This is a genomic window from Pseudoalteromonas sp. SR43-7 (assembly GCF_014163785.1).
GTDB classification, from domain to species: Bacteria; Pseudomonadota; Gammaproteobacteria; order Enterobacterales; family Alteromonadaceae; genus Pseudoalteromonas; species Pseudoalteromonas distincta.
Window position 1 is genome coordinate 1 of record NZ_JACJDY010000029.1, and the last position, 46,301, is coordinate 46,301.

Annotated in this window: 42 protein-coding genes and 7 tRNA genes; 22 read left to right on the forward strand and 27 right to left on the reverse strand. The window is 40.3% G+C overall.

Annotation, left to right across the window (positions count from 1 at the left end):
* Positions 1 to 200, forward strand: a 200-nt coding sequence (locus H5087_RS20090; RefSeq protein ID WP_220491596.1) for a hypothetical protein, incomplete at its 5' end; no start/stop codon positions are given.
* Positions 201 to 242: 42 nt separating this feature from the next.
* On the forward strand, positions 243 to 677 hold the full coding sequence (locus tag H5087_RS17820) for a hypothetical protein (RefSeq protein ID WP_182672902.1): 435 nt from the start codon (positions 243 to 245) through the stop codon (positions 675 to 677).
* A 438-nt stretch (positions 678 to 1,115) separates the two neighbouring features.
* Here the strand turns inward: H5087_RS17820 and H5087_RS17825 are convergent, their stop codons facing one another.
* Positions 1,116 to 3,392 carry an acyl-CoA dehydrogenase gene (locus tag H5087_RS17825; protein ID WP_182672903.1) on the reverse strand — a complete coding sequence of 759 codons (2,277 nt, stop codon included), beginning with the start codon at positions 3,390 to 3,392 and terminating at the stop codon, positions 1,116 to 1,118.
* A 167-nt stretch (positions 3,393 to 3,559) separates the two neighbouring features.
* Between H5087_RS17825 and H5087_RS17830 the strand changes: the two genes are divergently transcribed.
* Positions 3,560 to 5,407 (forward strand): M2 family metallopeptidase, encoded by a 1,848-nt coding sequence (locus H5087_RS17830; protein ID WP_182672904.1) that lies wholly within the window; start codon positions 3,560 to 3,562, stop codon positions 5,405 to 5,407.
* 67 nt (positions 5,408 to 5,474) lie between these two features.
* On the opposite strand, the gene H5087_RS17835 is transcribed toward H5087_RS17830, so the two are convergent.
* The 8 genes from H5087_RS17835 to H5087_RS17870 form a co-directional block, all read right to left on the reverse strand.
* Positions 5,475 to 6,278, reverse strand: a complete 804-nt coding sequence (locus H5087_RS17835) for a putative porin (RefSeq protein WP_182672905.1) — start codon at positions 6,276 to 6,278, stop codon at positions 5,475 to 5,477.
* A gap of 663 nt (positions 6,279 to 6,941) precedes the next feature.
* Positions 6,942 to 7,736, reverse strand: a complete 795-nt coding sequence (locus tag H5087_RS17840; RefSeq protein WP_182672906.1) for a putative porin — start codon at positions 7,734 to 7,736, stop codon at positions 6,942 to 6,944.
* Positions 7,737 to 7,935: 199 nt separating this feature from the next.
* Positions 7,936 to 8,310 (reverse strand): PH domain-containing protein, encoded by a 375-nt coding sequence (locus H5087_RS17845; RefSeq protein ID WP_007377979.1) that lies wholly within the window; start codon positions 8,308 to 8,310, stop codon positions 7,936 to 7,938.
* Positions 8,310 to 9,218 carry an ABC transporter ATP-binding protein gene (locus tag H5087_RS17850; protein ID WP_007377980.1) on the reverse strand — a complete coding sequence of 303 codons (909 nt, stop codon included), beginning with the start codon at positions 9,216 to 9,218 and terminating at the stop codon, positions 8,310 to 8,312. The genes H5087_RS17845 and H5087_RS17850 overlap by 1 nt, the downstream gene beginning before the upstream one ends.
* Positions 9,215 to 10,042: an ABC transporter permease gene (locus H5087_RS17855; RefSeq protein WP_182672907.1), complete on the reverse strand. Its 828-nt coding sequence runs from the start codon at positions 10,040 to 10,042 to the stop codon at positions 9,215 to 9,217. Before H5087_RS17855 ends, H5087_RS17850 begins: the two co-directional genes overlap by 4 nt.
* A 131-nt stretch (positions 10,043 to 10,173) precedes the next feature.
* Positions 10,174 to 11,355, reverse strand: a complete 1,182-nt coding sequence (locus tag H5087_RS17860) for a cystathionine beta-lyase (protein ID WP_182672908.1) — start codon at positions 11,353 to 11,355, stop codon at positions 10,174 to 10,176.
* Positions 11,356 to 11,364: 9 nt separating this feature from the next.
* Positions 11,365 to 12,285, reverse strand: coding sequence for an NAD(+) diphosphatase (nudC, locus tag H5087_RS17865; protein WP_182672928.1), 921 nt, complete (start codon positions 12,283 to 12,285; stop codon positions 11,365 to 11,367).
* A gap of 174 nt (positions 12,286 to 12,459) precedes the next feature.
* Positions 12,460 to 12,963 (reverse strand): NYN domain-containing protein, encoded by a 504-nt coding sequence (locus tag H5087_RS17870; protein ID WP_182672909.1) that lies wholly within the window; start codon positions 12,961 to 12,963, stop codon positions 12,460 to 12,462.
* 150 nt (positions 12,964 to 13,113) lie between these two features.
* On the opposite strand from H5087_RS17870, the gene H5087_RS17875 reads away from it, so the two are divergent.
* Both H5087_RS17875 and H5087_RS17880 read left to right on the forward strand, forming a co-directional pair.
* The gene (locus H5087_RS17875; RefSeq protein WP_149602927.1) at positions 13,114 to 13,737 is read left to right on the forward strand and encodes a hypothetical protein; all 624 of its coding nucleotides are present in this window, start codon (positions 13,114 to 13,116) and stop codon (positions 13,735 to 13,737) included.
* Positions 13,737 to 14,492, forward strand: a complete 756-nt coding sequence (locus H5087_RS17880) for a DUF3307 domain-containing protein (RefSeq protein WP_182672910.1) — start codon at positions 13,737 to 13,739, stop codon at positions 14,490 to 14,492. The genes H5087_RS17875 and H5087_RS17880 overlap by 1 nt, the downstream gene beginning before the upstream one ends.
* A gap of 124 nt (positions 14,493 to 14,616) precedes the next feature.
* Here the strand turns inward: H5087_RS17880 and H5087_RS17885 are convergent, their stop codons facing one another.
* The gene (locus H5087_RS17885; RefSeq protein WP_024595752.1) at positions 14,617 to 16,011 is read right to left on the reverse strand and encodes a DEAD/DEAH box helicase; all 1,395 of its coding nucleotides are present in this window, start codon (positions 16,009 to 16,011) and stop codon (positions 14,617 to 14,619) included.
* A gap of 200 nt (positions 16,012 to 16,211) precedes the next feature.
* Complete coding sequence (locus H5087_RS17890; protein ID WP_182672911.1) at positions 16,212 to 17,051, reverse strand: isopenicillin N synthase family oxygenase; 840 nt, start codon at positions 17,049 to 17,051, stop codon at positions 16,212 to 16,214.
* Positions 17,052 to 17,584: 533 nt separating this feature from the next.
* Here H5087_RS17890 and H5087_RS17895 point away from each other — a divergent pair.
* Entirely contained in the window at positions 17,585 to 18,787 is a 1,203-nt protein-coding gene (locus H5087_RS17895) for a bifunctional alpha/beta hydrolase/OsmC family protein (protein WP_033040721.1), read from the forward strand.
* Positions 18,788 to 18,845: 58 nt separating this feature from the next.
* Here the strand turns inward: H5087_RS17895 and H5087_RS17900 are convergent, their stop codons facing one another.
* Complete coding sequence (locus H5087_RS17900; RefSeq protein WP_182672912.1) at positions 18,846 to 19,613, reverse strand: alpha/beta hydrolase; 768 nt, start codon at positions 19,611 to 19,613, stop codon at positions 18,846 to 18,848.
* A gap of 129 nt (positions 19,614 to 19,742) precedes the next feature.
* On the opposite strand from H5087_RS17900, the gene H5087_RS17905 reads away from it, so the two are divergent.
* Positions 19,743 to 20,066 carry a hypothetical protein gene (locus H5087_RS17905; protein WP_007377991.1) on the forward strand — a complete coding sequence of 108 codons (324 nt, stop codon included), beginning with the start codon at positions 19,743 to 19,745 and terminating at the stop codon, positions 20,064 to 20,066.
* Positions 20,067 to 20,138: 72 nt separating this feature from the next.
* Here the strand turns inward: H5087_RS17905 and H5087_RS17910 are convergent, their stop codons facing one another.
* The 3 genes from H5087_RS17910 to aspS form a co-directional block, all read right to left on the reverse strand.
* Positions 20,139 to 20,735 carry a pentapeptide repeat-containing protein gene (locus H5087_RS17910; protein WP_182672913.1) on the reverse strand — a complete coding sequence of 199 codons (597 nt, stop codon included), beginning with the start codon at positions 20,733 to 20,735 and terminating at the stop codon, positions 20,139 to 20,141.
* Positions 20,736 to 20,749: 14 nt separating this feature from the next.
* Positions 20,750 to 20,980 (reverse strand): hypothetical protein, encoded by a 231-nt coding sequence (locus tag H5087_RS17915; RefSeq protein WP_182672914.1) that lies wholly within the window; start codon positions 20,978 to 20,980, stop codon positions 20,750 to 20,752.
* A gap of 119 nt (positions 20,981 to 21,099) precedes the next feature.
* On the reverse strand, positions 21,100 to 22,878 hold the full coding sequence (aspS, locus tag H5087_RS17920) for an aspartate--tRNA ligase (RefSeq protein ID WP_182672915.1): 1,779 nt from the start codon (positions 22,876 to 22,878) through the stop codon (positions 21,100 to 21,102).
* A gap of 247 nt (positions 22,879 to 23,125) precedes the next feature.
* On the opposite strand from aspS, the gene H5087_RS17925 reads away from it, so the two are divergent.
* The 6 genes from H5087_RS17925 to H5087_RS17950 all read left to right on the forward strand — a co-directional run bounded on the left by H5087_RS17925 (position 23,126) and on the right by H5087_RS17950 (position 29,699).
* The gene (locus H5087_RS17925) at positions 23,126 to 23,974 is read left to right on the forward strand and encodes a DUF72 domain-containing protein (RefSeq protein WP_182672916.1); all 849 of its coding nucleotides are present in this window, start codon (positions 23,126 to 23,128) and stop codon (positions 23,972 to 23,974) included.
* Between the two features lie 24 nt (positions 23,975 to 23,998).
* Positions 23,999 to 24,499, forward strand: coding sequence for a M48 family metallopeptidase (locus H5087_RS17930; protein ID WP_182672917.1), 501 nt, complete (start codon positions 23,999 to 24,001; stop codon positions 24,497 to 24,499).
* A gap of 210 nt (positions 24,500 to 24,709) precedes the next feature.
* A complete protein-coding gene (locus H5087_RS17935; protein ID WP_182672918.1) occupies positions 24,710 to 26,893 on the forward strand; it encodes a YHYH protein in 2,184 nt (727 codons plus the stop codon).
* A gap of 37 nt (positions 26,894 to 26,930) precedes the next feature.
* Positions 26,931 to 27,440, forward strand: a complete 510-nt coding sequence (locus H5087_RS17940; protein ID WP_182672919.1) for a hypothetical protein — start codon at positions 26,931 to 26,933, stop codon at positions 27,438 to 27,440.
* A 221-nt stretch (positions 27,441 to 27,661) separates the two neighbouring features.
* Positions 27,662 to 29,020, forward strand: a complete 1,359-nt coding sequence (locus H5087_RS17945; protein ID WP_259397788.1) for an ATP-binding protein — start codon at positions 27,662 to 27,664, stop codon at positions 29,018 to 29,020.
* Positions 29,021 to 29,024: 4 nt separating this feature from the next.
* On the forward strand, positions 29,025 to 29,699 hold the full coding sequence (locus tag H5087_RS17950; protein ID WP_182672921.1) for a response regulator: 675 nt from the start codon (positions 29,025 to 29,027) through the stop codon (positions 29,697 to 29,699).
* Positions 29,700 to 29,854: 155 nt separating this feature from the next.
* On the opposite strand, the gene H5087_RS17955 is transcribed toward H5087_RS17950, so the two are convergent.
* Positions 29,855 to 30,541, reverse strand: coding sequence for a DUF3334 family protein (locus tag H5087_RS17955; RefSeq protein ID WP_002959987.1), 687 nt, complete (start codon positions 30,539 to 30,541; stop codon positions 29,855 to 29,857).
* Positions 30,542 to 30,657: 116 nt separating this feature from the next.
* Between H5087_RS17955 and cmoA the strand changes: the two genes are divergently transcribed.
* From cmoA to H5087_RS17980, 5 genes are all read left to right on the forward strand, one after another.
* On the forward strand, positions 30,658 to 31,383 hold the full coding sequence (gene cmoA, locus H5087_RS17960; RefSeq protein WP_182672922.1) for a carboxy-S-adenosyl-L-methionine synthase CmoA: 726 nt from the start codon (positions 30,658 to 30,660) through the stop codon (positions 31,381 to 31,383).
* A gap of 12 nt (positions 31,384 to 31,395) precedes the next feature.
* The gene (cmoB, locus tag H5087_RS17965; RefSeq protein WP_138488804.1) at positions 31,396 to 32,364 is read left to right on the forward strand and encodes a tRNA 5-methoxyuridine(34)/uridine 5-oxyacetic acid(34) synthase CmoB; all 969 of its coding nucleotides are present in this window, start codon (positions 31,396 to 31,398) and stop codon (positions 32,362 to 32,364) included.
* Positions 32,365 to 32,554: 190 nt separating this feature from the next.
* Positions 32,555 to 33,607 (forward strand): phosphoribosylformylglycinamidine cyclo-ligase, encoded by a 1,053-nt coding sequence (purM, locus tag H5087_RS17970; protein WP_002959993.1) that lies wholly within the window; start codon positions 32,555 to 32,557, stop codon positions 33,605 to 33,607.
* Positions 33,607 to 34,254 carry a phosphoribosylglycinamide formyltransferase gene (gene purN, locus H5087_RS17975; protein ID WP_002959994.1) on the forward strand — a complete coding sequence of 216 codons (648 nt, stop codon included), beginning with the start codon at positions 33,607 to 33,609 and terminating at the stop codon, positions 34,252 to 34,254. Before purM ends, purN begins: the two co-directional genes overlap by 1 nt.
* 16 nt (positions 34,255 to 34,270) lie before the next feature.
* On the forward strand, positions 34,271 to 35,005 hold the full coding sequence (locus H5087_RS17980; protein WP_182672929.1) for a DUF3108 domain-containing protein: 735 nt from the start codon (positions 34,271 to 34,273) through the stop codon (positions 35,003 to 35,005).
* Positions 35,006 to 35,053: 48 nt separating this feature from the next.
* Here the strand turns inward: H5087_RS17980 and H5087_RS17985 are convergent, their stop codons facing one another.
* A complete protein-coding gene (locus H5087_RS17985) occupies positions 35,054 to 35,818 on the reverse strand; it encodes a class II glutamine amidotransferase (protein ID WP_182672923.1) in 765 nt (254 codons plus the stop codon).
* Between the two features lie 324 nt (positions 35,819 to 36,142).
* Between H5087_RS17985 and fadE the strand changes: the two genes are divergently transcribed.
* Positions 36,143 to 38,599 (forward strand): acyl-CoA dehydrogenase FadE, encoded by a 2,457-nt coding sequence (fadE, locus tag H5087_RS17990; protein WP_182672924.1) that lies wholly within the window; start codon positions 36,143 to 36,145, stop codon positions 38,597 to 38,599.
* A 707-nt stretch (positions 38,600 to 39,306) separates the two neighbouring features.
* On the opposite strand, the gene H5087_RS17995 is transcribed toward fadE, so the two are convergent.
* The 9 genes from H5087_RS17995 to dnaQ all read right to left on the reverse strand — a co-directional run bounded on the left by H5087_RS17995 (position 39,307) and on the right by dnaQ (position 42,264).
* A tRNA-Asp gene (locus H5087_RS17995) sits at positions 39,307 to 39,383 on the reverse strand.
* Positions 39,384 to 39,437: 54 nt separating this feature from the next.
* Positions 39,438 to 39,514, reverse strand: a tRNA-Asp gene (locus H5087_RS18000).
* Positions 39,515 to 39,551: 37 nt separating this feature from the next.
* Positions 39,552 to 39,628: transfer RNA gene (locus H5087_RS18005), tRNA-Asp, on the reverse strand.
* Positions 39,629 to 39,666: 38 nt separating this feature from the next.
* A tRNA-Asp gene (locus tag H5087_RS18010) sits at positions 39,667 to 39,743 on the reverse strand.
* A gap of 31 nt (positions 39,744 to 39,774) precedes the next feature.
* Positions 39,775 to 39,851: transfer RNA gene (locus H5087_RS18015), tRNA-Asp, on the reverse strand.
* A gap of 41 nt (positions 39,852 to 39,892) precedes the next feature.
* Positions 39,893 to 39,969 (reverse strand) — tRNA-Asp (locus H5087_RS18020).
* Positions 39,970 to 39,996: 27 nt separating this feature from the next.
* A tRNA-Asp gene (locus H5087_RS18025) sits at positions 39,997 to 40,073 on the reverse strand.
* A gap of 97 nt (positions 40,074 to 40,170) precedes the next feature.
* Positions 40,171 to 41,541 carry a TIGR03503 family protein gene (locus tag H5087_RS18030; protein ID WP_182672925.1) on the reverse strand — a complete coding sequence of 457 codons (1,371 nt, stop codon included), beginning with the start codon at positions 41,539 to 41,541 and terminating at the stop codon, positions 40,171 to 40,173.
* 9 nt (positions 41,542 to 41,550) lie between these two features.
* Positions 41,551 to 42,264, reverse strand: coding sequence for a DNA polymerase III subunit epsilon (gene dnaQ / locus H5087_RS18035; RefSeq protein WP_024606537.1), 714 nt, complete (start codon positions 42,262 to 42,264; stop codon positions 41,551 to 41,553).
* 68 nt (positions 42,265 to 42,332) lie between these two features.
* Here dnaQ and rnhA point away from each other — a divergent pair, with 68 nt between their 5' ends.
* Complete coding sequence (gene rnhA / locus H5087_RS18040) at positions 42,333 to 42,797, forward strand: ribonuclease HI (protein ID WP_024606536.1); 465 nt, start codon at positions 42,333 to 42,335, stop codon at positions 42,795 to 42,797.
* Here the strand turns inward: rnhA and H5087_RS18045 are convergent.
* Positions 42,794 to 43,567 carry a class I SAM-dependent methyltransferase gene (locus H5087_RS18045; protein ID WP_182672926.1) on the reverse strand — a complete coding sequence of 258 codons (774 nt, stop codon included), beginning with the start codon at positions 43,565 to 43,567 and terminating at the stop codon, positions 42,794 to 42,796. The genes rnhA and H5087_RS18045 overlap by 4 nt on opposite strands.
* A 53-nt stretch (positions 43,568 to 43,620) precedes the next feature.
* On the opposite strand from H5087_RS18045, the gene gloB reads away from it, so the two are divergent.
* Both gloB and H5087_RS18055 read left to right on the forward strand, forming a co-directional pair.
* Entirely contained in the window at positions 43,621 to 44,394 is a 774-nt protein-coding gene (gene gloB, locus H5087_RS18050) for a hydroxyacylglutathione hydrolase (protein WP_149602938.1), read from the forward strand.
* A gap of 155 nt (positions 44,395 to 44,549) precedes the next feature.
* Positions 44,550 to 46,130: a LysM peptidoglycan-binding domain-containing protein gene (locus H5087_RS18055; RefSeq protein WP_182672927.1), complete on the forward strand. Its 1,581-nt coding sequence runs from the start codon at positions 44,550 to 44,552 to the stop codon at positions 46,128 to 46,130.
* Positions 46,131 to 46,301 lie beyond the last annotated feature (171 nt).

Below are 46,301 nucleotides of genomic sequence, written 5' to 3' on the forward strand. Positions count from 1 at the left end.
ACTGCTCTTATTTAAGCTTCCAGCTAGACGAGAGGATAGAAGATATCCCCGATGGGTTAAGCCAAAACCATCTAAGTATCCCCATAAAAAGAAAGATGCCAGTCAGCTTAACTGACTGGCATTATGCTTTAGGCATCCTTTTTTATTATTTATTATCCAATTTTCTATTTATTACCCGCCATACCTTTACATCTTCCTAGATAAACCACACACTTTAAAAAAACTAATTAATAATAACTAATATGAAAAAAATCACGAGTTTATTAAGTTTGGTCATCTGTTTATTTTTATCAGCCTGTGGTGACGATACCAAAACACTTGGCGACACTCCTGGCGATACAGCAACCGCTTATTTTGATGCGCTTTATAACCAGCAAGACCTTCAAAAAGCCAGCACCATGGCAACCCCCAACCTTACACGTATAATGAATTCCTACGGCACCGCTAAACAGTTTTCCCGTAACTTAGTAAACATGCAATACGATGAAGTAACCATTGAAGTTGATATGACCAATATGAGCGTCCGTGAACAATACGGCGATAACGCTAAAATAAACCTTATTTTTACCGGTTATTTAAATGGTGACAAAATTGATGAAATGCGCAGTGTAAAGATGCTTCGTAAAAAGGGCAAATGGTACATAGATAAAATTGTTGCCGACCCTTACGCTCGTTAAAAACAACTGAATTAAACATAAAAAGGCCTTACATTTGTAAGGCCTTTTTCGCTTTAGCTAGGGCGTGTTGATCTTTGTGGATTGAAGTTTGTTCAATCTAGGGGCGATTTAATCGCGGCGCGAGGTTTGTAACCTAGTGAGCTCGGTAACTGCTCCTGCGTTACCCTACTGGCTTACATCCATGTAAGAATAAGTAAAAACCGAGCAAAGCTTCCGCGTCCTGCTCTCGCCCTTGACCTACACCCATGTAGGCAACAAAGAGTTAATCGTCCCTAGAAAGAACCCAAAGGGCAGCGCATGTTTGGCATTTATGCTGCGTTATCGCCTATTTATGGGGAATAACCACACTACATAGGCTCTGCCTTGCCTAAAAACCAAACAGCCTGCTGCAAATTCAACCACGAAGGGTCATCACGCCCTAGTATTTAAAATACTGCGCTACAGCTCACCAGGTTGAAAGTTATCAACTGCAATGGCTTTCTTACGTAACTTATTAGCATGATGCATTGCATCTGCATCAGTTTGCTCTAATAATTTATTTTCAAGCGCATAATTTATAGCACCTTCAATATCAAGCGTTGCAGGCACACTGCCCTTACGCTGCCATTGTTTTAAGTCTTTAAACTGCGCTTGCATATCATGCATAGCTAAAAATGCGCTTTCCATGACCCCTGTACCTGCATTTTCATCTACATAACATAAATGCGTTAAGCGGTTTCTAAATACACCAGGTTGAGTCATACGCTCGCAAATACTTTGTGCTATTTCATCACTTGGTCTGTGGTAATGGTTTCCAAGCGGGAACACGATACGTTTAAGGATAAAATTAACAACCGGATTTGAAAAGTTTTTAAAGAAGCCATTAAACGCTTGGCCAATTTCAAATAATGAGTTCTCAATTGCATATTTTACAAATGGTAAATCAGCTTGTTGGCGCCCTTCATCTTCATAACGTTTTAAAACAGTTGATGCTAAGTACAAATGACTTAATACATCACCCAAACGCGCTGATATCATTTCTTTACGTTTAAGTTCACCGCCAAGCATCAACATTGCAACGTCTGTACAAATAGCTAAGCCTCGGCTCATTCTACTCAGTTGTTTATAATAAATAGCCGTTTCACCACCTACAGGCGCTTTAGCAAAATAACTACGTGTTAAGCCATGCACAAATGCCATACCTGCATTACTTGCTGCAAATATTATATGGTTCATTAATAAACCATCAAATTGTTCAAGTGCTGCGTCGTCATCTTCCATTGCAGCGGCTTCCATTTCTTTTAAAACAAATGGATGACAGCGTGTTGCACCTTGGCCAAATATCATTAAGTTACGCGTTAAAATATTCGCGCCTTCAACCGTAATTGATACTGGAATCCCCATATAGCCATGCGCCAAATAGTTATTAGGCCCTACTTGAATTCCTTTACCTGAATGAATATCCATTGCATCATTCATTACCGTACGACCCATTTCAGTCATATGGTATTTAGCAATCGCTGTTACAACCGACGGGCTTAATTTTAAATCAATCGCACCTGCGGTCATTAATCTGCACGACTCAAGTGTGTAAGTTAAACCACCAATACGTGCAAGTGCCTCTTGGACACCTTCAAACTGCCCTATAGATACACCAAACTGCTGGCGTACCATGGCGTATGCCGATGTCATTTTTGAAGCTAAATGTCCAGTTGCTGCACTTAATGCCGGTAGTGATATACCACGCCCTGCACTTAAACACTCAACAAGCATTCTCCAGCCACGCCCTGCACACTCTTGTCCACCAATAATCCAATCCAGTGGTATAAATACATCTTTACCGTAAGTGGTACCATTCATAAAGGCCATATTAAGCGGATAATGACGCTCACCCGTTTCAACACCCGGATGAGCGGTTGGTATTAGAGCACATGTAATGCCTAGCTCTTTCTTATCACCTAATAAAGCATCAGGGTCATACATTTTAAATGCTAAGCCGAGTACAGTAGCCACTGGTGCAAGTGTAATGTAACGCTTTGACCAATTTAAACGCAGGCCCATTACTTGCTCGCCATTGTGCTCACCCATACACACCACGCCCGAATCAGGAATGCTGCCAGCATCAGAGCCCGCCTCTGGTCCCGTTAATGCAAAACAAGGAACATCTGTACCATTAGCTAAACTTGGCAGCCAACGATCTTGCTGCTCTTTAGTACCATAGTGAAGAAGTAACTCGCCCGGACCTAAGCTATTAGGCACCATAACAGTGACTGCGGCTGTTAAGCTTTTAGTCGAAATTTTTGACACTATCGTTGAATTAGCAATTGCCGAGAACTCACGACCGCCAAATTTTTCAGGAATGATCAGCGCAAAAAAACCTTCTGTTTTTAGGTAATCCCACACTTCTTTTGGTAAGTCTTTGTCTTTTTGTACAATTTGATAATCATCGAGCATCGCCAATAAGGTTTCTACTTGGTTAGCCATAAATGCGTTTTCTTTATCGCTAAGCTCTGGTTTTGGAAAGTGGTGCAGTTTTTGCCAGTCTGGGTTACCACTAAATAACTCACCATCCCACCAAACATCACCTGCTTCCATCGCCTCTCGCTCTGTTTGCGATAATGGCGGAAGCACCTTTTTGAACATTTTAAACGTAGGACGACTAATCAAGTTTAGGCGAATATCTTTAACCGCAAAAATAACCACCACCACGACCAGCAATATTATAAATATTAACATGCGCACATTCCTTACACATTGAATGAAAATAGTAACTTAATTATGACCCATCTTAATTTAAATACAATCATTGCACGACGAGTCGTGAGCCTTAACGCATTCATTTTATTGTTTTAAACATCACTGCTATTATCAACGTTTTAATAACAATAAATTAAAGGAATAGCATGACCCCCTTTCGATTTAAACTAAGTATGAGCGCCTTAATGGTAGCAAGTACTCTTGCTTTAACGGCCTGCGATGCACAAGTATCTATCGACACTACCGATTCACCACACACTAAAAAAGCTGTAACAGCTAAAGATGCAAATACATTTATAACAAACACAGAAAAAGAACTGAGTGCACTTTATTTAGAATCGAGCCGTGCAGAGTGGATTTACGCAAACTTTATTACTCATGATACATCTGCTCTATCGGCTGAAGTTAACCGTAAAATGACCGAAACAGTCGTGCGTTTAGCAAATGAAGCTGCAAAATACGACGAACTAGAGCTTGATTACGATGCTCGCCGTAAGCTTGATAAACTAAAACTAGCACTTACACTTCCTGCCCCACAAGACGCTGATAAAACAGCGCAACTTTCACAAATTGTCGCAGAGCTTGGCGGGCTATATGGTAAAGGTAAATACTGTAAAGAAGATGGCAGCTGTTTAAGCCTTGGCGACATGACCTCAAAAATGGCCACCAGCCGAGATTACAACGAACTACTTGATTTATGGCAAGGTTGGCGTGAAATATCAAAACCCATGCGCCCACTTTACGAGCAACAAGTAGCACTTACCAACGAAGGTGCAAAAGAGCTTGGTTATGCCGATACGGGTGCTATGTGGCGCAGTAAATACGATATGCCTGCTGATGACTTTACCACCGAGCTTGATCGTATTTGGGGCCAAGTTAAACCACTGTATAACTCGCTACACTGCCATGTTCGCGCAAAGTTAGGTGAAAAGTACGGCACCGACAAAGTACCTCAAGATCAGCCAATACCAGCGCACTTGCTTGGTAATATGTGGGCGCAAGCATGGGGTAATATTTACGATGTAGTTGCACCAGAAAACGCCGATCCGGGTTACGACGTAACCGAGTTATTAGCTCAAAATAATTACGACGAACTTAAAATGGTAAAAGGGGCTGAAAACTTTTTTACCTCAATGGGTTTTGACGCACTACCAGAGACATTTTACGAGCGTTCACTGTTTGTAAAACCAAAAGACAGAGATGTGCAGTGTCATGCATCAGCATGGAATATCGATAGCAAAGACGATTTACGCATTAAAATGTGTATTCAGCGCACAGGCGAAGAGTTTTCAGTTATTCACCATGAATTAGGTCATAACTTTTATCAACGCGCATATAACAAGCAGCCTTTATTTTATCAAGAAAGTGCAAACGATGGTTTTCATGAAGCCATTGGTGACACCATTGCCTTATCGGTTACACCGGGTTACTTAAAAGAAATCGGCTTACTTGAACAAGTACCTGATGAATCTAAAGATATTGGTTTATTAATGAAAATGGCACTTGATAAAGTCGCCTTTGTGCCGTTTAGCTTAATGGTTGATCAGTGGCGCTGGCAGGTATTTTCAGGTGAAGTAACCCCAGAAAATTACAATAAAGCATGGTGGGAACTACGTGAAAAATACCAAGGAGTGCAAGCGCCTATCGCACGTAGCGAAAATGATTTTGATCCGGGTGCTAAGTACCATGTTCCGGGTAACACGCCTTATACACGTTACTTTTTAGCGCATATTTTACAATTTGAATTTCATCGTAGCTTATGTGAAATTGCCGGTAACGATAAAGCCATTCATCGCTGCTCTATTTATAATTCAAAAGAAGCAGGGGATAAGCTAAACGCTATGCTTGAAATGGGTTCGTCTCGCCCTTGGCAAGAGGCGCTTGAAACTGTGACAGGTAAGCCGCAAATGGATGCAACAGCAATGCTCGATTACTTTGCACCATTACAAACATATTTAGATAAACAAAACGAAGGCCGCAACTGCGGCTGGTAAATAGCGCTGAACAAAAAGCCCGCTCATTTGAGCGGGCTTTTTGTTCATATTCTAATTTTTAGTTAAATTAGAACTGTAAGCTTAAATTTGCAAAGTAAGCATCATAATCAGAATCATCCCAGTTATTGCCGTAACCTGCTTCTAAACCAACATTGTTGTTGAAAAAGTGTTGAGCACCAAGAGTGTAATCATCATTTTTATTAACTGTAACAAAAACCGATGTTGCTTTGCTGAAATAGTAGTTAGATGCTAATTCCCAGTTACTTGAACCGCCATCAACATCTTCAAATTTACCTTCAACAGTCAAATAGTTACCTTGCTGTAAATCAACAAAGTACTTAGCTGCTACTGCACGGTAGTCAAACTCATCATCTGCTGTTACTGTAAAGCCGATATAATCAGTGCTGTTTAGTTCGTGGTTATATGCTAGGTCAAACACAAACTGATTGTCAGCATCTTCAACATCTACAAACGTTGCTTTTAATACAAGGTTTGGGTTAAAGAAGTAACCAGCTGAAAGTTCAATTACATCCGTGCTTGAGCCAAAATCACTATCGAAATTATTGTACTGTGCACCTAATACAAAATCTTCTACAAAATACTCACCGCCAATGCTAGTAACATCTCCAAAATCATTATCACTGTATGCACCATAAACATTTGTTTGCTTATTGATGTATTCAAATTGATCGTAAGGACCTAAAGTCGCTTTTGGAGAAAAATAATAAGTTGAGTCAACAGTTATTGTGTCATCACCATCTACATCCACGTATCCTACATGGCTGATTGATTGGTAAGTATCTGCAGCTATTGCAGTGGTTGCAGCGCTTGATAATAAAATGCTCGAAATGATAACGGCTAATTTTTTCATTTTAAATTCCCTATAAATATTACTTTTTATGCTTCAGCTGTCTAGCTAAAGTCGGGGCGCATCCTAACGCCAAAAAAATGAACAAAAACTGAATAAGAGGGCAAATTAAAACCACTTGAAATGTAAATAATTACAAGTAAATGTAAACAACGGGTATCAACAAAATCTACGTAACAATAGTCTGTCATCATTTAAACTCAAAAAGTAACAAATAAGGTACAAGTTGTCGCTAAATTAAACACAACTTAATTATTCGATAAACCTCATCAATATAACCTCCCCTCACTAAATTTTTCTAATTTCTCAAAATAATGACTATATTTAATTCATTATTTCTGAATTTATAATAAAAACTAGGTTTGTATAAGTGCATATTTTTATCTGTTTTTTCCAATAACCATTATTTACCAGCAAAAAAAACTCCAATACTCATTATTTTATAGCTATTATCATCGACTCTACTTAATCGCTTTAATAACAATCTAGCCATTTATGGCAACTCTATTTATAACTTAAAGGGGTTATTTAGATGAGCATAATAAAAGCCGTAATTATGACTGGTAAAAGTTTATAGTTTAAAGCTCAAACATTTAAAACGACAAAGCCCGCTAAATTTAGCGGGCTTTTGATATTACTTTTGTATTAACTAAGTACGGGACTTAATTAAAACTGAAAACGCATGTTAGCAAAGTACGCATCGTTGTCAGAATCATCAGCGTTGTTTTCGTAACCCACCTTTACACCAATATTTTTATTGATGAAGTGCTGAGCACCAAAGCTGTAGGTGTCTTGCTTGTTGTAGTTAGCAAATACAGATGTTGCTTTTGAGAAGTAGTAGTTAGTTTCTGCTACCCATTGGTTTTCTGCGTCATCAATGCTTTCGTATTTACCTTCAAAAGTTAGGTAGTTACCTTGCTGTAAATCAATAAAGTATTTAGCAGCAACTGCACGGTAATCAAAATCGTCGTCTGATGTAAGTGTAACACCTACGTAATCAGTGCTGTTTAGCATGTAGTTGTAAGCTAAATCAAATAATGCGTAATCGTCGCCATATTTGTTTTCAACTAGTGTTACTTTTGCAAGTAAATCAGGGTTGAAAAAGTAACCACCCGTCAGTTTATAAAGCTCACTGTTAGAACCTGAATCTGGGTCTAGGTTTTCGTAAGATGCGCCAACAACAAATTCATTAATGAAATATTCACCACCAACTGATGTTAAATCGCCAAAGTCGTCATCAGCATAGCCACCATATACGTTAGTTTGTTTATTGATGTATTCAAACTGATCGTACGGACCTAAAGTTTTTTTAGGAGATAAGTAGTAAATAGAATCTACAGCAACGGTGTCGTTGTTATCGCTATTTTTGTAGCTTAGGTTACTAATTGAATTATAGCTGTCTGCAGCAGCCGCAGTGCTAGATAATAAAATGCTCGAAATAATAACTGCTAATTTTTTCATTGTAAGACTTCCCTATGTACATTGCTTTTTATGCTCTAGCTGTATTGCTAAAGTCGAGGCACATGCTAACGTTAGGAAACTGAATGAAAACTTAACTAACCAGTTGTATTTATTAAGTTAATTGTAAGGAAGTGTTGTAAACTGTAAAATTAAAGTAGTTGCAACATCTAGTCAACAACTACTTAAAACATGTACCGTATTAAAGCGCGTGTTGGCTAATAATTCGGTAAACATCGTTAATATTATCGCCAGACTTAAACTCTTTACTAATTGGTGTTGGATCTGAGCCAACCCATATTTTTAGCTCGGCATCTAAGTCAAAATGGCCTGCACTTTCTTTACTAAACTTGGTAATTTTAGAGTAAGCAATACTCACCATTTCCATTTTAGAACCGGTCATACCTTGCTTATCAATTAAGATTAAGCGCTTATTAGTAAAAATAAACATATCACGTACTACTTTATATGCTTTTTCTACTTGCTCGCCGTCAATTAATGTATTGGCGAGGATTTTTTCTAAATCAGAATCGTCAACTTCGCTTGCATTACCCATAAGTCCGCTAAGTAAACCCATTATACTTTCTCCTGTTTAAATATTTGATTCTCTAATGTATGACCATTAACTAACTGTCGGTACTGCCAGTGTTGTTGATGACAAAAATTCAGTAGTGCAATATCAAGTGGATCGCTCGTTGGCTGATACTCAACTACATACTCTTTATGTTGGCTCATATACACACGACTCACACCTGCAATTGCTTGAAGCTGTTGCTCAACATTTTGATAAGCCTCGCTTAGCATTAATGTATAAAAGTGTTTATCGGTATTATTAGTTTTTGTTTGATGCTCGCTTAGTACGCCTTTATCTAAATGAAGTACCTGTGAGCATAGTCGCTCAAGCTCAGTTAAATCGTGAGAGCTTAAAATAAATGTAGCCTGTTCACTTAATTCTGATACCAGCTCACGTACTTCTCTGGCATGAATCGGATCAAGCCCTGCGGTTGCTTCATCAAGCATTACAATTTGTGGTGCGCCAATAAGTGCTTGCGCTATCGTAACGCGCTTGCGCATACCGTGCGATAAATCCCCCGCACGCTGCTTTGCAATTTCTTTTAAGCCAACTAAATCAAGTACACGTAGCGCCTCAGTTTGGCTTTGCTTAGCACCCATACCTTGCAGCTTTGCATAAAAGGCGAGTTGCTTATCTATATTAAAGCGAGGGTCAAGTTGCGCGTCTTGCGGTAATGCACTTACTTTATTAAATAAAGCAGCGCTACCAGGTTTGTGCCCTAATATTTCAAGGCTGCCTTTACTTGGCGCAATATAGCCGCACAACAAACTAAATAAGGTAGTTTTACCCGCACCATTTGGCCCAACAAGTGCCACTGGCGCGCCTTTGTTAATTTCAAAGTCCACATTATTAAGCGCAAGTTTTGCACCATACGATTTACTCAAACCGCTAGCTGTAATTAATGGTCTCATAGTGAGTTCCTTGCAAAAATACGTTGAGCAACGCTTAGTAACACCGCAGTTTGCACAAGGGGAATAGCCAGAGCGCTTAATAATGGTAAATTTTGCCCGGCTAATAACTCTATTTGCACACCCGGAAATAAATAATCAAGCAGGCCTAATGCGGGTATTTGCCATTGCAATATACCAACTACAATACCGCCTGCTGCAAAGTATAAGATTGCCAATACAATAGATAAACGCGATGAGCGGGCAAAGGTATTAATTAACGTCATAAGTGCTACAAATGGGCATAAAGTAACAACCAATATTAAAAATATAGAAAGCGCACGAGCAAAACCACCTGCCAGTAAACTTGGATCTCTAAACCCTAGTACAGCGAGCGTAGCCACAAGAGTAATGCCCACTAAGCAGGCTAATACTCCTAGCTGTCCTAAAAAACGGCCAAACAGTATTTCAAATCGAGTGGAGCGCAGTGATAAAAACCTTAGTGTGCCGCGCTCTCTATCGCCTACCGTTTGGTCGCTACAAATAAATAAACCAAAAACGGGAAAGCTATACAGGGCTATTAACCAGTACATAGCAAATTCGGCCTCAGGCCAATCAAGCAGCTTACTTAAACCAATAGAACCTGATATATCACGGGCTATTTGCTCAAAATCGGGCGCACTTACAATGCCTACTGCCTGCCCTATTGGGTAGCGCAGTATTATTAGCCACACCAATGCAAAGGCAGCTAATGCAATAAGTCCACGTTTAGTTAAAAACATACGTACAAGCTCAAATCCCGCTATTTGCGTTAATCGCCCTACGTTTATCGGTAATGGTGTTGCCATTGACTATCCTTAATGACTTTTTATTTTCTGTTTATTTATCCACACTAAGTGTAAACACCTTGAATTACCAGCAAAAAAAAGCCCACCTATGGTGAGCTTTGTAACAATACATTTAAATGTAACAGTATAAATTATAAATGCCGCTTATAAACCTCAAGTGCTTGGCTTAAATCGCTAATTAAATCTTCTACATCTTCAAGGCCAATATGCAAGCGAATAACCGGCCCTAAATCCCAACCTGTATTTGAACGCAGCCCTTTCATAGTTAAATTAGCGGTTACTAAACTTTCAAAACCGCCCCACGAAAAGCCCATTTTAATATGCTCAAGGCTATCTAAAAATGCATCAATCGCTTTTTGATTACCGGTTTTCATGACAAATGAAAACAACCCATTACTGCCATCAAAATCACGTTTAAAAAACTCATGCCCTGGGCAGCTTTCAAATGCAGGGTGGCGAATATGATCAACAAGCTCATGTTGTTCAAGCCATTTAGCTACTTCTATTGCTGCTTTTTCATGTTGATTTAAACGCACACCCATTGTACGCAGGCCTCTAAGCGCTAAATACGCATCATCGGCACTGGTACATTGCCCTAGTAAGTACGAGTTTTCGCGCAAGGTTGGCCAGTACATTTTATTAGCAACAGCCACCCCCATCATCACGTCCGAATGGCCGACAATATACTTTGTTGCAGCTTGAATACTAATATCAACACCGTGCTCTAACGGGCGATAATGCAAACCGTTGCCGTAGGTATTATCAAGTATGGTCATTACGCTATGCTCATTGGCTACTTTTACCATAGCAGGCACATCTTGCACTTCCATCGTAATAGAACCTGGGGATTCTAAAAACAATACTTTGGTATTTGGCTGAATGTAGTCTTTAATACCTGCGCCAATGGTTGGCGGGTAGTAGGTTGTTGTAATGCCCAGCCCCACTAAAATTTTATCGCAAAAATCGCGAGTTGGTTCGTACACGTTATCAACCATTAAAATATGATCACCGGTTTTTAAAAACGATAAAAATACTTGGCTGATCGCCGCAGCGCCACAAGGGTACAATGCACACCCTTCGCCGCCTTCAAGTTCTGTAATAGCTTCTTGTAGCGCAAAGTGTGTTGTTGTTCCTCGGCGCCCATAAAATAACGTTTTATCGCCACGGGTTTTAGCTGCTTCTTTTAAATCGGCTACAGTATCAAATACAATGGTAGATGCACGCTGTACAACGGGATTGACTACGCCATGTGTATAGGCTTTTTTTCGCCCTGATGATACCAGCTGAGTGTTTTTATTACTTTTACTCGACATTATTAATCCTTAAGGGTTTGTGCGCCAATGCTCAATTAAATAACGAGAGATAGAATCGGTTCTAGGCAGCTTTAAATGCTCGCCTTCTTCGTGCCAATTACCAAATTGCTCTAAGTCTTCACGACTAAACCATTTTGCATCGTCTAGCTCTTCTTTATCTACGTTAATTTGCTCAGATGTCGCCTGTGCAAAAAAGCCAAGCATAATTGACGATGGGAACGGCCATGGCTGAGATGCAACATAACGTACGTTATCAACTTCTATGCCTGCCTCTTCTTTAACTTCACGCGCAACAGCTTGTTCCAGTGTCTCCCCTGGGTCTACAAATCCAGCAAGCGAAGAATACATACCAGTGAGCCACGCAGCTTGGCGACCTAATAAACAGCGTTCTACTCCGTCAGCAAAGACTTTAGTAACGACCATAATTACCGCAGGATCGGTGCGCGGGAATGTAGGATGCTTACAGTTTTCGTTTTCACATACACGAGAATGCCCGGCTTCCACTGAACGGTTTTTACTACCGCAGCGCCCACAAAAACGGTGCGTGGCATGCCAATAACATAACCCTCTCGCAAGGGCGGCTATTGAGGCATATTTAATGGTTACTTGAGGCCCATATTGGCGAATATCAAAAAACTGAGCGCCCTCGATTAAAGGCGAAAGTACGCTTTCATCCAGATCAGAAACATCCAATGCAAACACACCATGTTTAGCATTGTTTAAACCAACAAAAATAGCACTCGTTAAATCTAAATGTGCCACTTGTTGATACGTCAAATAGCTTACTTTAGGAGTATCTTTAATAAATAGGGTTTGATTATTTTTAACTAAAACCCATTTACTTTGCGCCGACATTTGCGCTTTAAGCCACGATGGGTCTTTACGAAAATTTGAGCCTCTATCTAGTGGCATGTTGCTGTAATGAAGCATGTAAGTCCTTGGTAACTCGTTATGCTTTAAAATTACCATAATCATTTAGCAAACCCAATTGATTACAGTAATAAAAAAAGCCTATATAAGGCTTAATTCATCTATTACGGCTTTGTATTAAAATCTCTCATGTTGCAGGCACTTAGCTTGCACTTTTTTAACTATTTTTTACTGTTAAAGTAGCAAAGTTTTATCAATTAAATGAAATTGCTCTGCGCTTTGTTTTAATACCTCAGCAGTTAACCTGTCTGCACCGTATACATCGCACGGTACATTATATTGGTTTTTTAAATGTCCAAGTAACAAAGCAAAGTCACCATCGCCAGAGAGCAAAATAACTTTATCGAGATTTTTACCCTGCTCTAACATGTCTATTGTTATGCCTACATCCCAATCGCCTTTAGCACTGCCATCACGGCGTTGAATAAATGGCTTTAGCTTTACCTCAAAACCAATCGCACGCAAAATATTTTGAAACTGATTTTGCTTTTCATCTCCTCGATAAATTGCATACGCAAAAGCACACTCAATATTGTATTGCGCCTCCATCATTCGCCAAAACGCATTGTAGTCAAAATTTTTCCCGTAACTCTCGCGGCACGTGTAATAAATATTTTGTACATCAACAAAAATACCGACCCGTGGTTTCGTGCTTTGCTGCTCGTTTTGTAAAGTCATTTAGTGTCCTAGTGAGGATTAATAGCAATAGAAGTAACGTTATAAAATAAGTGTACCTTGCAATTTATATTTAAGTAACCTAAATTAGTTACATACCCTTATGTAACCAATATTGGTTACATATTAAAAAGTAACCATTTTGAGGTTTTTATGATTGGTGTGATCAGCGGCGATATTATTAAATCGCAAACAATCCCTAAGCAGCAATACGATGCCATGCTTTATCAACTAGAGCAAAGTTTGCGAAACATTTCGGGTGAGCAAACACTTTGGAATATATACCGAGGCGATGCCTTTCAGTTACAAGTTAATAATCCTCAGCTCCTTTTTAAAAATGCCATACTTGTATATTTACACCTTAAATCTTCAGGTTATGAACTACGACAAAGCTTGGCACTTGGGCAAATAGATAACCCACGCAGCGATATAAAAACAGCAACCGGTTCTGCTTTTACTCTTTCGGGACAAGGCCTTGATAAAATAGGCAATCAACGCTTTGTTTTTAATATTAACGAGCAGCAGCTCGATGAAAGCTTAAATCTTAATTTAGCCTTTGCCGACGTATTGCTCACTAAAATCACACAAAAACAAGCAAATGCCCTGTACGTCTATTTAACGTCACCAGACAACAGCCACGCGGCACTAGCTAAAGAGCTTAAAACAAGTCGCGAAAACGTAACCAAACTACTAAATTTAGCGCACTACCAACTTATAGAGCGCTTTATTAAGCACACACAACACGTTATAAAAAATATAATTAAAGGAGGTGAATAATGGCGTTTTCACTTTTACTGGTCGCGCTTATTATTGGCCACTTACTCGCTGATTTTTACTGGCAACCTATGAGTTGGGTAAACAACAGAAATACCCGTCACTTTAAAGCCAGTAAGCTTTATTTTCATGTACTAGTGCATGGTGTAACAAGTGCACTCATTATTACCCTGTGGGAATACACATTCGGGTGGCAGCAACTAAGCAGTGTTTTAATTGCCACGGCGAGCATTATGCTGAGCCATTACTTTATTGATATAGCTAAATCGTATTCTGATAAAGGCGTGGTGCCTTTTTTACTAGATCAAATAGCGCACATACTCGTTATTATTGCGCTCAGTATTTGGTTAACTGATAACAGTAGCTTTATGGCTGCAATTAAAAATATGCTCACTGATCCCAAAATACTGTGGGTGGTATGCGGTTATTTAATTATTTTAAGTCCCAGCGCCGTATTTATAAGAATGATGTTAGAGCGTTTAACAAGTAACTTTTCAAGTACTGGTAGCTTACCACTTGCAGGGCAAAGCATAGGTATGTTGGAACGCGTACTTATGCTGAGCTTTATATTGCTTGACCAATTTGCAGGGCTGGGTTTTTTACTTGCGGCAAAGTCGGTATTTAGGTTTGGTGATTTAAGTGCAAGCAAAGATAAAAAGCTTACCGAGTACGTTATGCTCGGCACATTACTTAGCGTAAGTGTGACTTTATTTATAGGCTTGGGTATTAACTATTTAATCAGGCAGGCAATACAGTAAGTACAGATTACAGACAATAAAAAACGCGCTACTTCTATTTAATTAAAGAAGGGAGCGCGTTTTTTGTATCTGCCTTTAACTAAATTCTAAATTAATTAAACGCTAGTGCAATCACTAATAATGATTAATCGTTATTTGTGCGACGACGGCGTTGGCCATTACCGCCAACAGATTCACGCTTTGCCCATGGGTTTTGCGCGCTGTCATCTGTTTTAGCAGCTGGCTTTTTAGAACCACCACGGCGTGGGCCGGTACCATTACCACCATTGTTCGGCTTTTTACTGTTAGGCTTGCTGCTATCAGATTTAGGCTTATTAAAAGGCTGCTTTTTCTTAGGCTTTTTAGCCGGCAGTGGGCGAGCATCTAATGCGCGTTCAGCTACTGGATTAATAGGCTCAAAACCGTCTTCTTCAGCACGTGGAATAAGCTCACCAATAAAGCGTTCAATACCATATAAATCAACAGCATCATCAACCGTTACAAACGAAATCGCATGACCCGACGCACCAGCACGGCCTGTACGGCCAATACGGTGAACGTAATCTTCATATACATTTGGCAAATCGTAGTTAACAACATGCGGTAATTCAACAATGTCTAAGCCACGTGCAACAATGTCTGTTGCTACTAATACGCGTACTTCACCACTTTTAAAACCATCAAGTGCTTTAACACGTGCGCCTTGTGATTTATTACCATGGATAGCCGCGCCTACAATGTCATCGCGTTCAAGTTGTTTAACTAAGCGGTTAGCACCGTGCTTTGTACGGCTAAACACTAATACTTGTTGCCAATCGTTAGTGCGAATTAAGTGGCTTAGCAATGCTGTTTTACGTGTTTTATCTACCGCGTAAACGCACTGAGTAACACTTTTTGCAGTAGTATTTTTTGCAGCAACTGAAATTTCAACAGGGTCATTAATTAACCCTTTTGCTAATGCACGAATTTCGTCAGAAAATGTAGCCGAAAACATCAAGTTTTGACGTTTAGCAGGCATTTTAGCAATTAAGCGTTTAATGTCATGAATAAAGCCCATGTCTAACATGCGGTCAGCTTCATCGAGTACAAGCACTTCAACGCTATCAAATTTAACTGCATTTTGATTATGTAAGTCGATTAAACGACCCGGCGTTGCTACTAAAATATCAACACCTTTACGAAGACGCTGCATTTGTGGGTTAATTTTAACGCCACCGTAAACTACAAATGAGCTCACATCCGAATGCTTAGCGTACTCTTCAACGTTTTCGCTTACTTGCAAAGCAAGCTCACGTGTAGGCGTTAAAATAAGTGCACGTACGTGGTTACTTTTAGCTTTAGGGCCCGACGACAAACGCTCAATAAGTGGTAATGTAAAACCCGCTGTTTTACCTGTACCTGTTTGTGCTGCTGCCATAACGTCACGGCGTTCAATAATTGCAGGAATTGCTTGAGCCTGAATCGGCGTTGGCGTTTCATAGCCCTTTTCTAAAACCGCATTAACCAAAGACTGTGATAAACCTAAACCTTCAAAACTCATATAAACTCTCTTTTAAATAAGGCTACATTAGCCAGTTGCGCGCATTATACCTGTAGTAGCTAAGAATGCATGCCATTATTTACGTTGCAGGCAATTGAGCATAGTTTATTAAAATTAAACCTGTGATTAAGTTGCTTAAAAATGCAAAAAACGGCCATAGGCCGTTTTTTGTTTATACTTAATTACTCTAAGTATTAGAGTTACTTAACACCTAACTCACGCAAACGTTCTTGCAAGTAGCTATCTGCCGTGTAGCGCTCTGAAAGCACAACATCTGGATGCGGGTGTAAAAATAACGGTAATGAAATACGCGATTTAGTAGATGCTTTACCCGTTGGGTTAATTACACGGTGAATTGTCGATGGAAAATACCCACCCGACGCTTCTTGTAGCATGTCGCCGATATTAATAATTAAGCTGCCAAAATCACATGGCACGTCTAACCAACCGCCATCTGTTTTTTGAACTTGTAAACCAGGCTCATTAGAAGCTGGTAATACAGTCAATAAATTAATATCGCCATGGGCTGCTGCGCGAATAGCACCTGGCTCTTCATCACCCGTCATTGGTGGATAATGTAGGATACGTAACAATGTTTGCTCAGAATCGGCAATCATGTCTTTTAAATCAATCGAAAACTTAGCACGCACATCAGCTGGTGCTTCAGCCTGAACCCAGCTTAATAATGTGCCAGCAAATTCACTTGCTAAACGGTAGTATTCACGTACGTCAGCTTCAAGTTGAGCAGGAACGCGACCTTTAGGGTACACATGGAAGTACTCTTTAATGTCTTTTACTGTAAAGCCTTTCGCTACTTCTGATACTGAAGGCGGAAAGTAACCGTCTTGAGTTTCTTTAGAGAATAAAAAGTCGTGCTTTTGCTCTGAGTTAAAAAAGTCTTGCCAATTTTTGTAAATAGACTCAACTAAAGACTGTGGGATTGGGTGGTTTTTTAAAACGCCAAATCCAGTATTTCTTAACGATTCAACAAATTGTGCAGCCGCATCGGGAGCTTTATAATCAACAGTAGGTAATTGCATTGTACGTTCCAGTGAATAGGTTGTGTGAAGTGAGTTGCTTTTAATAGTGCTAAATTACTTATATAAAGTAGCAAAGCCTTCATTATAGCGCTATGCGAGGATAGACAAATGACCTCAAAAACATAAGGACATATGTCCGCAAAGCATAGTCACCGCCACTTTGCTTGATCAAGATCAACTTATAAAAAAACGTTGAATTTGCAAGGTTTAGTAACTATCTCTGGTCTACTAGGGCGTGCTGACCTTTGGTGGGTGAATTTGCAGCAGACTGTTTGGTATTTAAGCAAGGCAGAGCTTATGATGTGTGGTTGTTCCCCATAAATAGGCGATAACGCAGCATAAATGCCAAACATGCGCTACCCTTTGGGTTCTTTCTAGGGACGATTAACTCTTTGTTGCTCGGTTTTTACTTAGTCCACTAGGTTACAAACCTCGCGCCGCGATTAAATCGCCCCTAGATTGAACAAATTTCAATCCACAACGGTCAACACGCCCTGACAGAATATATTTTATTTGTGTAAATAAGGCTCCCCATGCGACAAAAAGTATCTTTTAAAAGCGGCGATTTAGAACTTGCCGGCCAACTTGAACTTCCCTCTGGTGACGTTAAGTTTTACGCGCTATTTGCACACTGCTTTACATGCGGTAAAGACATTGCAGCAGCTACACGGATTAGCCGTGCACTCACACAACAAGGGATTGCCGTACTGCGTTTTGACTTTACTGGTTTAGGTAATAGTGATGGTGATTTTGCTAACAGTAACTTTTCATCAAACATTCAAGATTTAGTATCTGCGGCAAATCATTTACGTGAACATTTTGCTCCGCCGCAACTACTCATTGGCCACAGTTTAGGCGGGGCAGCCGTTCTTGCTGCTGCTGAGCATATTCCTGAAGTATCGGCTATTACAACCATTGGTGCACCGTCAGATGCGCAGCACGTAGCGCATAACTTTGAAGCACACCTTGATGAAATTAACGCAGCAGGTGAAGCTAAAGTAAACTTAGCTGGTCGTGAATTTACCATTAAAAAGCAATTTATTGACGATATAGCCAAGTACGATAAAAGCCACATTAGTAAGCTTAAGCGCGCATTATTAGTAATGCACTCCCCTATTGATGCGACGGTAAATATTAGTGAAGCTGAAAAAATTTATGCATCAGCTAAACACCCTAAAAGCTTTATTAGTCTAGATAACGCCGATCACCTTTTAACAAATAAAAACGATGCTGACTACGCTGCACAAATAATTGCAACGTGGGCAAACCGTTATGTTAAGTACGACAAAACTAAATACACGGCAAGTTTAACGGGTGGCAATGTACTCGTTGAAGAAAAAGACCACGTATTTACTCAGCACGTAAGTACAAAAGATCATACTTGGCTTGCAGATGAGCCAATAAAAGTAGGCGGTAAAAACTTAGGTCCCGATCCGTATCATCACTTATTAGCGGGGCTTGGTGCCTGTACGGCCATGACACTGCGTATGTACGCTACACGTAAAAACTTACCACTGGAGCATGTAAAAGTAGAGCTTGATCACACTCGCGATTACAACAAAGATTGCGACGATTGTGAGCAAACCGGTAACCTTGAAGCCATTACCCGTAAAATCACCTTACGTGGCGACTTAACTGAGCCAGAGCGTCAGCGTTTACTCGAAATAGCCGACAAATGCCCAGTGCATAAAACACTACATAATAACCCTGTTATTGTTAGTGAACTGGTAGAATAACTGCCGTAAAATAAATATAGCGCAGGTAACACTGCGCTATGATTTAACTTTTATATACCTAACTTTTACTATCTAAAAATCCCTCTACTTCTTTACTCATTCTACCCACCAGCCATTTTGGCCCGCCATCGTACATATAGTTATGGCGCGATTTTTCTATTAGTGTTTGTGTAACAGGAAACTTATCCAGCTCTGAATCGTTTAACAGCACATCCGCATCAGCTGGGTAATCACTACCGCGTAGAGTAAGTACGCGTATATTTTTATTGCGTGGGATCAACATGCGGCGATGATCGAGCGTAATAATAGTGCTAACTTCATTGGGGTAAATAGAGCCATATAATGCGGAAATATCACCGCCATTAGAATGCCCAAATAAGGTGAGTTTTGTAAAGTCGTATGCTGGGTATTTACTCGATAGCTCATTAACTAAAAACTTAAGCGCCACTACGCCACGGTGCCAGTTTTCCATGCGAGTGGTTAAGTAAGGCTGCTCACGGTTTAAGTTAGGGTCGGTTTCTAATTCATGTGCAACTGCTATTGTTAAATATCCACGCTGATTAAACGCATTACTGGCAAACGTATACCCGTTATGGCTAATCCCGTAACCTGCGTTAATGAACGCTACAGGGCATTTTACTTGTTCAGTGCACTTAGCATTGTTACTTGGTAGTGTGATATTGATAGGAATAGTGCGATTACGGCTTTCATCAGTTATAACGCCATCGTTTGCATAGCTTGTTACGCCGATTACTGATTTACTTATTACTGGTGTACTTAGAGCTAGTACACTTAACAGTAAAAGCTTTTTAAGTGTTTTTTGCATATTTAAACTTATATAAATTATTGTTTTTAATTAAAAATAACTTTTACTTTATAGGTTTGCATTCTCTATTGTCAAACTATGCGATAATAACCGCCATTGTTTAAATATATTTAGTAAAAGATCCAATAAATGAAATCATACAATAGCATTCAAGAACGCATAGAAATTTTAGAAGACAAACTAACTGCAATACATGACGAAATCGAAACACTAAAAACCCCTGCTAAAAACAACAATGAACGTATTATTTTTAAGTTTATTGAAACAGGCAGCACAGGTAAAACGAAGGATTTTGTTCGTGAGTTAGGTATTAAATCACCACGTGACGGTTTGTTTTCATCAGGTGACGTTACAAAACTAATTAAAGATGGCGCTGAAGATATTTCACCAGCGTTATTAGCAATCGCAAGACAGCTTGCCAGTGCACGTAATAAAAATGGCCCTAGCCGTTAATTACGCAGTCACGCAGTATCTAGAAGCCCAGCCAAGCTGTCGCTTCTAGATATGTAATCATATTAAACTAAATTAATCACATAGTTCTATATTAAGGCTGGTAAGCAAGTTTAGTGCTTCGAAGCGATCAAACTTAGCATTCGCTAAAATATTATTATTCAAATCTATATTAAACGCTGTCGCACCTACAAAATCACATTTTGTTAAGTTAGTTTGAAAAAACTCACTATCGCGAAAATCTGTTCCTGTAAATTCACTACCGCTTAAATCAGCGTGTCTAAAATCAACATTTTTGGCAAAACAGTGTGTTAATTTGAGGGCTTTGAGGGTTAATTCAAAAAAAGAACTATTACTGAGCTCGCAATAATTAAAGCTCACCGGTGCGTTAATACTAAGCGCTGGCCAATCCACGTCAGTCCATTGCAGACTATTTAATTTGCAGTGGCTAAAACTTACATCTTCAAGCGAGCTGTAGTTCCATTTAAGTGACGATAAATTACAGTTTTTAAAGTTGCACTGTATAAATCGGCAATTTTTAAACTGCCCGTCTGAAAAGTCGCAATCGGTAAATGTGCACTCTTCAAACTCAGAATTTTCAGTTAGTTGCTCTTCGTGCTGCAAAGCATTAAATTGCTCGTCGAAGTAGTGATTATTATTTGAAATTGACACTATTAACCTAGTTTTTAATGGGCGTAGACGTTATTTTTAGGTAAATCTTTTTTAAGCGCAAGCACTGCAATAAAAATCAAAGCAAATAGTGGAAATAGCGCTAAACAGCCACCCACAAAAGCTAAAACGCCAGGCATAGTACTTTTACGCTTACCTATTTTGTAGCTAATTACAGCAAAAATAGGAATACTCAGCACAATAAAAAAAACTAAAAATTCACCAAGTAAGGTGGCATTGATCGACATAATAATTCCTTTTTCGTCTATTCGATTAAAATACATGTTGCTGAAAATTTAACCACAAAAAAACCCTTAAGCATATAACTTAAGGGTTTTTAAATTTAGCTCAATAAGCTAAACAAAAATTACTCTTCGCTAGGTATCGCTTTTTCAACAACACTAATTGCAAGCTCAGCTAACGAATCCATATTAGGCTTACTAGGCGCGTTAGTTAATAAACACGACGCTTGTGTTGTTTTAGGGAAAGCAATAACGTCACGAATGTTATCGGTACCACATAAAAGCATTGCTAAACGGTCAAGGCCAAATGCTAAACCAGCATGTGGTGGTGTACCGTATTTAAGTGCATCAAGTAAAAAGCCAAATTTGTCTTGTTGCTCTTGCTCGTTAATACCTAAAATTCTAAATGCAGTTTCTTGCATATCTGCATTATGAATACGTACCGAACCGCCACCTACTTCGTAGCCGTTTAATACCATGTCGTAGGCATCTGAAATAGCCGCAGCAGGGTTTGCTTCAAGCTCACTTGCAGTAATATCTTTTGGTGCAGTGAATGGATGATGCACAGCATGTAATGTGCCCTCGTCATCTTCTTCAAACATTGGGAAATCTACAACCCAAAGTGGTGCCCAACTGTTAAGGTTAGTGATTTCTAAGTCAACACCAATCTTAACGCGCAGTGCGCCCATTGCTTCGTTTACTGTGTTACGCTTATCGGCACCAAATAAAATGATATCGCCAGACTGTGCATTAGTACGCTCAAGTAATTTAATAATTACGTCTTCGCTTAAAAACTTAGCTACTGGTGATTGAACACCCTCAGCGCCTGCAGTGTGGTCATTCACTTTCATCCACGCCATGCCTTTAGCGCCGTAAATACCAATAAACTTAGTGTAATCGTCAAGCTGTTTACGAGAAAGCTTAGCGCCACCCGGTACAGTTAATACAGCAACGCGACCTTTTTCGTCGTTAGCTGGACCTGAGAAAACATTAAACTCTACGTCTTTAACTAAATCTGCAACATCAACTAACTTCATTGGGTTACGTAAATCTGGCTTATCAGAACCGTAAAGGCTCATTGCCTCGCTGTAAGGCATGATTGGAAAATCGCCTAAATCAACGTTTAACAATGTTTGCCACATCTCGCGGATCATTTTTTCAGTCATACCACGTACTTGATCAGAGCTCATGAACGAGGTTTCTATATCTATTTGGGTAAATTCTGGTTGACGATCGGCACGTAAATCTTCATCACGGAAACATTTAACAATTTGGTAGTAACGGTCGAAACCCGACATCATCAACAATTGCTTAAATAACTGTGGAGACTGTGGTAAAGCGTAAAAACTACCTTTATGAACGCGGCTTGGCACTAAGTAATCGCGTGCGCCTTCTGGCGTTGCTTTAGTAAGTACAGGTGTTTCGATGTCTAAAAAGCCGTTTTCATCTAAAAAGCGACGAACAAAGCTGCTTGCTTTAGCACGTAATTTAATACGATCACTCATTTCTAGACGACGTAGGTCTAAGTAGCGGTATTTTAAACGACGCTCTTCTGAGTTTACTTGGTTAAAATCAAGTGGAAGCGGTTCAGAGCGGTTAATAATTGTAAGCTCAGTACCTAAAACTTCTATTTCACCTGTTGCCATATCTTTATTTACTTGGCTATCAGGGCGTGCACGTACAGTACCTTTTAGCTGAACACAAAATTCTTGGCGAAGTGTGTTAGCTGAACTCATTAACTCTTCAATGTCAGAGTCGAATACAACTTGTACTAAACCTTCTCTATCGCGTAAATCGACAAAGATAAGTCCACCAAGGTCACGTCGTTTGTTGATCCAGCCACATAGTTCAACTTCTTGATCTACGTGAGTTTTATTTAGCTGTCCGCAATATATAGAGCGCATAGTTTTCCTGTCAGATAAAAGGCTTAAACGGTTATATTTATTTGTTTTAAGGCGTGTGATTTAAAAAACAGGTCACCACAATACAAATAAAGCCGCTAGCAATCTAAAAATAATCAAATTAAGCCCTGCATTATACCCAAGTAGTATTAAGATGCTAGGGCGTGTGCCGCTTTTGCCCCTGAATTTACAGCAGCTCGTTTTGTTATTTGCTACACTATCGCCACTTTATAATAAGGCGCTAGTTTGTATGTTATATATTGGATGCCCGCAGTGGTCGAGTAATGCATGGAAAGGCAATTTATTTTCAAGCCAATGTAAAAGCGCCGATATGCTTAGCCAATACGCACAACAGTTTAACTCTGTTGAAGGCAATACCAGCTTTTACGCTGTTCCTGCGCCAAGTACCGTATTGCGCTGGGCAAACAGCGTACCCGATGATTTTAAATTTACGTTTAAGTTTAATCGTCGCTTTAGCCACGAGCTGCACCTAACTAATGTTCAAACCGAGCTTACTGATTGGCTTAACTTGTTCTCCCCTATTTTAGAAAAAACCGGGCAAATAATGCTGCAATTACCTAAAGCATTTGGCCCTGGTGACTTACCCAAACTCGCCCAATTTATTAGCCTATTACCAAAAGAGGTTAATTACGGTGTAGAGGTACGTCATACTGCGTTTTTTCAAAAGGGCGAAGCCGAAATAGCGCTTAATCAGTTATTAATGGCAAATAACATAAATCGCATATCGATGGATACTCGCGCCCTATTTGCGGTAAAACCAACAACCGAAGCGCTAATAGATGCACAGCAAAAAAAGCCGCATTTACCGGTACATGCAATAGCTACTGGCTCAGAGCCCATGGCGCGCTTTGTTATCGCCGATTTACAAAACGACTATAAACCCTTTTATAAACCGTGGCTGAGTAAAGTAAAACAATGGCTTGATGAAGGAAAAACGCCCTATGTGTTTTTTCATACGGCAGATAACCGAGAAGCGCCATTATTAGCAAGGCAGTTTTGCAAAGACCTTGGTTATGATCACAAAGCATTAAACCCATTTACTGGCGAAAAAGAAGCCCACCAGCCAGCACTTTTTTAAAAGTAAAACGACAGAGAAATAATAATGAGTGAATACGCACGTTACTTTACCGGCTACCCAGCTAACATTGTTGAGCAAGTATTAAGCCTTATAGATAACAACAAGGTATGTGACTACTTACTTAAAAAGTACCCGCAAGCACATACCATTACTAGCGATAAATTACTTTATAGCTATGCAACCGAGCTTAAAAAACAATATTTAAAAAATGCACCACCGTTTGGGCGCGCAGCATTTAAAAAGCAAGGCGACATGGTCACCAACGCACTTGGTACACATACGTATCGAATGCAAGGTAAAACCCGTAAACACGATTTAGCGATAAACAGCGACTTGCTCCGCGCTCCCGAGCCGTTATTAAAAGCGTTAGTGGTACATGAGCTCGCCCACTTTAAAGAAAAAGACCACAACAAAGGTTTTTATCAACTTTGCTGCCATATGGAGCCGAGTTACCACCAGCTAGAGTTAGATTTAAGAATTTTTTGTGTGGTAGTCGCAATGGGTGAAAATCCTTATTTAAAATAAGGATTTTAGCGTTCTTTAACTGAGTGAAAATAAAGCCATGCTTAAGTTAATATTTCCTTTCATAACCAAACGCTTATACCCAGTCTTTATCCACGTAAGCAGCTCACAACTTAACGCCAGCCCTTAATAAAAAAAAGTTTAAAACTACATAATTGCCCTACATTTGAGAACTACACTCTTAAAAGTTAATTTAATCTTTGGAGTTTTTAAATGATGAAAAATACCCATGCCATTTTACTCAGTGCCCTGTGCTGCTTAACCTTAAGTGCCTGCAACGAGCAAAACAGCCAATCACTTGAACAATCAAACCTCAATGATTTTACTCTAACCAGCTCAAAAGTAAGTGATGGCGGTAATTTGCCTATTACTTATACATGCGATGGGCAAAGCATTAGCCCCCCACTTAACTGGAGTGGAGCACCTAAGGCAACCAAATATTATGCGTTAATTATGGATCATAAAGCGCCAGAGGGAATGCATTGGTATTGGACCATGTACAATATTGCCGCCGATAAAACACAAATTAAAGCGGGCGAAACCCTCGGTGAAGTAGGCTCTAATAGCGTAAACGATTTAAGCCAATACGCGCCGCCTTGCTCTAAAGGTCCAGGTGAAAAAAGCTATACTTATACTGTGTATGCGTTATCTGCACCGGTTACCTTTAATAGCGATACAAAGGTAGATCGCTCAGCATTACTCGCTGCTGTAAAAGATATTACGCTCGATACTGCAAGTATGACGGTTAAATACTCGCGAAGCGCCAGTAGCGCCGAACACAAACCAAATACAAGACCAAAACCAAATGAGCAACCAAAGCCTGATAAATCATATTTAACCGCTAACGTAAAATCACCTCGTTGCGATGCTATTACACAATCAGTGAGTAATGCAGGGTTTAATAAAAGCGTATCTGTTACGTGCGATGAACAATATGCTTATATTGCCTCATCTACTTATCCTGATCATGAAGTAATGACTGGTATTACAGGTACTAACGAGCAAATACCCGTTCCAGCTAAAGACTACGTAGCACCTATAAAGCTAAACCCGAAAAAAGCAAAAACAATAACAACAATTGATGCAGCCGTAGGTGTTGCCGTTAATGGCGTACCAATATACGACTATTCTTCGCAAGGTGAGTTGGACGTAAATAGCTACGATGAAAAACACGACACGTTAGCACTCGGACAGTTAGATATATGTGGCGGACACGCAGGGCGAGGTGATGACTACCATTATCATGTATCGCCAACGTGTATGATTGACACAATGAAAAACCAAACAAGCGATGGCATTATTGGTTGGGCTTACGATGGTTACCCGCTGTATGGCAGTAAAAACCCAGACGGCAGTGCAATTGCCAAAGGTGACCTTGATGTATGTAACGGGCAAGCCGACGACACATTTGGCTATCGCTACCAAACATCAGCTACGCCGCCGTATATTATTCAGTGCTTAGTTGGTGAAGTAGATACCGCAAAATTACCAAGAGTTGCACCACTTAGTGGCGATACTCAAGGTATAAGAGCCGACTTGCGCCCGCCACAAGGAGGCGTTGAAAACCTAACGCACACAATCTCTGAAAACGGCAGCCGTACAATGAGCTACTCATACAAAGGCGAGAACTACTTTATAACCTACAGCCCTGCATCACAGGGAAAATACTGCTATAGCTTTAAACAAAAAACCATCAGTAATGGTGGCAAAGTTCAAACAGGGACATTTTGTAGAGGTCCGCAACCAAATCACCTTACTCCAACAGTCACTAAGCAAAATACAAATCCTGCCATTACGGGCAAGCATAACTTAAAGCTAGAAGCATGGGCTGATAACTGGTTTACAGCCTACATAGGCGAGCAGTTACTTGTTGAAGATTCTGTGCCTATAACCACAGAGCGTTCATTTAATGCCGAAAGTATTACGTTTTCTGCAAACTACCCTATTGAGCTTAATTTAATAATTAAAGACTTTAAGCAAAACGACACTGGGCTTGAATACATCGGCGCTAAAAATCAGCAAATGGGTGATGGCGGTTTTATTATGCAGCTTACCGACACCGATACAAATAAAGTAGTTGCCGTAAGCGATAAAAGCTTTAAATGCGAAATACTTCACAAAGCGCCGCTCAACAAATTATGCGAAAGCGAATCAAACCCAGTTGCGGGCGAAGGCGTTTGTACGTTTATGTCAAAAGAAGCACCAACTAACTGGCTGCAAAGTAACTTTGACGATACCAATTGGGCTAATGCAGTAGAGCACAACTTTGCCGATGTAGGACCAAAAGACGGTTACGACGACATTAACTGGGATGAAAACGCAAAATTCATATGGGGCGAAGACTTAGAAACCGACAACACCCTTATTTGTAAAGCAATTATTGAGCAACCTCAATAAACAAAAAGGTCAACCGCCTCAATAAAAGGTAGTAATTATGTATTTTTTAAAAAAATCAAAATGGCTAATGCTAGCGTGTATTTTAACAAGTATGAGCGCTCAAGTGAGCGCCCATGTATTAAAAAACACAACAGCCCAAGTAATTTTAAGAGACGGGCAAATTGAGGTTAAAGTATTAACTAATGCTGAGCATTTAATTTCAGCGCTGCAAAGCGAGCAAGCATGGCTTATGGGCGATATTGATAAGCTTATGCCTACAAACTTAAGTGCAGAGCAACAGGAAGAGTTTGTAAAAAATGCACTTAAACAAAAAACGAGCTTACGTGTAAATCAGCAAGTTATCGTGTTTGAACGCGTCGCTTTTACCACCAGCAACAACAACGAAGCGCACGACCTAGAAATTGTTTTTCAAGCGAAGCACACATTTACAACAGTAGATGAGCTTGCCATATCGTTCCCTAAAAGTTTAGGTGCAGTACACGCAAGCTTTGTAAAACCACAATATAAGTTACTGGGTGCTGGCGATACCGCAAAAATAAAGTTCTAGTCCAAATATCAACATATCTAAAAAGCTTACTTAAAAAGGATTTTAGTAAGCAACTCCCCAAATACGCTAATTGTAGGCACATAATCAATATGCAATACTGCTTGGTACGTTAACACATGATTTTTACTATTTGCCAATCAGTGAAATTAATACATAAATTCTTTTTAGCTTTTTTTATCACTAATATCGCCCTTGTTGGGCTTATGTTTGTGTTTATATACATGACCTTTTCGTCAGGGTTTAACGACTTTGTTGAACAAGAAGAAACAAAGCATGTCGCAATGGTTAAGCAGCAACTTATTGAGCTTTATAGCGAATTAGGCAGTTGGCAACCTATTACGCAAAACACGCAATTATGGCGCTCTATTGTAGAGCCGCAAAAAAAGCCAGGTGAACCTAAAACTAATAAACACACAAGCACCCCACCCAAACCAAATAGTAGTAAAGCAACGCCCTCTTTATTGTGGGTACACTTACCTGCGGGTTCCCTTAAAACAGGGCAACGTATAAGTTTATATGATCAAAATAAAAAAGTTGTTGTTGGTAGAGCGAATTTAAACGACAACCCACATATAGAGCCAATTTTATTAAACAATAACGTTATAGGCTGGATAGGTTTAGTACCTTCAAAACTTGTGCAAAGTAGCCCAGCAAAAGCATTTTTAGCAGCGCAATTTCATAACTATTTTATGATCACGTTACTCGTTATTGTGCTCGCATTTATTATGGCTATTGTGTTATCTCGCCATTTAATAAAACCAATAAAGCAAATAGTGACTGGCACCGATGAGTTAACAAAAGGAAATTTTGCCAGCAGAATAATCCCCTCTAGTAAAGATGAGCTAGGTACTCTATCCAACAATTTTAACGCCTTAGCCCACACGCTTGAACAAAACCAACAAATGCGGTTTCAATGGGTGTCAGACACATCCCACGAATTAAGAACCCCACTTACCGTACTACGCTCGCATTTACTAGCCGTACAAGATGGCGTATTTACAGCCGACACAAAGCGCATTAATTTACTCATAAACCAAGTAGATAACTTAAGTCACGTTGTTGACGACCTAGCCCAGCTAGCACAAACAGATAGCGTTAATTTAACCTATAACAATGCGCGCACTGATTTAATAAGCATTTTTGAGCAATCAATTGAAAACTACACCGCTCGCTTTAAAGAGCGTCAATTAAATGTAGATAGCAAAAGCTTAGCCAAAGCCAGTAAATGTATAATAAATGGCGATAAAGAACGCCTTGTGCAATTATTTTCAAACCTGTTAGAAAATACCTGCAAATACACGCATAAAGGTGGGCAAGTAATAATACTTGCCAACAAAACACCCAATAACATTGAGCTTATTTTACAAGACTCCGCCCCAAGTGTTTTACCAAACGACTTACAAAAATTGTTTGAGCGTTTTTATCGCGTTGAAAAATCTCGAAGCCGAGAGCACGGCGGTTCGGGCTTAGGGCTTGCACTTTGCAAACAAATAGTAGAGGCACATGGCGGTCAAATATCGTTGCACAACTCACCACTTGGTGGGCTAGAAGTTAAAATAACGCTGACACTTTTAGGTTAAAATAATGGCATCACAAAAAATACTTATCGTTGAAGACGAAGAAAACATTGCCGAGGTACTTATTGCCTACGCTAAGCAACAAAATTACGAAACTGAGCACTTTAATAATGGCAAAGGTGTAGTTAGTTTTGTAAAACAAAACGCAGTAGATTTAATACTTCTTGATTTAATGCTGCCAGATGTTGATGGCATAGAGCTATGTAAGCAAATAAGAGCCTTTTCAAGTGTGCCTATTATTATGCTTACCGCAAAAAGTGAAGAAATAGACCGCTTGCAGGGTTTAGAGATCGGCGCCGATGACTACATATGCAAACCCTTCAGCCCCAAAGAAGTTATAGCACGCATAAAAGCCGTACTAAGAAGGACCAGCCAGCCTAAAACCAACATCATCAATCATAATAATTTTCAATTACACAAAGACGATTACGAAGCCCGCCTAAACGGCAAAAGCATTGGCTTTACCGCCGTCGAGTTTAAAATATTTTTATTATTTATAAGCCACGTAGGGCGTGTTTTTACCCGCGAAGATATTATTAATAACGTATACAGCGACACAATCGACATATCCGATCGAAACATAGATACACACATTAAAAATATACGAAAAAAGATTAACGACATTCAAGCAGGACTAAACCCAATAGCAGCGGTTTATAGTGTGGGTTATAAGTTTAAATAATAGGTTTACTTATTCAAATAAAGCTAACATGACGCAAAAGCGCGATATAAATCGCGCTTTTATTTTAATCACTAACCTGAACACTCATAACTAAAGATTAACAGCTGAGCAGTCGTTGGGTTTCGTTTCACTCAGCCCAACCTACGTAAATAGACTTAAAGCCCTAGGCCTGCCATAAAATCATCATCGCCATCATCTTGTTCTACTGCTTTAGATGATTTTTCTTTGTCCGCTTTTTTACGTGCTTCGTTTTCAATTATGTCATCTGGGTCGAGTGCTTCTGCAATATCAAAGTCGTGTAATTTAATGAACTCTGTTTTATCCATCGCTAATTCCAAGTAAAAAATATTTTGCTTACTTGTGGTGAATGTTACGCGTCGGGCTTGCGGGCGATCCATTGTGGTATCTACCGATATTTGAACTTGCTTATTTATTGCCATCATTTTTGGCTGGTTTTGCGTAATAGAGGTATGCAATTGCTCACGCACTTTAGACGTAAAGTCGCCAACAATTTGATTCATCAACTCGCCTAGTACGTTTGATACGTCGTCTGATAAATGGCTATGCGCTATTTCATCTTCTGGCATTCCCATATTGCGCATGTAATCGCCATAAATTTCCATCGCCGCTTGCGAGGTAAAGTTGGTAATTACGAGCCCTGTAAAACCGCCGTCAAATAAAACAAAGCAACCAATATCTGGTCGCATACATGTACGTGTTATTTTTTGCACCATGGCTGAGTAGCTAATACCATTACCGCTGGCTGATGTGAGTACACCTGTCACTGAATGACAAAGGGTTGCTAATATATCGTCTGTGCTGATGACCTTACTTTTGCTCATTTAATCTTCTCTTTTGTACTTATTATTCATAATTCTAGTCAAGCTACTGAATTTATCACTGACTATCCAGTATAAAATGTTAAAATAGCGCCATTATTTACAAAGAGACTGCCTTCGTGACCATAAAAGACAGTATTTATGCCTCTGAGCAACAAGTAAAAGATTTTAGCTTTGATCAAAATGTAGTCGAAGTTTTTCCAGATATGATTCAGCGCTCTGTGCCTGGCTACGCAACTATTGTCAGTACAATGGGTAAACTTGCGGGTGAGTACGCACAAAGTAACTCAAATCTTTATGATTTAGGCTGCTCTTTGGGCGCAGTAACACTAAGTATGCGTCGTAATATTCGCACTGATAATTGCCACATTATTGCAGTAGATAACTCACAAGCCATGGTTGAGCGTTGTAAAATGCATTTACAAGGTTTTAAATCGGACGTGCCGGTTACTGTTACTTTGGGCGATATTAACGAGCTTGAAATTCAAAACGCATCGGTTGTGGCAATGAACTTTACGCTGCAGTTTATTCCACACGCACAGCGCCAAGCCGTACTTGAGAAAATATACGCTAATTTAAAACCTGGTGGTGTATTGCTGCTAAGCGAAAAAATTAAAGCCGAAAACGAGCAATGCGATAACCTATTAATTGATTTGCACCACGACTTTAAACGTCACAATGGCTACTCGGAGCTTGAAATAAGCCAAAAACGTACCGCCATCGAAAACGTTATGCGCCCAGATACACTAAGCGCTCACTTTACTCGCTTACAAGATATTGGTTTTAGCCAAACTCAAGTGTGGTATCAATGTTTTAATTTTTGCTCAATGGTAGCAATTAAATAAAGAGAGTCATCCATGTCTCAATGGTTTAACCAATTTTACGCATCTATCGCACAAAGCCCACTTAGTCACTGGCTAGAAACCCTCCCTGCTCAATTAAAACATTGGCAAAACGAGGCTAGCCATGGTGATTTGCCTAAATGGCAAAAAGTACTTAAAAACTTGCCTGAGGTGGCAACTTCCCATGTTGATATTTCTACTAAGGTAGAAATTGGCGCCCCAGGAGAGATGAGTGATGGCGAGCAAAAGCAAGCCATGCATTTATTAAAACGCATGATGCCATGGCGCAAAGGCCCATTTAGTGTGCACGGTATTGAAATAGATACAGAGTGGCGCAGTGATTGGAAGTGGGACCGCCTGCTTCCTCATATTGAGCCACTAAAAGGCCGCACTGTTTTAGATATTGGTTGTGGCTCAGGGTATCATTTATGGCGTATGCGCGGTGAAGGCGCAGAGTTTGTCGTGGGTATTGATCCATCTGATTTATTTTTATGTCAGTTTCAGGCAATTAAACACTACAACCCAGATGAAAACGTACATTTACTGCCACTAGGCGTTGAAGCATTACCCGAGCTTAAAGCGTTTGATACTGTTTTTTCGATGGGCGTACTTTATCATCGTCGCTCACCTATCGACTTTTTAGCGCAGTTAAAAGCGCAGCTTCGCCCAGGCGGCGAACTCGTACTTGAAACCCTAGTAATTGAAGGCGACGAAAACACGGTATTAGTCCCTACCGACCGCTACGCTAAAATGCGCAACGTTTGGTTTATTCCAAGTACTGCAGCATTAAAGCTGTGGATGGAACGTGTTGGCTTTAAAGATGTGCAAATAAAAGATTGCGCTATTACCACACTTGAAGAGCAACGCAAAACCGACTGGATGGAAAACGAATCGTTAATCGACTTTTTAGATCCAAACGATACAAGTAAAACAATTGAAGGCTACCCTGCTCCACTTCGAGCCATATTAACCGCAAAAGCATAGCTGTTAATTTAACGCCTTTAATACTAAAAAAACGCCTACGGGCGTTTTTTTGTTTATTTAAACAACAAACAGCGGACAAGTGTCCTTGTTAATTATTTCAAAATTACATTTACGCTAGCCGCGACCTTGCAATTGTTGTAAAATACGCGCGTTTCTAAGCAACCCAAAACAACTATTTTGAGGAAAACCTGTGAGCGAACAAAAACAGTCTCTAAGCTATAAAGACGCGGGCGTAGATATCGACGCTGGTAATGCACTTGTTGAGCGTATTAAAGGCGTAGTTAAAAAAACTCGTCGTCCTGAAGTAATGGGCGGAATTGGTGGTTTTGGCGCACTTTGCGAAATTCCTGAAGGCTACAAGCAACCAGTATTAGTTGCAGGCACAGATGGCGTTGGTACTAAACTACGTTTAGCAATTGACTTAAAAAAACACGATACGGTTGGTATTGATTTAGTTGCAATGTGTGTGAACGACTTAATTGTTCAAGGTGCTGAACCCCTGTTTTTTCTAGATTATTATGCAACTGGTAAACTAGATGTAGACACAGCAGCTGACGTAGTTACAGGTATTGGCAAAGGTTGTGAAATTTCAGGTTGTGCCCTAATTGGTGGCGAAACAGCTGAAATGCCTGGTATGTATGATGGTGAAGACTACGACATGGCAGGCTTTTGTACAGGCGTTGTAGAAAAATCAAAAATTATTGATGGCACAAAAGTAGCAGCAGGCGATCAGCTTATTGCACTTGCATCAAGCGGTCCTCATTCAAATGGCTTCTCTTTAATTCGTAAAGTACTTGAAGTGTCAAAAGCTGATACCAGCGCTGACTTTGAAGGTAAAACATTAGGCGAAACTCTACTTGAGCCTACGCGTATTTACGTAAAACCTTTACTTGAGTTATTCAAAAACGTTGACGTACATGCGCTTTCGCATATTACTGGCGGCGGTTTTTGGGAAAACATTCCACGCGTATTACCCGCTTCAGCAAAAGCTGTAGTTAAAGGTGATAGCTGGCAGTGGCCACCAATTTTTAATTGGTTACAAGAAAACGGCAACATTACTACACACGAAATGTACCGTACATTTAACTGTGGTGTAGGCATGGTTTTAGTAGTCCCTGCAGACAAACTTGAGCAAAGCTTAACAATGCTAAAAGACTTGGGCGAAAATGCATGGCACCTTGGTGAAATTCAAGATGCAGCAGCTGGCGAAGAGCAAGTTGAAATTGTAGGTGGTGCTAAGTAATGGCACCGACTCGTCTGGTAGTTTTAATCTCAGGTAGTGGCTCTAATTTACAAGCCATCATAGATGCCTGCGAACGTGGCGAGATAAACGGGCATATAGCGGCTGTTATTAGTAATAAAGCAGACGCTTATGGCCTAGAGCGTGCAAAACAAGCAGGTATTGCTACAAAAGTGCTCAGTCATAAAGATTTTGACTCGCGCGAAGCGTACGATGCGCAATTAATGAACGTTATCGACTCTTTTATGCCAAATCTAGTTGTATTAGCTGGGTTTATGCGTATTCTTACTCCTGGCTTAGTGCAAAAATATGTTGGAAAAATGTTGAACATTCATCCATCTTTGTTGCCTAAGTATCAGGGGCTGAATACCCACCAAAGAGCAATTGATGCAAAAGACGATGTTCATGGCGTAAGTGTTCACTTTGTTACTGAAGAATTAGACGGCGGTCCCGTTATTCTTCAGGCGCAAATACCTGTACTCAAGGATGATACAGCAGAAACATTAGCAAAACGCGTGCATGAGCAAGAGCATATAATTTATCCTTTGGTGGTCAAGTGGTTCAGTGAACACAGACTTACTATGGAAGCAGATTATGCAGTTCTTGACAAAAAACAACTTCCTGCACACGGCGCGCACTACCCACAATAAAAAAATAAGTGCCCTGTTGTTATGTGCGGGCGCTTTACTTCCAACTAGCCTAATTGCAGGCGAATTGACCCAGTATCAAGCTAATTACGATATTTTACGCAAAGGTAAAAATCATGGTGAGGCTGTTCGTGAGCTCAAAAAAACGGGCGACGATACTTATGAACTTACATACCACAGCAATATTGAGTGGATGATTTTCTCTGACTCTCGTGAAGAAACATCAAAGTTTACCTTTAAAGATGGCAAGGTTACCCCGCATCATTACAACATGATTCGTACAGGGACAGGCCCAGATAAAGATTACAAAATTGATTTTGATACAACAAACAAAGTAGTGACTAGCAGCGCTAGTGAATACCCACTTAAATGCGAATGGACTGATGAATTTCAGGATGCTATTTCGTACCAAGTGCAAGTGCGCGAAGGATTGAAAAAAGGCGAAACAAGCTTTTCATTCCCCCTTATAGATAAAAAAGGTAACCGCCGCGACTACAACTTTGAAGTATCTGGCACCGAGATGATTTCATTGCCTATCGGTAATGTAGAAGCTATTAAAGTAAAGCGTTTATACGATAACGATAAACGCCAAGCAATTGCATGGTTTGCGCCAGAAATGGATTACATGCTGGTACGTATGTGGAAAGGCGAAAAAGGTATGGAGCAGTTTGAAGTTCAAATGAATTCATTTACTGTTACTGCGCCTACAGCTGTTGCGCCTGTAACAGCACAACAACCTCAAGAAGCTAACTAAATTTAATTAAACCAAAGTTAAGTTAAGTTAGTATTTAAAATAGGTGGGCTAAATTAGCTCACCCATTTTAAACAATGCAAATTCCCCCGGCTCCATTTTTTGCCAGCGCTCATCATTCGTCAAAGGCCTTGTAGCTATAACTGTTACTACATCGTTTGGTGTGGTCTCTTGTTGAAAATCAACCACCATGTCGGCATCAATCAACGTTGCTTTACCAAATGGCGCACGGCGCGTTATGTAATGTAAGTTATTAGTGCAATACGCTAAAACAAACACCCCATCGGTCAATAACATATTAAACACCCCTTTTTCACGCAGAGTTTGCGAAAGCTTAGCCGCGTATCTAAAAACCGACGCCATATTACTTGGACGCTTTGGGTATTTTTCACGAATTTTATCAAGTAACCAACAAAAAGCGAGTTCGCTATCGGTGTTGCCTACTGGGCGATAGTACTGCGGTTTTAAATCATGATAATTAGATAGCTGCCCGTTATGAGCGTAAGTAAGCTCGCGCCCCCATAACTCTCGCGTAAAAGGATGAGTATTTTCAAGGCATACTCTCCCGCGGTTACCTTGGCGAATATGGCTAATAACCGAGACACTTTTAATGGGGTATGCTTTGACGAGCTTTGCAATTTCAGATTGATAACTCGGCTCAGGATCTTTAAAGGTTCTACAGCCTTTACCTTCGTAAAATGTAATACCCCAACCATCTTTATGTGGTCCCGTGTTTCCGCCACGCTCTAAAAGGCCTGAAAAACTAAAACAAATATCGGTAGGCACATTGGCTGACATGCCAAGTAATTCACACATTAATAAAATAACCCTTAAAAACCATACATTAAAATAAATAGCGTTATATTTGTGTATTAAGCGTACACTAATTTGCAGCCCGCTATAACGGCTATACTTACTTAAAAAGTGTCATTTTGCTATTAGATTTATTTATTTTTACGTTAACACTACTTACGGCTAATGCTTTGACTATACGATAGTTATTGAGTGTTCCTCTGCCGGGTAATTAAATATCGTATTTAAGTTACTTTCTACTACAATTTAACATCGTTATGTACTTGAAAATTACTGTTACTAGCGCTACTCTAAGCGAGGTGGTCTGACCTCTATTAAGGAATAAAAATGACACTCATATTTACACTGGTTCTAATCGCGTTGCTTTGCACTGCGGTTTACCACAGAGCAAGTTGGAACACAGCACTTGGTGTTTCGGCTATAACTTTATTAATTGGTACCTTTGCGGGTGCTTTTGGTTTAATTAGCTGGTTGATCTTTTTGATCATCGCGGTTCCTCTTTCTGTTACTGGCCTTCGTCAGCAATATATCATCAAGCCTATTTTTGCTACGTTTAAAAAAGTAACGCCAAGCATGTCTGATACTGAAAAATCAGCTATTGATGCCGGTACGACGTGGTGGGAAGCTGACTTATTTTGCGGTAACCCAGATTGGAAAAAACTTCACCAATACCCAGTTCCTAAACTTACTATTGAAGAGCAAGCCTTTGTTGATGGCCCTGTTGAAGTAGTATGTAGCATGTTGGACGATTGGGAAGCAACGCACGAACTAACCGACCTTCCTCAAGATGTATGGCAGTATCTAAAAGATAATAAATTTTTTGCCATGATCATCAAAAAAGAATACGGCGGTTTAGAGTTTTCTGCATTTGCACAGTCTTGTGTACTTCAAAAACTAACAAGTAAATCAACATTACTTTCGTCAATTGTTGGTGTACCAAACTCTTTAGGCCCAGGTGAATTATTACAACACTATGGTACAAAAGAGCAAAAAGATCATTACTTACCGCGCCTAGCGAGCGGTCAAGAAATTCCATGTTTTGCATTAACTTCGCCAGAAGCGGGTTCTGATGCAAGCTCAATTCCAGACTACGGTGTGGTATGTAAAGGGCAATGGAATGGTGAAGAGGTTGTGGGTGTTAGTTTAACGTGGAATAAGCGTTACATTACACTTGCCCCAGTGGCTACCGTACTTGGTCTTGCGTTTAAGTTACAAGATCCAGATGGGCTAATTGGCGACAATAAAGAGCCAGGCATCACCTGTGCACTTATTCCAACGGACACTCCTGGAGTTGAAATTGGTCGTCGACATTTCCCGCTTAACGTACCATTTCAAAATGGTCCTACTCGCGGTAAAGATATTTTCGTACCACTTGATTATATTATTGGTGGTCCAGATATGGCTGGTCAAGGCTGGCGCATGCTGGTTGAGTGTTTATCGGTTGGTCGTGCAATTACATTGCCGTCAAATTCTGCCGGTGGCATTAAAATGATTGCCGTTGCAACGGGTGCGTATAGCCGCATTCGTCGTCAGTTCCGTTTACCTATTGGTAAAATGGAAGGTGTTGAAGAGTCACTAGCAAAACTTGCTGGTTACGCTTACAGCTCTGATGCTGCGGTTAGTATGTCTACGGGTGCGGTTGATTTAGGCGAAAAGCCATCGGTAGTTTCTGCCATTATTAAATACCACCTGACAGAGCAAATGCGTGATGCAACTATTCATGCAATGGATGTACTTGGCGGTAAGGGCATCATGCTTGGGCCAAATAACTATTTAGGTCGTGGCTATCAAGGGGCACCTATTGCCATTACCGTTGAAGGTGCAAACATCTTGACCCGTAATATGATTATTTATGGTCAAGGTGCAATTCGCTGTCATCCATTTGTACTTACCGAGCTAGGTGCGTGCGAAATTGAAGACCGCGAAGAAGCGCTTAACGTATTTGATAAAGCGCTAATGGGTCACATTGGTTTTACTATGTCGAATCTTGTACGTACTAAATGGCTTGCACTTACCGGCGCTCGTTTTACAAGTGTGCCGTACAACGACGAAACCGCTGAATTTTACCGTATAGCGTCACGCTTTAGTGCATCACTTGCTCTTATGTCAGACATTAGCATGGCAGTATTTGGTGGTTCACTAAAACGTAAAGAACGTATTTCAGCACGTTTAGGTGACTTACTTAGTTACTTATACTTAGTGTCTGCAACGCTTAAGCGTTACAACGACGAAGGCCGTAAAAAAGAAGATTTTGCTCTAGTAAAATGGAGTTGCCAAGATCACCTCTACCATTGCCAACGTGCACTTGCTGATTTAATTAATAACATGCCTTCGGCTCCACTACGTGGTGTTTTAAAAGTATTGTTATTCCCGTTTGGTCGCCCGGTTCGTAAACCAACTGACCAACTTGAGCATAAACTTGCGCAACTACTACAAGTACCTAGCGAAACGCGTAACCGTTTAGCAAGCTACGTATACTTAAAAAATGAGCCGCTTAACCTTGTAGGTCGTCAAGAGCAAACGCTTAAAGACATCCTAGACGTTGAGCCATTATTTGAAAGAGTATGTAAAGAGAAAGGCCTTAAACTGCCATTCTTCCAGCTTGATAAGGTAGCGCAAATGGGGCTTGAAGCAGGCATATTAAGCCAAGCAGAGGCTGATAAACTAGCTGCTGTTGAGCAATCTCGTTTAGATGTTATTAACGTTGATGACTTTGACCCTGCGGACTTACTTGCAGGCAAAGCCGCACGTAATAGCGTTAAAAAAGAAGCTGATGCTGCTTAACTAAGCTAAGCATTTACAGACCAAAAGCCAGCATATAACGTGCTGGCTTTTTTGTGCACAATAAAAAGTTTTAACAACGTGATGGAGTAGTTTAATTCGTTAGATTGTTTAAATAATTATACAGCTTGGTATAACATGCAGCTCTGACATCTAACCAACCCTAAAAGCTCTGTATTGATTAAATACCCTTAATTCATCTCTATACTCCTGTAAAAACTTAAACCCTCTCAAGAGCTCTACAAGTACAACACTATAAAGTTAATGACTATACCAATTAGCAATAATACTTAGAGCCTGCCTAGCAGTGTTAAAAGTCTCTGATATACGACTGCATGGATGCAGGAGATAGAGCAATGAAGGATCATTTGCCGAAAACAACTAAATAACGAATTATTCCTTATTATCGACATGCTTTTCTTACATCAAAATAGATTACTTAATTAAGCGAACTGGGGTTAAACCTGGCGTTAAGTTAACTGCGGTAAAAGTTTCAAAGTTACGAAAGAAGGGATACAGCGCAATGCACAAGCACTTAACCAGAGCATCGGCAGATTGATATAGGTATTGATACGGATAATAAGGAATATTAGCAGGTTCGTGCAAGTAATGTGTTTGATAGCTGATAGCTGATAGCTGATAGCCAAAGAATGTTTTACTAAATTATTTAATCAAGGATTTTATAAGCTTGTTATTGAGGAAATAACAAGTGGCGGAGTGGACGGGACTCGAACCCGCGACCCCCGGCGTGACAGGCCGGTATTCTAACCAACTGAACTACCACTCCGCAGTGGTATGTGCATGGGGTAATGCACTTACTAATTTTAATCATGATATCAAATGGCGGAGTGGACGGGACTCGAACCCGCGACCCCCGGCGTGACAGGCCGGTATTCTAACCAACTGAACTACCACTCCGCAGAGATATCATTATACTTGTTATTACTTAATTTGTTGGCGGAGTGGACGGGACTCGAACCCGCGACCCCCGGCGTGACAGGCCGGTATTCTAACCAACTGAACTACCACTCCAGCATACAAATTTTGTAATATAACATTGTTTAAATAGTTGGCGGAGTGGACGGGACTCGAACCCGCGACCCCCGGCGTGACAGGCCGGTATTCTAACCAACTGAACTACCACTCCAGCGCATATTTAAACTGTTATTTTTTCTTATTGGCGGAGTGGACGGGACTCGAACCCGCGACCCCCGGCGTGACAGGCCGGTATTCTAACCAACTGAACTACCACTCCATAATAAGAATATGTTTTACAACCATACGTTGTGTAAGTGTTGGCGGAGTGGACGGGACTCGAACCCGCGACCCCCGGCGTGACAGGCCGGTATTCTAACCAACTGAACTACCACTCCAGCTTTTACTTACAAGTTTTACGAAAATGGCGGAGTGGACGGGACTCGAACCCGCGACCCCCGGCGTGACAGGCCGGTATTCTAACCAACTGAACTACCACTCCATATTTTCGTTGCTGTTTAGGTCTCCCTGACAGCGGCGTGAATAATACGAACCAACCCCTATTTCGTCAAGGGCTTTTTTGTTTTTTTATAGGTTTTTTAGTCATCTGTCATCGAAAGGTTTAAAATTTCACCTGATCTGTCATTTTTTGAGCCATTTTTACCGACTTGATTTTTTTCTGTGTCGGCAACATCACCTTCACTTATTTTCTTTTTCTTTAAAAAAGGCAGCTTCACTTTAAATTTAATCGGTTTTTTCTGAACAAAGATACGAATTAACAACCATCCAAGTAATAAAATAAGCGTATTGCAGCCTACAATTAAACTAATAATCGTCGATGTGGCCTTTTTTTCTTCAGCAGGTTCACTCTCAATCATTTTATCTGGTGTAATAATCGTTGCCGGATCAATTTCGGGCACCGCTTCTATGGGTCGTTCTATCTCAAATTTATACGTTGGCAGCGTTGCCATAAATTCACGACCATTAATATTAGTGCCAAAAACAGACAGTTCAACACTATATCTACCCCAATCATAATTTTTAACACTAAGCTGACGTGAGTCTTTAGCTGCAGCATCTATGGTAAACATCTGCTCTTCGTTATTGGGATAGTATATTTTTCCCTGGATGATGACTGTCTCTGGCTTAACGATACTTGGGTCTATATTTATAGTTAACAGATGCTCGTCTGTGTCTTGCTCTGCTAACGTGACTTCGGTTACAAAAGGTGGTTCGTGCACTTCTATTGTATTTTGCACAATGCGACGCTGCAGCAGAGGTGTTGCCACGTAAAGCTCTGGTGTCCATTCACCCGCAGGAAAATCTAAAGTAAACTCGCCGGTAAACACACCATCTTTAGGGCGCTCATCAAACCCACGTCCATCGTCTTTAAATTCCGCTACCTCTTGAATGCCTGCGCCAAAGTTAGCAAAGTTTTCATTGTTGGTACTTACAAAGTCAACATTAAGGCTCACAACATCCCTAAATAGGTTTGTGTTAATTGGCTCACCGTCGTTTAGTATTTTCCCGGTGATTTTTATTGTCTCCCCCCTAAACAGCATTGAAGGAAGAGGCTCTGCTTCAAGAGATATTTCGCCTAATACAACTATTCTGCTATCGGGCAAAATACTGCCTATTACTTGCCAAGGACCTGCCATAGGTTTTTTTATGGTAACTAAATCGTAGCTGAGTTCGTCAAACCAATCTAAGTTAGGGTTTTTAACTGAGTCAGTAGCAAAGTACTTACTGCCATCGGGCCGCACTAAAATAACAGCAGGTGCACCTGATTTTCTAAAAAACAGCAGTGTTATTTCATCTATTTTGCTATCTATGCGAAAACGATTATCAAGTAAAGGGATCTCATTTTGATGCCCATCGCGCTTGAGCACTTCTACTTGTTTTACGCCATATGCATTGCCAGTAAATAAACTAGCGGCACATAACGCTGTTACAAAATACATCGTTTTCATTAAATCGCCTTATTCAGCGCGCCATATACATTGGCCGCCTTCTTTGTTTACAAGATCTAATCGTGCTTCGTGTGCGCTTTGCTCAGCGTCGCTTGCTCGCAGAACAACTAATGGGGCTCTATCACTATTTAAACGCTTTATACCGCCTTTCTGTTGCTCGCTGCCGTCATCTTTGTTTTGATTCAAATTCAGCTTTGTTTGTCCACCCGTCATGGCAAGGTAAACATCGGCTAAAATTTCAGAATCCAGTAGCGCGCCGTGAAGTGTTCGCTTTGCGTTATCTACATCGTAACGACGACATAATGCATCAAGATTGTTCTTTTGACCTGGATGCAAGTCACGCGCCATTTTAAGCGTGTCGAGAACTTGACAAAAAGTCTCTGTTTTAGGATAGCCCTGATTAAGTAGTGCAAATTCATTATCCATATGACCAACATCGAACGGTGCGTTATGAATAACTAACTCAGCCCCTTCAATATAGTCGAAAAACTCTTGGGCAATTTGATGAAATAACGGTTTATCACGTAAAAACTCGTTAGTAATACCGTGAACGTCGATTGCTTCTTCTTCACTTGGCCGTTGTGGGTTTATATAAACGTGAAAATTATTGCCTGTTAAACGGCGATTTACTAACTCCACACAACCAATTTCTATAATACGGTGCCCTTGTTTAGGGTCGATGCCGGTGGTTTCTGTATCTAAAACTATTTGTCTACGTGCCATATCGAATTTAGCCTGATTCTGGTATCTTTCTATAATCACTTTATTGTACATAAGATCAAGGTAAAACAGTGCAAAAAACCGTAGAGATTTACACCGATGGCTCATGTTTAGGTAATCCAGGCCCCGGCGGTTATGGTATTTTTATGATTTATAACGGCCACGAAAAAGAAATGAGCCAAGGTTATAAACTCACAACAAATAACCGAATGGAAATGCTCGCGGCTATTGTAGCCCTAGAATCACTCACTCGAGAATGCGAAGTAAACCTAACAACCGATAGCCAATATGTTAAGCAAGGCATTGAATCGTGGATCACTAACTGGAAAAAACGTGGCTGGTTAACATCAGCTAAAAAGCCGGTTAAAAACGTCGATTTATGGAAACGCTTAGATAAAGCCTGTAGCGAGCACAATGTAACTTGGAAGTGGGTTAAAGGGCATAGCGGCAATAAATACAACGAAATAGTTGACGATTTAGCCCGCGATGCCGCTGGCAGTAAAGATTTACTAGAAGATGTAGGCTACCAGCCTTAATTGTTATTTTTTTCATCGCAGCGCTTAAAGTGCTGCTTTGAGGTTTGCCTAAGCCCTGCTCCTTTTACTGGCGCAAACTGCGGCCTAGCATGCCACTTAGGTTTTATTGGCGTAAGTGGCGCAACTCTTTTTCGTGCCACCAGCATATAAACACTGCCCATTGGTTTTAAATACTGTTTTGCAAAAGTCCGCCAAAACTCAAATCTTGATAACCTGTTACCTCTTGCCAGTGATGAATAAATAAAACGTTCGTCACTTACAATTTCAAAACCCAATAAATTTAGCCAATCTTTAACCCTCGCAGGGGTAAAAAAGCGCCCCGTCCATGGTAATTTCTGACCACTAAAAGGCAGCATTTGTGCAAGCCCACACAAACTAAACGGGTTAAAACCAGTCACTAGTATATAACCACCCGGAATAAGCGTGCGATGTGCTTCTCGTAAAATGTGATGTGGGTCTGAATGATACTCTAAGCAGTGGCTTAGTATGCAGGCATCAATACTGTGCTCGTAAAATGGCAATTCATCTATGTCAGCAACTACCCCGGTGTAAGGCCCAGGCTCTGCAACACACACTTGGTGTTTAATCGTACTTATACTTGTGTTTAATTCGCCACTTAAATTACCCAACTTAAGCATATGATAGCCAAACATACGCGGTAGCCATTGCTCCATTTTACGTTCAATATCTGTGCGTAAATAATCCCCATGAGGAAACTGCTGCCACGACAGTGGTTTGGGTCCTTCTTGAAAACTAAGGGCTGGTTTCATTTTTTGAGCTCGTTATACTATGTGATAAGTGTCACTTTATAGAGCAATTTACCATGGTGCAAGTCAAAGCAATTAAAGCCTTTTCTGATAATTACATTTGGTGTTTAACTACCGATAACAGTAACCAAGCATGGGTAGTCGATCCAGGCCAAGCACATCCCGTATTAACGTACTTAGCTGAGCACAAACTAACGCTTGGTGGTATTTTAATTACGCATCATCACTACGACCACACTGATGGCGTAGCTGAATTAGTTGACGCCTATCCAGATATATCGGTTTATGGCCCTGCAAATAGTCCATTTAAAGGCGTCACTCACGCACTCACTGATGGACAAAGCATCAGTGTGCTTAATATTAACTTTACTATTTTAGCAACTCCTGGGCACACGCTTGATCATATTTGTTACACAAATGATGAACTTGCTTTTACAGGCGATACATTGTTTAGCGGTGGATGTGGGCGCTTATTTGAAGGCACGCCGGAGCAAATGTGGAAATCTTTTAATAAACTAAGAGAGCTGCCTGCAAGCTGTGTTGTGTATTGCACACACGAATACACGCAAGCTAATCTTGCCTTTGCCAAAGCAGTTGAACCACGCAATCCAGAACTCCTTGCGTACAGTAAAAAAGTAGATGAATTACGCAGTAATAATCAAATCTCATTACCTACTTCTATTGGACAAGAGCTAAAAATAAATCCATTTATGCGTAGCGATTTGCCAACCATTATAGAGTTAGTGCCCGAGAAATTTATCTCGGTTACAAAAAACAATGAACCTTGGGGAAACTTTGCGAGTCTGAGACAGTTCAAAGACAATTTTTAATGCAAAAACTAATACTTTAATATTTATTTTATTAGAATCATTAACTTAAGATATAGTGATGATTCTATTTCTGCGTTTTAAAATGTCATTAAGTGGCAATGTTAACTCATAGCAGGTAGTATTCGCCGAGTTTTTTACCCGATGTATTGGTATTTATGAATAAATCTCCCCTATTAGTAGCCTTGGCGTTAGCGCTAAGTGGTTGTCAAACACTGACAACTTTAGAGTCAGACTCTAAAGTTGCCACGCAAGCAAACCAACAACTCGAAGGCGCAAGTCCTAACGACATTAACAATGCATTGATGGTAAACGCACAATATCAGCAAATTGACCCTGATGAGCAAGAAGCTCCCGTGTTTGATGATGTGTGGGAGCGAATTCGCTACCAACTTTCTATCGAAATACCGCAAAACCGCCCTGTTGTTACTGAACGTAATTATTACGCTCGCCACCAAGCCTATTTAGATCGTATTTCTAAACGTGCAGAACCTTACTTACACTTTATTGTTGAAGAAGTAGAAAAGCGCGAAATGCCAATCGAAATTGCACTACTGCCTATTGTAGAAAGCGCATTTGACCCGTTTGGTTATTCTAATCGCAGCGCATCGGGCATTTGGCAGTTTATGCCTGCAACCGGTGAGCGATTCGATTTAAAACAAAACTGGTGGTACGACGGTCGTCGCGACATAGTGCAGTCGACTCGCGCAGCACTTGACTACTTATCGTATTTACATAAAACACTTGAAGGCGATTGGCTAAATGCGATTGCTGCTTATAATTCAGGTGAAGGGCGCTTGATGCGCGCAATTAAAAAGAATCGTAAAAAGCATTTACCTACCGATTTTTGGTCTCTTGATTTACCAAGCGAAACAACAGCCTACGTACCAAAGTTATTAGCACTTGCCGATTTATTAAAACGCTCAGATGATTTTAACGTTACATGGCAACCAGTAATTAATGCACAAGTGGTTGAAGTGGTTGATGTTGGCTCGCAAATAGATCTAGCACTTGCTGCTGATATGGCCGATATGACGCTTACTGAGCTATACAGATTAAACCCCGGTTTTAATCGCTGGGCAACTGATCCTAATGGCCCACATTCTTTATTACTGCCAGTAGATAAAGCAGAGCAATTTAGCCAAAAACTAGCAAACACTGATGTTAAAAACAGATTACGCTGGCAGCGTTATATTGTGGCTCGAGGCGACAGCTTATCAGTAATTGCCAAAAAATTTACAACGAGCTCAAGTGCAATCCGATCGCTTAATAAACTCAAATCAAATACGATTAAAGTAGGCCAAGAGTTACTAGTCCCGCTTACTGATGGCGCTATAAATAGCGAACATTTACCAAAGCAGATGCGTTTAGCTGCTAATAAAGCAACTCGCACAAAGCTTTCGCACACAGTTAAAAGTGGCGACACGTTATGGGACATTAGCCGCGAATATGACGTAACTATGGATGAGTTGGCTAAATGGAATAAGCTAAAGAAAAACTCTGTACTGCGCCTAAATCAAAAACTTACTGTGTATAAGTCAGCTAATAAACCACAAGCAACGGCAAGTACCAACCGTACTATTACATACAAAGTACGCCGTGGTGACTCACTTGCACGTATTGCGTCTAAGTTTAATCTAAGCGTTAACGAAATTATTAAGTGGAATAATTTAGCCGGTCAAAAATACTTACAACCTGGCCAAAAGCTAAAACTTAAAGTTGATGTCAGAAGTAGTTAATTTATAAAACTATATTAAAAGTAAAAAAGTAAAAAGGAGCGCATGCGCTAATGCCGATCAGTTAAGAAAATGACCGGTTGACCGATCCAAACGATCATGCAAAATCCGTAGTTAGGAAACTAACTACGGATTTTTTTGTGAATATAGAACAAGCACTGCAAGCAACACTTG

Bases quoted from the DNA above. Each gene is read 5' to 3' on its own strand.
- H5087_RS17820 (WP_182672902.1), top strand. From the start codon at position 243: ATGAAAAAAATCACGAGTTTATTAAGTTTGGTCATCTGTTTATTTTTA.
- H5087_RS17825 (WP_182672903.1), bottom strand. From the start codon at position 3,392: ATGTTAATATTTATAATATTGCTGGTCGTGGTGGTGGTTATTTTTGCG.
- H5087_RS17830 (WP_182672904.1), top strand. From the start codon at position 3,560: ATGACCCCCTTTCGATTTAAACTAAGTATGAGCGCCTTAATGGTAGCA.
- H5087_RS17835 (WP_182672905.1), bottom strand. From the start codon at position 6,278: ATGAAAAAATTAGCCGTTATCATTTCGAGCATTTTATTATCAAGCGCT.
- H5087_RS17840 (WP_182672906.1), bottom strand. From the start codon at position 7,736: ATGAAAAAATTAGCAGTTATTATTTCGAGCATTTTATTATCTAGCACT.
- H5087_RS17845 (WP_007377979.1), bottom strand. From the start codon at position 8,310: ATGGGTTTACTTAGCGGACTTATGGGTAATGCAAGCGAAGTTGACGAT.
- H5087_RS17850 (WP_007377980.1), bottom strand. From the start codon at position 9,218: ATGAGACCATTAATTACAGCTAGCGGTTTGAGTAAATCGTATGGTGCA.
- H5087_RS17855 (WP_182672907.1), bottom strand. From the start codon at position 10,042: ATGGCAACACCATTACCGATAAACGTAGGGCGATTAACGCAAATAGCG.
- H5087_RS17860 (WP_182672908.1), bottom strand. From the start codon at position 11,355: ATGTCGAGTAAAAGTAATAAAAACACTCAGCTGGTATCATCAGGGCGA.
- nudC (WP_182672928.1), bottom strand. From the start codon at position 12,285: ATGCTTCATTACAGCAACATGCCACTAGATAGAGGCTCAAATTTTCGT.
- H5087_RS17870 (WP_182672909.1), bottom strand. From the start codon at position 12,963: ATGACTTTACAAAACGAGCAGCAAAGCACGAAACCACGGGTCGGTATT.
- H5087_RS17875 (WP_149602927.1), top strand. From the start codon at position 13,114: ATGATTGGTGTGATCAGCGGCGATATTATTAAATCGCAAACAATCCCT.
- H5087_RS17880 (WP_182672910.1), top strand. From the start codon at position 13,737: ATGGCGTTTTCACTTTTACTGGTCGCGCTTATTATTGGCCACTTACTC.
- H5087_RS17885 (WP_024595752.1), bottom strand. From the start codon at position 16,011: ATGAGTTTTGAAGGTTTAGGTTTATCACAGTCTTTGGTTAATGCGGTT.
- H5087_RS17890 (WP_182672911.1), bottom strand. From the start codon at position 17,051: ATGCAATTACCTACTGTTGATTATAAAGCTCCCGATGCGGCTGCACAA.
- H5087_RS17895 (WP_033040721.1), top strand. From the start codon at position 17,585: ATGCGACAAAAAGTATCTTTTAAAAGCGGCGATTTAGAACTTGCCGGC.
- H5087_RS17900 (WP_182672912.1), bottom strand. From the start codon at position 19,613: ATGCAAAAAACACTTAAAAAGCTTTTACTGTTAAGTGTACTAGCTCTA.
- H5087_RS17905 (WP_007377991.1), top strand. From the start codon at position 19,743: ATGAAATCATACAATAGCATTCAAGAACGCATAGAAATTTTAGAAGAC.
- H5087_RS17915 (WP_182672914.1), bottom strand. From the start codon at position 20,980: ATGTCGATCAATGCCACCTTACTTGGTGAATTTTTAGTTTTTTTTATT.
- aspS (WP_182672915.1), bottom strand. From the start codon at position 22,878: ATGCGCTCTATATATTGCGGACAGCTAAATAAAACTCACGTAGATCAA.
- H5087_RS17925 (WP_182672916.1), top strand. From the start codon at position 23,126: ATGTTATATATTGGATGCCCGCAGTGGTCGAGTAATGCATGGAAAGGC.
- H5087_RS17930 (WP_182672917.1), top strand. From the start codon at position 23,999: ATGAGTGAATACGCACGTTACTTTACCGGCTACCCAGCTAACATTGTT.
- H5087_RS17935 (WP_182672918.1), top strand. From the start codon at position 24,710: ATGATGAAAAATACCCATGCCATTTTACTCAGTGCCCTGTGCTGCTTA.
- H5087_RS17940 (WP_182672919.1), top strand. From the start codon at position 26,931: ATGTATTTTTTAAAAAAATCAAAATGGCTAATGCTAGCGTGTATTTTA.
- H5087_RS17945 (WP_259397788.1), top strand. From the start codon at position 27,662: ATGACCTTTTCGTCAGGGTTTAACGACTTTGTTGAACAAGAAGAAACA.
- H5087_RS17950 (WP_182672921.1), top strand. From the start codon at position 29,025: ATGGCATCACAAAAAATACTTATCGTTGAAGACGAAGAAAACATTGCC.
- H5087_RS17955 (WP_002959987.1), bottom strand. From the start codon at position 30,541: ATGAGCAAAAGTAAGGTCATCAGCACAGACGATATATTAGCAACCCTT.
- cmoB (WP_138488804.1), top strand. From the start codon at position 31,396: ATGTCTCAATGGTTTAACCAATTTTACGCATCTATCGCACAAAGCCCA.
- purN (WP_002959994.1), top strand. From the start codon at position 33,607: ATGGCACCGACTCGTCTGGTAGTTTTAATCTCAGGTAGTGGCTCTAAT.
- H5087_RS17985 (WP_182672923.1), bottom strand. From the start codon at position 35,818: ATGTGTGAATTACTTGGCATGTCAGCCAATGTGCCTACCGATATTTGT.
- fadE (WP_182672924.1), top strand. From the start codon at position 36,143: ATGACACTCATATTTACACTGGTTCTAATCGCGTTGCTTTGCACTGCG.
- H5087_RS18030 (WP_182672925.1), bottom strand. From the start codon at position 41,541: ATGAAAACGATGTATTTTGTAACAGCGTTATGTGCCGCTAGTTTATTT.
- dnaQ (WP_024606537.1), bottom strand. From the start codon at position 42,264: ATGGCACGTAGACAAATAGTTTTAGATACAGAAACCACCGGCATCGAC.
- H5087_RS18045 (WP_182672926.1), bottom strand. From the start codon at position 43,567: ATGAAACCAGCCCTTAGTTTTCAAGAAGGACCCAAACCACTGTCGTGG.
- gloB (WP_149602938.1), top strand. From the start codon at position 43,621: ATGGTGCAAGTCAAAGCAATTAAAGCCTTTTCTGATAATTACATTTGG.
- H5087_RS18055 (WP_182672927.1), top strand. From the start codon at position 44,550: ATGAATAAATCTCCCCTATTAGTAGCCTTGGCGTTAGCGCTAAGTGGT.